We start from the raw sequence: 46,944 nt of genomic DNA on the forward strand, positions 1-46,944 counted from the left end.
CCCGGTTGCTGGCCCGGGAGGTCGACCGGGACGCCCACACCGTGCGGGTCAGGCCCGAACTGGTCGTGGAGACCGCCTTCGACGGGCTGCAGCGCAGCTCCCGCTACCCGGCCGGGCTGGCCCTGCGCTTCGCCCGGGTGGTGCGCTACCGCACGGACAAACCGGCCGCCGAGGCGGACACCCTGGCCGCCGTCCGCTCCCTCGCCGGGGCCGCCGGCCTCGACGGCTGATCCGGCGTCACCGGCCGGGCCGCCGGCCCGAAGCGTGGCCCGGCGGCCCCGAACCCCCCTTTATCGGCCATTCTCGGGCCATTCGGCTCCGCACCATTCGTGTGCGACACAGCGGCGGCTAGCTTGGCAGGACGGCAGCGGCGAGCGGCTCCCCACCGCCCGCCGCCGTACCACGGAGGTGTTCCGCATGCAGGTGATCCTCGATCAGGACCGCTGCTGCAGCTCGGGCCAGTGCGTCCTGACCGCACCCGAGGTGTTCGAGCAGAGCGACGACGACGGACTGGTGGTGCTCCGCCGGGAGCAGCCGGATCCCGCCCGGTATCCCGACGTCCGGCTGGCCGCCGCCCTCTGCCCGGGCGGCGCCATCACCGTCCGCGAGGCGTAGGGGCACCGCGACCTCCACCGGGCCCGGGGGGTCGGCAGGCCCCGCCGACCCCGCGCACGGCCTCGAACCGACCGGCACCACCCCGGAAGGACTCATCGTGACCACCACACCCACCGCGCCCGTCCTCACCCTGCCCGCCGCCCACGGCGGCTGCCCCTTCGACCCGCCGCCCGCCTACGACCGGGCCGCCCGCCAGGGGTCCGTCACCCCGGCGGAACTGGCCGACGGAACGTCCTGCTGGCTCGTGACCGGCTACCAGGAGGTCCGCACCGTCCTGTCCGACCCGCGCTTCAGCGCCGACGCGCGGCACCCCGCCTTCCCCTTCCTCACCCCCGGCCGCCGGGCGCTGGCCACCGCCAACCCGAGCTTCATCCGGCTGGACGACCCCGAGCACGCCCGGCTGCGGCGGATGGTCACCAAGGACTTCCTGGTCCACCGGATCGACGCGATGCGCCCCGGCATCCAGCGCATCGTCGACGAGGCCGTCGACCGGATGACGGCCCGCGGCACGAGCGCCGACCTGGTCGCCGACTTCGCCCTTCCGGTGCCCTCGCTCGTCATCTGCCTGCTGCTGGGGGTCCCGTACGAGGACCACGAGATGTTCCAGGCGCGGAGCCGGACGCTGCTCGACAACCGCACCACCCCGGCCGAGGCCGGGGAGGCCCAGCACGCGCTGACCGGCTACCTGACGGACCTGGCCGCCCACCGGCGCCGGCACCCCGCCGACGACATGCTGAGCCGGCTCGCCGCCCGTACGGACCTCAGCCTCGCCGAGACCGCCGCCACCGGCCTGCTGCTGCTCGTCGCCGGGCACGAGACCACCGCCAACATGACCGCGCTCTCCACCCTCGCCCTGCTGCGCCGGCCGGCGCAGGCCGACCGGCTGCGGGCCGATCCCGGCCTCGTCCGCGGAGCCGTCGAGGAGCTCCTGCGCTACCTGACCATCGTGCAGTCCGGACTGCCCAGGGTCACCACCGAGGACGTCGAGCTCGGCGGCACCCCGATCGGGGCCGGCGAGGGTGTGATCGCCCTGCTGTCGACCGCCAACCGGGACGAGGAGCTGTTCGGCGCCGGCGCGGAGCTGGACGTGACCCGGGACGCCCGCCGGCACCTCGCCTTCGGCTTCGGAGTCCACCAGTGCCTGGGGCAGCCGCTGGCCCGCGCCGAGCTGCAGATCGCGCTGGAGACCCTGCTGCGCCGGCTCCCCGGTCTGCGGGTCACCGTGCCGGAGGACGAACTGGTCTTCCGCGGCGACTCCGTCGTCTACGGCCTCGACGCGCTGCCGGTGGCCTGGTGAACCCGGTTGGCCCTGACGCCGGGGCCGGGGCACGCTGGAGGGAGGCAGAGACCCGGCCCGGCGACCGTTCGCAGCGACGGCCGGCCCCGGCCGGCCGAGGCGAGGGAGTTCGCGATGTCGGACATGAGCGCACGGTCACAGGTGAGCAGCGACCAGGACGAGGACGTCCGCGCGGCGGACCCGGAGGAGGGCATCACCTCGATGCAGAACCTGCACGCACAGGAGACGTCACAGGCCGAGGGCGACACCTACGAGGAGACGGAGGGGCTGTCCTGAGCGCCGTGGCGGGGCCGCCCAGCGCCGCGAGCGGCCGGGCGGCGGGTCGCGGGCCGCTCGGACCGGGCCGCGGACGACCGGAGCGGTGCACCGGCGCGGCCGACCGGGTCGCGCCCGGGGCCGGCCAGGCGGACCGGGGCGGTGAGGTCTCGTGAACACCTGGGCGACCTGGACCACCCAGAGCATCATCAGCGGCCCCGGCGGGGTGGAGACGGCCGAGGTCGGCCCGATCTCCGGCGACCTCACCGTGCACACCACCTGGGTGGACGGCGAGGCCCGGCTGACCGTGCAGTACACCGGCGCGCTCGACTGGTACACGGTGGTCGGCAGTCCCGTGCCGGCCGCCGACGAGACGACCGCCCGCAGCGTCCACCAGGCGATGGTGGTCGCCACCAAGGCCGGTCACGGCGCGCACGCACCGCAGGCGCAGGCGCAGTGACCCCGGCGGGAGCAGTGCCCCCGGGGGTGGCGGCGACCCCGGCGGCAGGGGTGCCCGCGGTCGCCGGTGCCCCGCGGGAGGAGCGGGCGGGCTGAGGCGGCGTCGGGCCGGCCGCGCGGTCAGCGGCGCCGGTCCCGGCCCCCGGTCCCGCCCGCGGCGGGGCCGGGGGCCGCCGCCGTCCAGTAGCCAGGGTCGAGGGGCTTGCGGCCGCGCAGGTCCGCCCGGACCTGCTTGGCCAGCTTGGCGGTGTCCCGGCGGTTGATCTGCGCGCCGATACCGGCCCCGATCATCAGCGGCACCAGCGAGGGCAGCCGGCGCAGCGAGCTGCGGGTGAGCCGCTTGCGCAGCCGCTGGCGCACCTCGCTGCCGACCGCCATCGCGGCCAGCCCGGCGGGCTTGACCAGGAGCGTCGCGTCGATCCCGCGCCGGTTCGCCCAGGCCGCGACGTAGGCGCCGGCCCGCTGGGAGGTGTTGCCGGGTGCGGGCACGCCGTACACCTCGTGGAGCTCGGCGATCAGCTTCACCTCGACGGCCGCCACGGCGAGGGTCTCGGCGGCGATCTCCACCGCCATCGCGGGCGGGACGGGAAGCATCGCGGCCGCCCCCACGCCCGCGCCGAGCGCACCGGAGGCGCGGCAGGCGCCCACCGTCAGCAGGTCGGCGAGCCGCTCCGGGTCGGACATGTCCGGATGCTGACCCCGGAGGGTCCTGAGGTTGCGCACCGGGATGCGCGGCGCCGCCACCAGCAGTCGCTCCGTGAGGGCGCGACCGCCGACTCCGGCACCCTTCACCGCCAGCCGGCCGCCGCGGCCGAGCTGCCTGGCCACGCCGACGACCAGCCGGCCGGCCCGCCCGCGTCCGCGCTCCCAGCTCCGCGCCATCGCGGTCTCGTCGGCCGGACCGCCGGCGGTCGTCAGCTCCCGGCCGGGCGCCGCCGCCTCCTCCGGGGCCACGCCCAGCGGTGCGCGCTCCATGCCCTCGACCAGCTCGGCGAGGTCCTCGGCCAGCCGGCCGGGCGCCTCACCGCCGGGGTCGGCCGGCCCGCCGGGCGTCGGTTCGCCGGAGGCGGCCGGACTGTCGTCCGGCTCGTCGGCCGGCTTGGGCTTCCTGAAAAGTGCCATGCACTGCGACTACCCGAAGCGGTGCCCGGGCACGCCTGGAGGGCGCCCGCGACCGCGCGTGACCACCCGCTCGGCCGGGGGCGGTGGCGGGGTGACGTCGGGTGACGGCGGGTGGTGACGGGCCGGTCCGGCGCTCAGTCGCTGAAGTCGGTCGCCGACGCAGGTCGCCGAACCCGCTCACCGACGTCAGTCGCTGATCTCCACACCGCGCCAGAACGCCACCCGGTCGCGGACGTGCGCCGCCTCCGGCGTCGGATCGGCGTAGAACCAGGCGGCGTCCGGGTTGGTCAGCCCGTCGACGTCGAGGGTGTAGTAGCCGGCCGTGCCTTTCCACGAGCAGACCGTGGTCGTCCCGGAGGCGCGCAGGTACTCCGCGCGCACGGAGTCCAGCGGGAAGTAGTGGTTGCCCTCGACGACGGTGGTGTCGTCGCTCTCGGCGATGATCGTGCCCTGCCAACGCGCTGTCGTCATGCACCGATTCTGCCCCACGGCGGTCGGCCGCGAGGCGGGAACGCCGGAGCCCGACAGAGGGCGGTGCCGGGCGGCGAACCGCCCGGCACCGCCCTGCGCGAGGGAGCCGGGGTCAGCGGGAGTCGGGGTCGGAGGGAGTCGGGGCCGGAGGGGACCGGGATCGGTCACAGGGGTGGGGCGGGCGGGGTCAGGACGGCGGCAGTGGCTCCGCGTGCACCGGCAGGTGCGGGGACTGGTGGCCGCCCGAGGCGAGCATCCGGACCTCGCCGGAGTCGCTGATCTCGGCCCGGACGATGCCCGAGGCGTCCTCGTACACGGGATGGCCGCCGGGGCCGGTGGTACTGGTCCAGGACACGATCACCACGTCCTGCGGGGCCTGGGTGCCAGGCGTACCGGGGAAAGTCAGGGCGTACCGCTTCTCGTCGCTCATGAACAACCTCCTCGTGCACCCCGCCAGGATCCGCCTACACCGTCTCCTCCGCACGGCGGGGAGCGCCGCGCACCTCCAGTTCGGCGAGCAGCCGGGCGGTGGCGTCGGCCACCGCCTCCACCGCCCGGTCGAAGGCCTCGCGGTTGTGGGCGGCGGGCGCCCGGAACCCGGACACCTTGCGTACGTACTGCAGAGCGGCCGCGACGATGTCCTCGTCGTGGACCTCGGGCGTGACGGGCGGCCTCAACGTCTTGATGCTTCGACACATGCCCCCAGTCTCGCGCGCGGCCGGCCCGAGAGCGAGCGGCCCTGGCAGAGCCGTTGCGGGACACGGGTCCAGCGGGCAGCGCGCGGCGGAAGCACGGCGGGGCGCGGGGGATGCGCGGCGGGGCGCGGACGGACCAGGCTCCCGCGCGGGCGCACGGAGTGGCCGCGGGGCCCGCCCGCAACGGCCGACCCGGCACCGGGGCAAACCGGGACGCGTATTAGGATTCTGGACGAACAAAACGACGGGGCCGGCCCACGTCCGGTCGCCCGCCACCGTCGCCCGCGCCCCACCGGCTCCGCCGCGCCCCCCGTTCCCTCCGCCTCTGCCGCCCGTCCCGTCCGCGTCCGTTCCGCCGCCGTTCGGCCCACACCCGCCCGCCGGGCACGTGGGCCGGGTACACCTGGCCCAGCCCCGCCCCAGAACCGCTTCCGTCAGTGTTGCCGGAGCCCTCATCCGCCCGTGACCGGGCGTCACCCCGGAGCCCTCCATGCCACTGGCGCTCGTCGCACTGGCCATCACCGCCTTCGCCATCGGCACCACCGAGTTCGCCGCCATGGGGCTGCTGCCCCAGGTCGCGGACGACCTCCAGGTCTCCATCCCGCAGGCCGGCTGGCTGATCTCCGCCTACGCGATCGGCGTGGTGATCGGCGCGCCGTTGCTCACGGCCGCCGCCGCCCGGCTGCCCCGCAAGTCCGTCCTGGTCGGGCTGGCGGTGCTCTTCACCGCGGGCAACCTGCTCTGCGCGCTCGCGCCGAACTTCTGGCTGCTCGCCGCGGCCCGGCTGATCACCGGGCTTCCGCACGGCGCCTTCTTCGGCGCGGGCGCCGTGGCGGCCGCCGAACTGGCCGCCCCGCACCTGCGGGCCCGGGCGGTGGCCGTGATGTTCTCCGGGCTCACCCTCGCCAACGTGGTCGGGGTGCCGGCCGCGACCCTGCTCGGCCAGCACCTGGGCTGGCGGGCCACCATGCTGGTGGTGGTCGCGATCGGCGCGGCCGGCTCGCTGGCCATCGCCCGGCTCGTCCCGCACCTGCCCGCCCCCGAGCGGGCCGGGCTGCGCCACGAACTGACGGCGTTCCGCAGCGGTCAGCTGTGGCTGGCCCTCGGCACCGTCGTCTTCGGGTGCGGCGGCTTCTTCGCCTGCTACAGCTACATCACGCCGCTGCTCACCGAGGTCTCCGGGTTCGCGACCGGCTCGGTGACGGCGGTGCTGGCGCTCTTCGGCATCGGCATGACCATCGGCAACGTCGTCGGCGGCTACGCGGCGGACCGGGCGCTACGGGCCAGCATCTGCGCCTCGTTCGTCCTGCTCGCCCTCACCCTGGCCATGTTCTCGGTGACCGCCCGGGCCGAGTGGTCGGCGGCGCTCACGGTCGTCCTGGTGGGCCTGTTCGGCTTCGCCATCGTGCCGGGCGTGCAGACCCTGGTGCTCCAGCAGGCGCGCAACGCACCGACCCTCGCCTCCGCCACCGTCCAGGGTGCGTTCAACCTGGCGAACGCGCAGGGGGCGTTCTTCGGCGGGCTGGCGATCGACGCCGGTCTCGGGTGGACCGCGCCCCCGCTGGTGGGCGCCGGGCTGGCCGCGATCGGCGCGCTGATCGCCGTACTCGCCTGGACGGCCGACCGGCGGCGGCGCGAGCCGTCCGGTGCGGACGCGGCGGCCGCCTCGGACCGGCTGGCCGGCGCGGACCGGGCGGCCGGTGGCGAGGTGGTCACGGGCGGGCCGGCCGAGCCCGCGGTCGGACTGCCCGGCTGATCGTCCGGCCGCCCGACCGATCGTCCGGAGCAGGGCTCCGAGCGTACGAACGCGTCGGCCGGGCAGCGGCCCCCGGCGCCCGCACACCGTCCGCGGGCGCCGGGGGCCGCTGTCTTCAGCGACCGAGCGGCTCGAATTCAGTGACCGAGCGGCTCGATCCCGCGATGGGCGTCGGCGAGCAGCCGGTAGCCCTCCCCGTTGGCGCTGATCCCCGCGCGTTCGTCCTCGCGGAGCTCCCGCCGGACCTTCGCGGGGACCCCGGCGACCAGCGAACCGGGCGGGACCACCATGCCCTGCGGCACCACCGCCCCGGCGGCCACCAGCGACCCGGCGCCGATCCGGGCGCCGTTCAGCACCGAGGCGCCCATGCCCACCAGGACGTCGTCCTCCACCGTGCAGCCGTGCAGCACCGCGTTGTGGCCGACCGAGATCCGCTCGCCGAGCAGGAGCGGGAACCCCGGGTCGGCGTGCAGGGTGCAGTTGTCCTGGATGTTGGTGCCGGCGCCCACCGTGATGGGGCCCGAGTCACCCCGCAGCACGGCGCCGTACCAGATGCTCACGTCGGCGGCGACGGTCACCGCGCCGACCACCACCGCGCCCGGGGCGACGAACACCGAGGGGTCCAGTGCGGGGGTCAGTCCCGCCACCGCGGCGATCAGCGGCTCTGCCATGTCTCGTCCTCCTGCTTCGACCGGTGCGGCCATGATCGCACCGGCCGGCCGGGGGCCCGGCGGCAGGTCGCCGCACCGTCCGGGGCGCGCGGAGCGTAGGAGGAGAACACGGTCCGGGGAGCGGGGCCCGGGCTGTCAGGCACCGGGGCCCCGCCGTCAGGGTCAGACCCCCGTGACCGGGGCCTTCACGCGCAGCACCTCGACGAACGCCCGGATCCAGGCCGGGTGGTCGGGCCAGGCGCGGGCCGAGACGACCACGCCGTCCACCACGGCCTCGCCGTCCACGTACTCGGCGCCGGCCGCCGTGATGTCCGGCTGCAGGGCGGGGTACGCGGCGCTGCGCCGGCCGTCCAGCACCCCGGTGGCGGCCGTGATCAGCGGGCCGTGGCAGATCTGCGCGACCGGCTTGTCGGTGTCGAAGAAGTGCGTGACGATCCGCTGGAGTTCGGTGTTGTTGCGCAGGTACTCGGGCGCCCGGCCGCCGGGGATGACCAGCGCGACGTAGTCGGCCGGGTCCACCTCGTCGAAGGCGAGGTCGGCGGGCCAGGTGTACCCGGGCTTCTCGGTGTAGGTGTCGAAGCCGTCCACGAAGTCGTGGACGACGAACTGGAGCCGCTTGCGGGCGGGCGCCGCGATGTCGACCTGGTAGCCCTCCTCCTGCAAGCGCTGGTAGGGGTAGAACACCTCCAGGGACTCCGCCGCGTCACCGGTGACAAGCAGGATCTTCGATGCCATCGCTGAGCAAACCTCCATGATCGACCGTCGGACGGGCTCACGCGCGGACGGACGGGATCCGCCCGCGACGGAGATCAACCTTGCGCACACTACCGGGCGCGCGACAGGGCGCACCGGATCACTCGAAGCATGTCGCCCACCGGATGCGCCGGGTAGTGGAACAACGCGCCCCCGTAGACTCCCGCGACAGCCGCCACCAGGAAGGATCCCCCGACAATGGGTCAGCAGCCCTCCTACCTCGTCCTGCCCGGGTACCAGAACTCCGACCCCGAGCACTGGCAGAGCCTCTGGGAGCGGGAGGACCCCGCGTTCCGCCGCCTCCAGCAGGAGGACTGGGAGCACCCCGACCCGGACGCCTGGACCGACACCCTGCACCGCGCCGTCACCGGGCACCGGGGCCCGCTGGTACTGGTCGCCCACAGCCTCGGCTGCACGACGATCGCCCGCTGGGCCGCCCGCCTCGCCGACCGCACGGCCGACCGCGCCCCGGACGCGGGGCCCACCCCGGTGGTGGCCGCCCTGCTGGTGGCGCCGCCGGACATCGACCGGGCCGAGGTCCCCGAACTCAGCGGCTTCCGGCCGGTGGAGCTCGCGCCGCTGCCCTTCCCCAGTGTGGTGGTCGCCGCCTCGGACGACCCCTGGTGCAGCCCGGAGCGCTCGCGGCAGTTCGCCGACAGCTGGGGCTCCCGGTACGTCGGGCTCGGCCCGTACGGGCACCTCAACGCCGCCTCCGGCCTCGGGAGCTGGCCCGAGGGCCGCGCCCTGCTCGACGAGCTGACCGGCCGGACCACCGGCTGACCTCCTCACCGGCCGGTCACCGCGACCGCACGGACGGGTCGCGCCGGCCCGGGCGGCGCGCAGCCGGGCGGCCGACGGCCGGAGGTGTGCGAAGCGACCGTGCGCGCCGCGGCGGCCGAACTTCTCCCGCCGTTCGTCGGACGGCCACCCGGCGAGCGCCCGGCCCTCCTAGTCTGCGGGCGACACCGACAACAGCGCGGACAGGGAGCATCCATGACGGACCGCCCGATCAGTGGCACCGGCAGTCAGAGCGACCACGGCACCGAGAACGGCGGCGCGGCGGCGAACGGGGCCGCCCCGGCGGGCTCCTCCCGCCGCGGCTTCCTGCGGGCGGCGGGCGCGGTCGGGCTCGGCACCGTCGCGGTGGCCGCCGGCAGCGCCGGCGAGGCCGCGGCCGCACCGACCGAAAGCACCGGCGCGGAGAGCGAGCGCGCGGCCGGCACCACCCCGCCGGTGCGCACCGGGACCGGCCTCGACCGGCTCCCCCACCCGCTGGTGATCGGGCACCGCGGCGCCAGCGGCTACCGCCCCGAGCACACCCTCGGGTCGTACGAACTCGCCCTCCAGCTCGGCGCCGACGTCATCGAGCAGGACCTCGTGCCCACCAAGGACGGCCAGCTGGTCGTCCGGCACGAGAACAACATCGCGGAGACCACCGACGTCGCGGACCACCCCGAGTTCGCCGGCCGCCGGACCACCAGGACGATCGACGGCCAGAGCCTCACCGGCTGGTTCACCGAGGACTTCACCCTCGCCGAGCTGCGCACCCTGCGCGCCAAGGAGCGGCTCCCGGCGCAGCGCCAGCGCAACACGCTCTACGACGGCCGGTGGCCGATCCCGACCTTCCGCGAGGTGGCCGAGTTCGCCGAGAAGCGTTCGCGCAGCCTCGGTCGGGACGTCTGGCTGTACGTCGAGACCAAGCACCCGAGCTACTTCCGTTCCATCGGCCTGCCGCTGGAGGAGCGCCTCGCGGCCGAGCTGCGCCGCGCCGGTCTCGCGGGCAGGCGCGGACGGGCGATCCTGCAGTCCTTCGAGCCCAGCAGCCTCCAGCGGCTGGGCAAGCTGGTCGACAACCCCCGGGTCCAGCTGCTGGGCGACGCGGCCTCCCGCCCGTACGACTTCGTCCTCGCCGGCGACACCCGCAAGGTCGCCGACCTGGTCACCCCCGCCGGCCTCGCCTGGATCGCCGGGTTCGCGCACGGCATCGGCCCGACCACCCAGCTGATCGCCCCGGTGGACTCCACCGGCAAGCTGCAGCCGCCGACCACGCTGGTGGCCGACGCGCACCGGGCGGGCCTGGTGCTGCACCCGTACACCGTGCGCAACGAGAACGGCTTCCTGCCCGTCGACCACCGGCGCGGCACCGACCCGGCCGCGTACGGGGACGCCCTCAGCTGGAGCAAGTACCTCTACGAGCTCGGCGTGGACGGCTTCTTCACCGACCAGAGCGACACCGCGGTCCTCGCCCGGGCCGACTTCTGGGCCGCGCACGGCGTGCACTGACAGGCACGCCGTCCCGCGGCGCCCGGGTGGACGGCCGTCATCCGTCCACCCGGGCCTTGCGCGTCCGTCCGCTCAGCTCGCGGCGGCGCCGAACCACTTCGCCAGGTGGCCGAGCAGCTCCTGCCGGTCCTCGCCGACCCAGGCCACGTGCCCGTCGGGGCGCAGCAGCACGGCGGGCGCGTCCAGTTCCTCGCTGACGTCGACGACGTGGTCGACCCGGTCGGCCCAGCCCGCCACCGAGAGCCGGCCGGTCTGGTCGAGGAGCAGCCCGCGGCCGCCGTGCATCCGCTCGTAGAGGCGTCCCTGCTTCAACCCGATGTCGCGCATCCGCCGGCCGAGCAGTTCGTGGCCCTCGCCGAAGTCGTAACGGACGTCGATCGCGGTGATCATCCCGGTGACGTACCGGTTCACCTCCTCGAAGTCCATCAGCTTCGAGAACAGGGCCCGCAGCGCGGTCGCGCCCGGGTCGCTCCCCAGCAGCGTCATCTGCGCGCGGGTGTTGTCCAGCGTGCGGGCGCCCACCGGGTGCCGTTCGGCCTGGTAGCTGTCGAGCAGCCCCTCCGGCGCCCGGCCGGCCACCTCGGCGGCGAGCTTCCAGCCGAGGTTGAACGCGTCCTGCACGCCCATGTTGAGCCCCTGCCCGCCGGTCGGCGGGTGAATGTGCGCGGCGTCGCCGGCCAGCAGCACCCGGCCGACCCGGTACCGCTCGGCCTGCCGGGTCGCATCGCCGAACCGGGACAGCCAGCGCGGCGAGTGCACGCCGAGGTCGGTGCCCGCGAAGGCCCGCAGCTGCTTCTTGAAGTCCTCCAGGGTCGGCGGGGTCTCGCGGTCCTCGGCCACGCCGTCCGCGGGCACGATGACGCGGTACGTGCCGTCCGGCTGCGGGACGGCGCCGAACCGCATCTGGGTCTTCTGGACCTCCGCGAAGACGGCGGCGACGGTCGCCGGGTCCTCACCCATCTCCATCTCGCCCAGGAGTGTCTCGACCCTGGCGGGCTCACCGGGGAAGCCGACGCCGAGCTGCCTGCGGACGGTGCTGCGGCCTCCGTCGCACCCGACGAGGTAGCGCGAGCGCAGCTGCGTGCCGTCCGCCAGTTCGACGGTCACCCCGGCCCCGTCCCCGTCATCGGACTGGCTCAGCCCGACCAGTTCGCAGCCGCGCCGGATCTCGGCACCGAGTTCGAGGGCGCGTTCGTTGAGCAGCCGCTCGGTGACCGGCTGCGGCACGGCGAGACCGTACGGGTGTGCGGTGTCCAGGCGGTCCGGCCACGGCTTCATCACGCCGCCGAAGAGACCCCCGACCTGGAACTTCTCGCTGACCGCGAGGAACCGGTCCAGGACGCCGCGCTGGTCCATCAGCTCGACGCTGCGCGCGTGCAGGCCCTGCCCGCGGGACTGCAGGGTCGGTTCGGCCAACCTCTCCAGCACGACCACGTGCACACCGTGCAGTCGCAGTTCGGCGGCCAACATCAGACCGGTCGGTCCGCCGCCGGCAACGATGACGTCGATCATGACGAATCCCCATTTTCGCAGGTCCGGGCTACAGTCGTCGATTCTGCGCCAAGACCGGGGCCTTGCGGCAAGCCCCCCGGTGCGCTATATCTTGAGAGTGGCGAGGAGTGGGTGACTCCTCGCCGTTGTCGTTTCGTCGTCCACTGTGCCGCCGCCACCCACCCCGCACAGGGACGCCGCGCCGCACGGGGCGCTCCCCTGCGGGCGGGACCCGGTCGCCGGGCAGCGCCCCGCGGGTCGAGGGGCGGCCCGCACGGACGGGACCGCCCCTCGACGTACAGACCGGGCAGGCGGCGGTGCGCCCTCAGCCGTGGCCCAGCGCCAGCGCCTCGGCGACCACCAACTCCTCGATCCCGTACAGGAACCGTTCCATGTCCGCCCGGGGGACGAGCGCGCTGTCCGCGGTCATCGACAACTCCAGTGCGCCCGGCGCCTGGAGGGCGTCCAGGGCGTAGCTGAGGTTGGCGCGCGGCGCGAACTCCACCGGCCAGCTCAGCGTGGTCCGCGCCCTCGCCCGCTCCAACGTCCCCGCCCCCGCGCCCTCCTGCTCGTCCGGCTGCGCCGGCGCCGGCATCAGCTCGCGGGTGTCGTTGAAGAAGCAGGACCGGTCGGCGACCGAGCCGTCCCGTTCGGCGATCCTGGCGATGTCCTGCTCCAGCAGCCGCTTGTCGTAGTACGCGCTGCGGTAGGTGGCGATCGAGGCGGAGTGGGTACGGCGCATCACGTCGGCGAAATCTCCTGCTGCTCCCGGGAGTTGGAACAGGCCTTCGGCCGCGACCGTGCTCACCGCGTCCGCCAGCCCGGGCAGGAAGCGGTTGTTGACCACGACCTGGAGCACGGCCTCGGACACACCCGACAGCCGCGCGGTCATCGCGGACGCGGCGGCCAGCAGCACCGAGGAGGAACTCACCCGGTGCCCGGCCGCGACCAGGCGCACCGCGCGGTCCAGGGCCGGGGAGTTGAGCACGGCGTTGGGGAAGGGCTTGGCGACGGCCACGGCCGGTGCGGCGGCCGCCCCCGGCGGGAAGATGCTCGGCGGCCCCAGGCGCAGCTTGCGCTGCCAGTGCAACCGGGCGCCCGCGTCCCGGCGGCGGCCGCGGTCGGAGGCCTGGAAGGCGGCCTCGTCCAGGGGTTGGAGCGCCTGGTGGCGCGCCCCGATCGCCTCCGGCGACTCACCCTGGACGATCGCGATCAGGTCCGTCACGAGCCTGCGCAGGCCCCAGGCGTCCACCGCGGTGTGCGACAGGACGAAGGCCATGTGCCGTACCAGGCCGCCCGATTCGACCAGTCCGACGCGCACCGGCCAGTCCCGGGCGCAGTCGAAGGGCTGGCCGGCGAGTTCGGCGAGCAGTCCGCTGCCGGCCTCGGCCACCTCGTCCTGGCCCGCGCAGGTGCGGGCCACCACGGGCACCCGGCCGGCGGGGTCGACGGTCTGCCACAGGCGCCCCTGGTCGTCCTGGTGCAGCCGGGTGTGCAGCGAGTCGTGCAGGCCGAGCAACTGCCGTACGGCGTCCAGCACCAGGGGCACCGGCACGCCCGGATCCACCGGGGCGGCGAGCGAGACGTTGTACCTCGGTGCGTCGGCCGGGTCGAGCCCGCGCACGGCGTCCCAGATGGCCTGCTGGCCCCAGGTCGCCGGGCCGGTGCCGGACCGGCCGGACGAGAGGGCGATCTCCAGGTGTCGGGTGCTGCTCACGGTCGGCGTCTCCGATTCGCGGTTCCGGGCGGGTACCTGGCGTACCCGTGGGCTGGCGCCGACGGCCGGCGCGGGCGGCCCGGGTGCCGGCCCGGTGCTCCGGATCGCGGAGCGGGCGGCGGAGCGGGCCGGTGGCCGGACGGAACGGCGGTGGAGCGGCGGAGCGGTAGGGCGGCGGAGCGGGCCGGCGGTGGTGCGATGGTGCGGTACGGCGGTGGTGCGGTACGGCGGTGCGGTACGAGCGTGGAGCCGGCGGGCGGCCCGCCCGGCCGATCGGACCGGGCGCCGCCGGGAGCCTCGCACGAGTGTGCCGTACGGTGCCCCGGACGTCGACCCTCGCGGCCGGCCGCCCGGGCGCCCTCCGCCGCACTGGTCACCCGGCGCCGCGACGACCGGGACGACCGGCTCCTCGGGCGCCGGCTCACGGACGCGGGGCGGGCCCTGCGGGAGCCGGTCGAGGCGGGACGGCGGTCAGCCCTTCCTGCGCCGGGCCGCCAGCACGACACCGCCGACGACCAGGGCCAGCACGAGCAGACCGCGACCGGAGACCTTGTCCTCGCCCTTCGTACTCGCGGTGTCCCCGCCCTGGGTGGTGCCGGGGGCGGGGCTGCCGGAGGGTGCCGGAGCGGCGGAGGGGCTGCCGGTCGGCCTGAGGGTGTCGGGGAGTTGGGCGTCCCGCAGCGCCACCGGGGTCACCGGGCTGTCCTTGCCCTCGCTGCCGAACATCAGCGTGCGGCCGTCGGCGGTGAAGGTGACCGACTCGCCCTGCCGCTGGAACGGGAGGTCGACCGAGCCGATCAGTTCGGGCGTGTCGCCCTGCCAGCGGTAGAGCTTGGCCCAGAAGTAGCCGCGCAGGACGAGCCGGGTGCCGTCCGGGGAGAAGCCACCGTCGGTGACCCAGGGCACCTCGGCCGTCTTGCGGAAGGTGTTGACCCCGGTCGCCGAGAGGGTCTCGGGCCCCTCGTACAGGTTGCCGCCCTGCTCGCGCTTGCTGGCGATGTAGATCCGGCCGGTGACCGGATGGACCATCAACGCCTCGGCGTTGCGCGGGCCGTCCTCGTAGTGGACGCGGTAGCGGACGACGTCGACGGTCTGGTCGCGGATCTCCTTCGGCTCGGCGAAGCGGTAGATCCACACCTCGGGCCAGGTGCCGTTCAGGTTGTCCCCGATGTCGGCCGTGTAGAGCTGACCGCCCGGACCGAGCGAGATCGCCTCGACGTCGCGCGGCTTCACTCCGCGCAGGGTGAGCGTCGCGACCGTGTGGCCGGTCGAGTCCACGCCGTAGACGTACGGGCCGTCGTCGCTGTCGTTGTGCGTCCAGTAGACGCCCGGGTGGGCGGCGCTGGCCGCGAGACCGCTGGACTCGGTGATCCGCGGGTCGGAGAGGGTGAACTCCTTGACGCCGCCGTCCGCCGCGCCGGCCGGCGGCACGGTCGTGCCCACGGCGACGGCGGCGGCCGCCAGCACCAACGCGCAGGCCCGCAGCGGCCGGCGCCGCCCGACGTCTCCGGTGTTCGATCGAACCACACGACGATCATGCCACGGCCGGCGCGGCGGACGCGGGCCGTCCGGCAGACCGGCCGTCCGGCAGACCGGGCACCGCCCCGAGGAACAGGGGAACCGAGGGCAGGGGGACAGGGCAGGGCGGTGCCGGGCAGCCGCCCCGGGCCGGGGCGGGCCCGCGAGCGGTCAGCCGCCGGCGGCCAGGTGGCGCTCCACCGTCGCCACCTTCGCCGTCAGCCCGTCGGTCACGCCCGCCCGGTCGTCGATCTTGATCACCGTACTGACCCTTCCGCTGTAGGCCTTCACCGCCTCGATCGCCTCCCGGACGACCGGCATGACCTCGTCCCACTCCCCCTCGATGCTGGTGAACATCGCGTCCGTCCGGTTGGGCAGCCCGCTGGCACGCACCACCCGCACCGCGGCGGCGACCGCCTCGCCGACGTCCTCACCGATCCCCAGCGGGGTGACCGAGAATGCTGCGATCACGCTTCTCCTCCTACGTCAGGGCCCCGCACCCGGGGCAGCACGAAACTACCCGGGCCGGGCCGCCCGGCGGTGCACCCGCACCGCGGACCGTGACCGACCACGAGCGCGCGGAGCGGCGTGACGACGCGAACGGGCGCGAGCGGGCGTCACCGGCCGAGCCGGCCGGTCTACCGGTGGCGCAGCGCGAGCGCGGCCAGCAGGGCCGCACCGTCCGCGAGCACGGACTCGTCGAAGGCCGCCTCCGCCGAGTGGTTGTACGGTGCGTCGCGCGGATCCCGGTCGGGCAGGGTGGCGCCGAGGAAGAAGAACGCCCCGGGCACCCGCTGCAGCACGAAGGAGAAGTCCTCCGACCCGGCGAACGGGTGGGCGAGCTCCGTCCACCGGTCCGCGCCCAGCAGTTCGCGCACGGTGTCCGCGACCGCGGCCACGGCCTGCGGCTCGCTGACCGTGACCGGGTAGTCGTGCCGGTACTCCACCTCCGCCGACAGGCCGTGCGCCGCCGCGATGCCGCGCACCACCGCGGGCAGCACCTCCGCGGCCCGGGCCGACGACTCGGCCGAGAAGCTGCGGACGGTCGCCACGAAGCAGGCCTCGTCGGGGATCACGTTGTGGGCGTCCCCGGCGTGGAAGGAACCCACGGTCACCACGACCGGGTCGAAGACGGAGAACGTCCGGGTGACCGCCGTCTGCAGGGCCGTCACCATCTCGCAGGCCGCCGGGACGGGATCGAGCGCCGTGTGCGGGAAGGAGCCGTGCCCGCCGCGTCCGCGCACCACCACCCGCAGGCGGTCGGCCGCGGCCAGCACCGGGCCCGGCCGACCCGCCACCACGCCGGCCGGCAGCACCGCGGAGGTCACGTGCAGCGCGTACGCCGCGGCCACCGGCCGGTCCGCGCCGGCGGCGGTCAGCACGCCCTCGTCGACCATGATCCTGGCGCCGCCGTCGCCCTCCTCGCCGGGCTGGAACATCAGCACCACGTCCCCGGCCAGTCGGTCGCGCCGCTCGGCCAGCAGCCGGGCCGCCCCGACCAGGATCGCGGTGTGCAGATCGTGGCCGCAGGCGTGCATCCGGCCGGGGACCAGCGACTCCGGGGTGCCCGCGGGGGCCCGCTGCTCGACCGGCAGGGCGTCCATGTCGCCGCGCAGCAGCACCGTCGGCCCGGCACCGGTGCCGCGCAGCACGGCCGTCACCGAGTCGAGGGCGGTGCCGGTGGAGATCTCCAGCGGCAGGCCGGACAGCGCGTCGAGCACCTTGCGCCTGGTCAGCGGCAGGCGCAGGCCGACCTCGGGCTCGGCGTGCAGGGCCCGGCGCAGGGCCACCAGGTCGGGTTGCAGGGAGCGGGCGGCGTCCAACAGGTCCATCGGCGGGTCCTCCTCGGGTGGCGGGGGCGTCGGTGACCCCGCCCTCATCCTCCGCCCGGGCGTCGCCCGCCGCGCGGGAATCGCCCGGGATCCGGCCGATGCGGAGGTCCGGTCCCGGCCGCGTCCGGGCCGGCGGGCCCGCGACGGGCGAGCGCCCGCCGAGGGCCCTCGTTCAGACCGCCGTCGGCAGCGGGGGTTGCACCGCAAGTGACCCGGTACTGCGGGCCCGGTGCTGGGCCGCCCAGCCGACCAGGGCGTCGGTGCAGGCGTGGTCGAGGTGGCGCAGGCCGGACCAGTCGAGTTCGACGGCGCGGTCCGCGGGCAGGCGTTCCAGTGCGTCGAGCAGTCGCGGCAGCCGCAGGAAGGTGGCGTGGCCGGTGAGGCGGACCCGCAGGGCGCCGGCCCGGCCGGCGGGCTCCCCCGGCTCCCCCGCATGGCCCGGATGGCCCGCGTCACCGGGATCGCCCGGGTCCTCGACCGCGATGTACAGGTGCGAGGTCTGCCAGGCCGACTTGACGACCGCCAGACCGATGCCGACCAGCACGCCCTCGAACAGGTTGGTCGTGATGATCGCCCCCGCGGTGGCGGCCAGCACCACGGCCTCGCCCCGGTGCTCCCGCCACAGCGCACCGATCCGGCGGACCGGGACGAGCTTGGCACCGGCGTGCACCAGGACGGCGGCGAGCGCGGCGACCGGGATCAGGCCGAGCAGGGCCGGCAGGAGCGCCGCGAAGAGCAGCAGCCAGACGCCGTGCAGCGTCCGCGAGGCCTTGCTGCGGGCGCCCGCCTGCACGTTGGCGGCGCTGCGGACGATCACCGCCGTCATCGGCAGCGCTCCGAGCAGGCCGCAGAGGGCGTTGCCGAGGCCCTGGGAGGTGAGTTCGCGGTCGTAGTCGGTGCGCGGCCCGTGGTGCATCCGGTCGACGGCCGCCGCGCTGAACAGCGTCTCCGCCGAGGCGATCAGAGCGAACGCCAGCACGGTACCCGCACCCGCCGGTCCGGCGAGCGTGGCGAAGGAGGCGAGGTCGGGCGGGTGGAGCACGCCGAGCAGCCCCTCCACCCGGATCCGGGCCACCGGCAGGGCGGCCAGTGCGGTGACGGCCGCGGCCAGCCCGACGGCGGCCAGCGGCGCGGGCAGGGCCCGGACGCGGTCCGGCAGGTACTTCCACACGACCAGCACCAGCAGGGTGCCGGTACCGAGCAGCACCGAGGTCGGGGCGACGCGCCCGCCCAGCAGGTCGACGAGCAGGGCGGGCAGGCCGGTGATCTTGCCGGGCCCGGTGCCCGGGGCGGGCCGGCCGACCATCGCGTAGAGCTGGCCGAGCAGCAGGATCAGGCCGATGCCGGCCAGCATCCCGTGGACGACCGAGGCGGACATGGCGCGGAACCAGCGCCCCAGCCGCAGGGCGCCCATCGCGAGTTGCAGGACGCCGGTGGCCAGCACCAGGGCGCCGAGCGAGTCGATGCCGTGCTCGCGGACCGCATCCAGGACCAGCACCGTCAGGCCGGCGGCCGGACCGCTGACCTGGATGCTGCTGCCCGGCAGCATGCCGACCACCAGGCCCCCGACGATGCCGGTGACCAGGCCCAGCTCGGCCGGCACCCCGGAGGCGACCGCCACGCCGACGCAGAGCGGGAGGGCGACCAGGAACACCACCAGCGAGGCCGGCAGGTCCGCGCGCCAGGGAACGGCCCGGGCCCGGGCGCGGAGTGCGAGCACGGACGGGACGCTCCGGCGGGGGCGCGGCGGGCCGGTCATGCCGCCACCTCCCCGCCGGCGGTGCGGTCGGGGGCGGTGCGGTCGGGGCCGGGGGCAGGAGCTGTGCGGTCGGGAGCTGTGCGGTCGGGAACGGTGCGCTCGGGGGCTGGCGGGCTCGTCCGGTGGGGTGCGTCGCGGTGGTCGGCGCTGGTGCGCATGGGCGTCTTCCTTCCGCGCGTCCGCGGTGCGGACGCGCCGGGCAGAGGGAGCACGGCTCATGGAGGCGGCGGGAGGAGGCCCGGACGATCCCGGGCGGACGTTCGTGGACAACTCACTCCCGTATGGCCGCGACGCTACGGAGAGCTACCGGTTAGGCCAACCTCATCCACCGTTTCACCACGCCTTCACCACCTCTCCCCCACGATCCGGGCCGCCGGGCACCCGGCACCGGCAAACAGGGGTTCACGTCCCGTACGGGCGTGCTCGTCCCGCCCCCACGTCGACCACCCACGGTCGAACCCCGGGCCCCGCCGCCAGCGCCCCGCGCTTCGTCGTCGGCCGACGCCCTCACCGCCGTCACCGGAGGGTAACGAGCCGTCACGGCTGCGCCCGGATCGTCACAGCTCGGCACGGCCGGAACCGGACACCGGCGCCGGCCGCGTCATCAGGGTCGAGCAACGGCGACCGCCGCGGCCACCGCGGACAGCAGGGGGATCTCATGCAGGTACGGACGAATCGGCGACGGACGCACACGGCCGTCGCCGCCCTGGCGGCGGTGGCGACCGCCGCGCTGCTGGCGGCCTGCGGCCCGGCCGACGGCGCGCCGAGCGCCGCCGCACCGACGACGGCGGGTGTCCCCGCGCCGCCGGCCGGGGCGAGCCCGGCGCCCGGGGGTGCGACGGGCGCGCCGGCCGGGGCCAAGTCCCCGGGGCCGACGGCGACGGCGGGCAAGCCCTCGGCCTCGTCCGCGCCCGGGGTGCTGCCGGCCTGCGCCGACGCCGACCTCAAGGCGTCGGCCGCCCGGGACGTCGAGCCGAGCCCGGTCGGGTCCTACGTGGTGACCGTGGAGTTCACCAACGTCGGTACGCACGCCTGCGGCGTGAAGGGCTTCCCCACCGTGGCGGGCGCCGGCCAGGGCTCGCCGGACAAGTCGCTGCCGTTCCAGGTGCAGCAGGTGGGGCCGGCCGTGGCGGTGCCGCTGGTGCCCGGCGCGAAGATGTTCACCACGCTCGCCCTGCGGCCGGTGCTGGGCGAGGCGGACGGCTACTGCCCGTCGGGCGCGACGCCGTTCGCACCGGCGTCCCTGGTGCTCGGGGTGCCGGAGGCCGGGAAGTACCAGGTCGGGCGGGAGGGCGGCGGGTTCTTCGCGAGCTGCGACAACAAGCTCACGGCGACCGCGTTCCTGCCCGTGGTCGGCAAGAAGTAACCGGCCGCCGACGGCGGACGCCCGGCAGCCGTCGCGGCCGCCGTCGGTGTCCGCCGGGCGGCCCGCGTCAGGCGGACTGCCGGACCACCAGCGTCGGCTCGAATATCACCGAGGTGACCTGGCGGGACGGGTCCTCGACCCGGGCCAGCAGCAGGCGGGTGAGCTCGGCGGCCATCTCCTCCACCGGCTGGCGGACGGTGGTCAGCCGGGGGCGGCTGGCCAGGGCCGCGCTGCTGTCGTCGAAGCCGATCACCGCGACGTCGTCGGGGATCCGGCGGCCGTGCTCGTGCAGGACGAACATCGCGCCCTGGGCCATCAGGTCGTTGCCGGCGAACACGCCGTCCAGGTCGGGGTGCTCGGCGAGCAGCCGCTCCATCGCGAGTTCGCCGCCGCGCTGGGTGAAGTCCCCCTCCACGCAGGGGACGTAGGGGAAGCCGTGGCGGGCCATCGCCTCGCGGAACCCGGTCAGGCGGTCCTGGGCGGCCGGGACACCGGCGGGGCCGCCGATCATCGCGACCTGCCGGCAGCCGCGGGCGGCGAGGTGGTCAGCTGCGAGCCGGGCGCCGTCGCGGTTGGCGAGGTCGACGTAGCTGATCGGGATCGGCCGGACCGGGCGGGCGAACAGCACCACCGGCAGCGAGACCTCGACCAGCCGGGCCGGCAGCGGGTCGTGCGGATCCGTGGAGACCAGGACCGCGCCGTCGGCGCCGCCCTGCTTGAGGTGCCCGACGACCTGGTCCCTGGCCTCGGCGGTGTCGGCGACCATGAGCAGCGGGTGCAGCCCGCGCGGGCGCAGCGCGCCGACCACGCCACTGAGCGCCCGTCCGAAGAAGGGGTCGGTGAGGACCCGGTTCCTGGCCTGGTCCTCGTCCTCGACCTCGCCCGTGACACCGGACAGGACGAGGGCGATCGAGCCGGCCCGGCGGGTGACCAGCGAGCGGGCCGCACTGTTGGGCACGTAGCCGGTGGCGGCGATGGCCTCGCGGACGGTCTCCTGGATCTCCGTGTCGACGTTGCGGATCCCGTTGATCACACGGGAGACCGTCGACCGAGAGACCCCGGCGACCCGGGCCACGTCCTCCAGGGTCGCGGGCCGGGAGGCGGCCATTCGCAGGGCATCACTCATAGCGGCTTTTATAGCACGGGGGCAAGCACCCCCTGCCGCCTCCGCGGGTGCGCCCGGTGCGGTGCGGACGGCCCGCCGTCGATCGGCGGGCCGTCCTGTGTCCTACTTTTCCGTCAACTCCTACGGTGTGGCCCTCGCGGTGACCGCGGTGGCCGCCGCCTTACGGGTACGAGACCACGTTCGACGGGACGGTGCCGGTGCCCGAGGTCGGGTTGCCGACGTTGTTCACCACGTGGTTGAACTGGCCGTTACCGCCGAGGGAGTTCACCAGGATGTCGTGGAGCTTGACGCCCGGCTTGTTCGGCACCTCGAACCCGTGGTCCATGACGATGGTCGGGTCGACGTTGAAGTAGCAGTAGCTGCCCAGGCCCCAGCCCTCGTGGGTGTTGACCGAGTCCTCGACCTTGTAGGCCGCGTAGCCCTTGACGGCGCCGTTCTGGATGGCCGCCTGGTTGGGGGCGTCGTAGGCCTTCTCGTTCTGGAAGAAGATGGTCTTGCCGCGGTCACCGAACCACTGCACGTCGTACTTGTTGAAGTGCTCGACGAACAGGCCGGTGGTCAGCACGTCGTTGCCGCGGACCTGCATGCCGTAGTCGGAGCGGTTGCTCTCCCAGCCGACACCGGCGCCGTGGTCGGCGCGCCAGATCCAGGTGTGGTCGACGATCGTGTTGTTGCTGTTGATCAGCATGCCCGCGGTGGCCTTGCCGGCGGTGACGCCGCCGACCCGGACGAAGACGTCCTGGACGGTGGTCGGGTTGGCCGAGTGGTCCGCGCCGGGGCCGGCGTCGCCGACCTGCAGCAGGGACGGCGAGTTGGCCGTGCCCGCGTCGAGCAGCAGCCCGGCGAGCTTGACGCCGTCGACGTCCGCGACCTTCACCGCGGTGACGCCGTTGTCCGGGATGACGGTGGCCATGCCGAGGCCGAGGACCACGGTGTTCGGCCGGGTGATGTTGATCGTCTGGTCGACGTGGTAGACGCCCGGCGTGAAGAGCAGGTTGAGGCCCTGCGACAGCGCCTGGTTGATGGTGGCGGCGGTCGCACCGGCCTTGACCACGTAGAACTGGCTCAGCGGGAGGGACTCGCCCTGCGGCGCGCCGGCGCCCCAGGAGACGCCGCGCGCGTTGGTGCGCTTGGCGGGGGTGAACACCTTGTACTCGTTGCCGTCCAGGTAGAGGAACGGCTTCTCACGCGAGATCGGGGTGGTGTCCAGCGTGGTGTACGGCGGGTCCGGGAAGCCCTGGGCGGGGGCGCCCTGGACACCGGAGAAGGTCTGGTTCCAGACGCCGTTGCTGAAGCCGCCGATCGAGCTGTCGCGGGTGTACCACTGCTGCTGCGAGTAGTTGCCCACCTGGCCGTCGATCTTGCTGTCGGCGATGTAGCCGCCGCTGGCCCAGCCGTAGCTCGCCGGGGCGAGGTTGAGGCCGCCCTCGACGTGCATCCGGCGGAACGGCGCGGCCTGCGAGACGGCCCAGCGGTCGGTGCCGCTGACCGGCTTGAGGTGCAGGTTCTCGGCCGAGCGCCAGAAGTTCTGGGTGGCGTTGCCGTTGAACCAGCCGGCGTCGACGGTGACGTCGCCGTTGATGGTGGTGTCGTCGGGGTTCAGACCGAGACCGGCGATCGAGGTATAGAAGCCGATCTGCGCGTTCAGGTTGCTGTACGTGCCCGGCTTGAACAGCAGCGCGTAGCGCTCGGAGCCGAACTGGTTGGACTCCTGCTGGGTGAAGATCTGGTCGACCGTGGCCTGGATGTTCGGCGTGGACGGGTCGAAGACCTTCACGTTGGGGCCGAGGTCGCCGCCGCCCTGGACGGGCGGGACGGTCGAGCCGCCGCCGGTGTGCACGGCGAACTCCCAGAGGGAGTAGCCGTATCCGGTGTGGCGGTGGGTGCCGTTGAAGCGGACGTAGCGGCCGGTGCCGCTGACGTTCAGCGTCTCGACGCCGCCGGTGCCGGTGGTGGTGCTGTAGACGGTGTTCCAGGTGGTGCCGTCGGGCGAGAGCTGGATCTGGTAGCCGTCGCCGTACGCCGTCTCCCAGTTGAGGTCCACCGAGCAGACCTGCTGGCTGGAGCCGAGGTCGACCTGCAGCCACTGCGGGTCGCTCGCGGCGCTGGCCCAGCGGGTGCCGGTGTTGCCGTCGAACGCGGCCGAGGCGGGGGTGCCGCCGTTCTCCGTGGAGGAGGAGGTGGCCGGCTTGTTCAGCGCGGCGTTGGCGGTGGAGCAGGTCGGGCCGGTGCCGCCGCCGGGGGTGCCGTAGACCTGGAACTCCCAGAGGGAGTAGCCGTATCCGGTGTGGCGGTGGGTGCCGTTGAAGCGGACGTAGCGGCCGGTGCCGCTGACGTTCAGCGTCTCGATGCCGCCGGTGCCGGTGGTGGTGGTGTAGATCGTGGTCCAGCTGGCGCCGTCGGCGGAGACCTGGATCTGGTAGCCGTCGCCGTAGGCGGCCTCCCAGTTGAGGACGACCTTGTCGATCGAGGCGCTGACGCCGAGGTCGACCTGCAGCCACTGGGCGTCGGTCGCGGCGCTGGACCAGCGGGTGCCGGTGTTGCCGTCCACCGCGGCGGTGGCGAGGGTGCCACCGTTCTCGGTCGAGGAGGCGGTGACGGTCTTGCCCTGGGAGAGCAGCGTGCCGGCCGCGTGGGCGGTGGTGACCGGGACGGCCATGCAGAGGCCGGCGACCACGGCGGCCGCGGTGAGGGCGGCCGGGGCGCGCCGGACTCTGGAGCCTGAGCCTGCTGAGGTGAACCTCACTGGGGCATCTCCTGCTGTGGGTGGGGTGCGGGGGATGGGGACGCTGTCGCGCGACGCCGGTGCGGGGCCGGTGGGGCGGGACGCCTACGGGTGCCGAGGACACCTGCGGAGAGGGCGGAGACCGCCGAAGGATCAACCGGTGCCTGCGCACCGGGACTCGGGAGAGCGCTCCCGGATGGAGTGTTGCGGTGGCGCGTCCAACGTGTCAAGACAGTGGACAGCACTTCTGGTGCGAATCAACTTGCCCTGCTGACAAGGGATCCGGGACGGCCGTCGAACCGGCCGGACAGTGAATCAGCAGGTCAGCAGGGCAGAGGGAGAGCGCTCCCCCGAGATCCGGGCAGGGTCGCCGACCTGGGGTCGACACTTCAAGAAATCAACGAACGGGCCGTCTCCGGCCCGCGAGCCCGCCCCGACCGCCCGATCCGGGCTGCGAAGCGGGCGCCGAGCAGGCTCCCCGGCGACGGTGGACGGCCCGCGGCGCATCCCGAGGCGCACCGCCGGACCGGGCCCGGCGAGCGATCGTCCCAGGCGGGAACGGCCGCAGCGGCCGCTCCGACCGCCGCGTCCGGCAGGTCGGCGCGGCACCCGTCGGCCCCCCGTCGACGGTTCGCGACGGACGGCCGGCAGCCGCCGGGGCGCCGTCAGCGCAGCGCCCTGGCCTCACGCCGGCCCGGCTCGGGCACGTCCCCGCCGGAGTCCAGGAAGCGCGCCAGCGGCAGGGTCGCGGCGCCCACCGTGACGGCGTCCGGACCGAGTCGTCCCAGCTCGATCGAGGTCTGCTCGCAGGGGAAGCGCAGCGCGTACGCGCGGGCCGAGTCGCGGATCGCCGGCAGCAGGCGGGGGCCGAGCAGCAGTCCGGCCCAGCCGCCGATCACGATGCGTTCCGGGTTGAAGAGGTTGATGAGGTCGGCGATGCTCGCGCCGAGGTACTCGGCCGTCTCGCAGAGCAGCGCGTCGGCGTCCGGATCGTCGGCCTCGGCCGCCGCCAGCAGGGCGGCCAGCCCCGCCTTCTCGCTGGAACTGGAGGCCTCACCGGCCCTCCCCCAGCGCTCGACCAGCGCCTCGGCGCCGACGTAGGCCTCCAGGCAGCCGCGCGAGCCGCAGCGACAGAGCCGCCCGCCCACGTGCACCTTGGTGTGCCCCCACTCGCCGGCGCTGCTGGTGGCGCCCCGGTAGGGCGTCCCGTTGGCGATCACGCAGGCACCGACACCGGAGCCGAACAGCGCGACCACGGCGTTCCCGGCCCCCCGGCCCGCGCCGAACCACATCTCGGCCTGTCCGAGCGTCTTGGCGCCGTTGTCGATGTGCAGCGGCAGGTCGGTGCCGGCCCGCAGCAGCCGGCCGAGCGGGACGGCGTCCCAGTCGATGGTCTGGCCGTGCACCACCGCGCCGACGCCGCCCGGATCCTCCGGATCGGCCGCCGGATCGCCCTGTTCGACGATGCCGGGCACCCCGATCCCGACGCCGAGCACCCGGTCGCGGTCCGTACCGGTGCCGTCGAGGACCTCGGCCAGGCCCTCCAGGATCAGCTGGACGACGTGGTCGACGTCGTGCCCGTGGTCGGACAGCGGATGGTCGCTGGCGGCCAGCTCGGTCAGTGCCAGGTCGAACAGGGCGACCCTGACCTGCGTCTCTCCGACGTCCACCCCGACCAGGTAGCCGCGGTCGGCGGCGACCTGGAGCAGGACGCGGGGGCGTCCGCCGTCCGAGTCGACCGATCCGGCCTCCTCCACCAACCCGTCGGCGATGAGCTCGCCGACCACGTTGCTGATCGTCCCCCCGCTCAGTCCGGTGTCGCGGCCCAGCTCGTGGCGGCTGAGCCGACCCTCGAAGTACAGGTGCCGCAGCAGCACCGATCTGTTGCCTCTTCGCAGGTCACGTACGGTCTGCTTGCTTCGCTCCACCATTCGGACTCCCTCCTGGTCTGAATCTATCGCTGCTACAAGTCTTGACGCCAGCTTTTCTCACAAGTTAAATCACGGCCTGAAGTAAGCCTCAGGGCTGATCACTTCACCAAGGTCGCTCATCCATCCCCTGAGAGGGGAACTCCGCTATGCGCACGAGCCGCGTCATCGCCGCCACAGCTCTGGTTGCCGCCCTTACCGTCACCGCGACCGCCTGCGGGGGCGGCTCCGACACCGGTAGCGGCGGGGGCAGCAGCAGCCCCAAGACGCTCACCTACTGGGCCAGCAACCAGGGCACCAGCATCGAGAACGACAAGCAGGTCCTGGAGCCCGAGCTCAGAAAGTTCGAGCAGCAGACCGGCATCAAGGTCAACCTCGAGGTCGTCCCCTGGTCCGACCTGCTCAACCGGATCCTCGCGGCCACCGCCTCCGGCCAGGGCCCCGACGTCCTCAACATCGGCAACACCTGGTCGGCCTCGCTCCAGGCCACCGGCGCGCTGCTGCCCTTCGACGAGGCCACCTTCGGCAAGATCGGCGGCAAGGACCGCTTCCTGCCGTCGACCATCGCCTCGGCCGGCGCCGCCGGCAAGGACCCGGCCGCCGTGCCGCTGTACTCGATGGCCTACGGCCTCTACTACAACAAGAAGATGTTCGCGGCCGCCGGCATCGACAAGGCCCCCGCCACCTGGGACGAGTTCCAGGCCGACGCCGCGAAGCTCACCAAGGACGGCAAGTACGGCCTCGCGATCGAGGGCGGCAACGTCTCGGAGAACGTCCACCACGCGTTCACCTTCGGCAAGCAGAACGGCGCGGACTTCTTCGACGCCTCCGGCAAGCCGAAGTTCGACAGTCCCGAGGCCGTCAAGGCGATCAAGCAGTACGTCGACTTCATCGCCAAGGACAAGGTCGCCGCGCCCGGCAACGCCGAGTACTCCAACAACCAGACGCTGAGCGACTTCGCCACCGGCAAGGCCGCGATGATCATGTGGCAGTCGGCCGGCGCCAACCTCAAGTCCCAGGGGATGAACCCGGAGGACTACGGGGTCGCCCCGATCCCGATCCAGGCCGGTGCGACCGGTGACAAGGCCATCAAGTCGATGGTCGCCGGTATCAACCTCGCGGTGTTCAAGAACAGCAAGAACCTCGACGGCTCGCTCCAGTTCGTGAAGTTCATGACGAGCAACGAGGAGCAGAAGACCCTCAACAGCACCTACGGCTCGATCCCGCCGGTGAAGGAGGCCGGCAAGGACCCGGTCTTCGCCACCCCGGATCTGACCACGCTGAACGACGTCCTGTCCAACAGCTCCGCGCCGCTGCCCCAGGTCGCCAACGAGAGCCAGTTCGAGACCCTGGTCGGCACCGCGGTCAAGAACCTGCTCGCCGCGGCCGCCGCCGGCAAGCCGGTCACCGACGACAGCGTGAAGGCCGAGCTCACCAAGGCTCAGCAGCAGATGCCGGCGTCCTGACGTGCGAGAGCGACTGCGCCGACTGCGCCACCCCCGAGGGGCTCTGCCCTACCTGCTTCTGCTCCCCGCCCTCGCGCTGGAGCTGCTGATCCACCTGGTCCCCATGGTGGTCGGCATCGTGATGAGCTTCAAACAGCTCACCCAGTTCTTCATCCGAGACTGGTCGGCCGCACCCTGGACCGGCCTGGGGAACTACCGCATGGCGGTGGACTTCAGTGCGCCGGTCGGCCAGTCGCTCCTCAACTCGTTCTGGACGACGTGTAGTTTCACGATCCTGTCGGTGGGCCTGTCCTGGCTGCTGGGCACGGCGGCGGCGATCTACATGCAGGACGCGTTCCGAGGACGGGGCATCCTGCGGGCCCTGTTCCTCGTCCCGTACGCCCTGCCGGTCTACGCCGCCGTGATCACCTGGTCGTTCATGTTCCAGCGCGACACCGGACTGATCAACCACGTCCTGGTCGACCAGCTGCACCTGATGTCGGAAAAGCCGTTCTGGCTGATCGGCGACAACAGCTTCACCGCCCTGGTCGTGGTCTCGGTCTGGAAGTCCTGGCCGTTCGCCTTCCTCACCCTGATGGCCGGCCTGCAGAACATCCCCAAGGAGCTCTACGAGGCCTCCTCGATGGACGGGGCCGGCGTCTGGCAGCAGATCCGCCGGATCACCCTGCCCTCGCTGCGCCCGGTCAACCAGGTGCTGGTGCTGGTGCTCTTCCTGTGGACCTTCAACGACTTCAACACGCCGTACGTGCTGTTCGGGAAGTCCGCGCCGGAGGCCGCCGACCTGATCTCCATCCACATCTACCAGTCCTCCTTCGTCACCTGGAACTTCGGTGTCGGCTCGGCGATGTCCGTGCTGCTGCTGCTCTTCCTGCTGCTGGTGACGGCCGTCTACCTGTTCCTCACCTCACGACGGAGGGACGCCGATGCCTAAGGCCCCCGTCTCACCGATGGCACCCCCGGCCTCGTTCAAGTGGTCCCGGCGGATCTTCCTGCTGCTGCTGTCGATCTTCGTACTGACCCCGCTGTTCGTGATGGCCAGCTCCTCGTTGAAGCCGCTGCAGGACGTCCAGGGAGCGTTCTCCTGGATCCCGAGCAGCTTCACCGTCCAGCCGTACATCGACATCTGGAGCACCGTCCCGCTCGCCGACTACTTCGTGAACTCGCTGATCGTCTCGGTCAGCGCCACCGCCTGCTCGGTGGTGATCGCGATCTTCGCGGCGTACGCGGTCAGCCGCTACCGCTTCCGCGGTCGCAAGCTGTTCACCGTCACGGTGCTCTCGACCCAGATGTTCCCCGGCATCCTGTTCCTGCTGCCGCTGTTCCTGATCTTCGTCAACATCGGCAACAGCACCGGCGTCGCGCTGCTCGGCAGTCGCGGCGGGCTGATCCTGACGTACCTCACCTTCTCGCTCCCGTTCTCCATCTGGATGCTGGTCGGGTACTTCGACTCCATCCCGCGCGACCTCGACGAGGCCGCCGCGGTGGACGGCTGCGGACCGCTGCGCACGCTGCTGCGGATCGTCGTACCGGCCGCCGTCCCCGGCATCGTGGCCGTCTCGGTCTACGCCTTCATGACCGCCTGGGGCGAGGTGCTGTTCGCCTCCGTCATGACCAACCAGACCACCCGCACCCTCGCCGTCGGCCTCCAGGGCTACGCCACCCAGAACAACGTGTACTGGAACCAGGTGATGGCCGCCTCCCTCGTGGTGAGCATCCCCGTGGTCGCCGGCTTCCTCCTCCTGCAGCGCTACCTGGTAGCCGGCCTCACCGCCGGAGCTGTCAAGTGACCATTCCCGAAAGGCATTTCGTGAACGACCTCAGTGCTCTCCCCGACGACTTCATCTGGGGCGCGGCCACCGCCGCCTACCAGATCGAGGGAGCCGTGGACGAGGACGGCCGCGCCCCGTCCATCTGGGACACCTTCTCCCACACCCCTGGGAAGGTCGACAACGGCGACACCGGCGACGTGGCGTGCGACCACTACCACCGCTGGCCCGAGGACCTCGGCCTGGCCGGGCAGCTCGGTCTCGACGCGTACCGGTTCTCGATCGCCTGGCCGCGGATCGTGCCGCAGGCCGACGGCCGGGTGAACCAGGCGGGCCTGGACTTCTACGACCGGCTCACCGACAGCCTGCTGGAGAAGGGCATCACGCCCTTTCCCACCCTGTACCACTGGGACCTCCCGCAGGCCCAGCAGGACCGCGGCGGCTGGCCCGTCCGGGAGACCGCCGAGCGCTTCGGCGAGTACGCGGAGGTCGTCGCCGGCGCCCTCGGTGACCGCATCACCAACTGGGCGACCCTGAACGAGCCGCTCTGCTCGGCCTGGATCGGCCACCTGGACGGCAACATGGCGCCGGGCTTCAAGGACCTCGACGCCGCCGTGCGCGCCTCCTACCACCTGCACCTGGGCCACGGCCTGGCCGTGCAGGCGCTGCGGGCGGCGATCCCGAACGCGAACATCGGCATCGTCAACAACCTCAGCCCGGTCCACCCCGCCACCGACAGCGAGGGCGACCACCTGGCCGCCCGGCGTGCCGACGGCCACATCAACCGCTGGTGGCTGGACCCGATCCTGGGCCGCGGCTACCCGCAGGACATGGTGGAGCTGTACGGCGTCGAACTGCCCGTCCGGGACGGCGACCTGGAGCTGATCAGCGCGCCGCTGGACTGGATCGGCCTGAACTACTACTTCCGGCAGATCGTCACCGGCGACACCACCGGCCCCGCGCCGCACTTCCGGCAGGTGCCGGGCCCGAACGTCGAGCACACCGCGATGGACTGGGAGGTGCACGGCCCCGGCCTGGAGCAGCTGCTGATGCGCCTCACCGAGGACTACGGCGTGCAGAAGATCTACGTCACCGAGAACGGCTCGGCGTACCAGGACGTGGTCGGCGCCGACGGCTCGGTGCACGACCCGGAGCGCACGCAGTACCTGGAGGAGCACCTGGCCGCCTGCGCCCGCGCCGTCCGCAAGGGCGCTCCGCTGGCCGGGTACTTCGCCTGGTCGCTGCTGGACAACTTCGAGTGGGCCTACGGCTACGACAAGCGCTTCGGCCTCGTCCACGTCGACTACAAGACGCAGCAGCGCACGGTGAAGACCAGCGGGCGCCGCTACGCCGACCTGATCGCCGCCCATCGGCTGCGCGGCCGCCAGGCGGCCTGAACGACCCGGTCCGCCCCCGGCGGTCCGGTCACGCGGTGCCCCGATCCTGCGGCGGTGGCATCGGGACACCTTCCGACGAGCCGGTTCCTCCCCCTTGCGGGGGCGAGGGGCCGGCTCGTCGGCGTTCCCGGCCGGGTCTGCGGCGGCCCGGCAGGATCGACGGGGCGTTGCATCAATCGACGAGGCCGGAGGGCCGCAGGGGCCCGCGGCCTGTAGGAAGCCCGCCTGGTCGAGGGGGCGGGGAGGTGACAGCCTGGCCCTTCCGCAAACTACAACATTCTGTTGAACCGCCCTTGACGGCCGCGCGGACCTGACCGTACGTTGTTTCCGCATACCAAAACCGTTCTTCCGTATCGTGGAACTCAGGAGATGAGCCCTCCGACCCACAACGGGCCGACGCAGGAGAAACCCGATGCCTCGAATGACAGCCGCCCGCGCGGCAGTGGAGATCCTCAAGCGCGAAGGCGTCGAGGTCGCGTTCGGCGTGCCCGGCGCGGCGATCAACCCCTTCTACGCCGCGCTCAAGGCGTCCGGCGAGATCCGCCACACGCTCGCCCGGCACGTCGAGGGCGCCTCGCACATGGCGGAGGGGTACACCCGCACCAAGGCCGGCAACATCGGCGTCTGCATCGGCACCTCGGGCCCGGCCGGCACCGACATGATCACCGGGCTGTACTCGGCGATCGCCGACTCGATCCCGATCCTGTGCATCACCGGCCAGGCCCCGGTCGCGAAGCTGCACAAGGAGGACTTCCAGGCCGTCGACATCGCCTCGATCGCCAAGCCGGTCACCAAGGCCGCGACGACCGTCCTGGAGGCCGCGCAGGTCCCCGGCGTCTTCCAGCAGGCCTTCCACCTGATGCGCTCCGGGCGCCCCGGCCCGGTCCTGATCGACCTGCCGATCGACGTCCAGCTGACCGAGATCGAGTTCGACCCCGAGACCTACGCGCCGCTGCCGGTCTACAAGCCGTTCGCGACCCGCGCGCAGATCGAGAAGGCGATCGGGTTCCTGCTGGCCTCCGAGCGCCCGCTGATCGTCGCCGGCGGCGGTGTCATCAACGCCGACGCCTCCGAGCTGCTGGTCGAGTTCGCCGAGCTCACCGGCACCCCCGTCATCCCGACCCTGATGGGCTGGGGCATCCTCGCCGACGACCACGAGCTGAACGCCGGCATGGTCGGCCTGCAGACCTCGCACCGCTACGGCAACGCCAACCTGCTGGCGTCGGACTTCGTCCTCGGCATCGGCAACCGCTGGGCCAACCGCCACACCGGCGACCTCGCCGTCTACACCAAGGACCGCACGTTCGTCCACGTCGACATCGAGCCGACCCAGCTCGGCAAGATCTTCGCCCCGGACTTCGGCATCGCCTCCGACGCCAAGGCCGCCCTGGAGCTGTTCGTCGAGGTCGCCAAGGAGCTCAAGGCCGCCGGCAGGCTCCCCGACCGCAGCGAGTGGGCCGCGTCCACCCAGGAGCGCAAGGCCACCCTCCAGCGCCGCACGCACTTCGACAACGTGCCGATGAAGCCGCAGCGCGTCTACGAGGAGATGAACAAGGCCTTCGGCCCGGAGACCCGCTACGTCACCACCATCGGCCTCTCCCAGATCGCCGGCGCGCAGATGCTGCACGTCTACAAGCCGCGGCACTGGATCAACTGCGGCCAGGCCGGCCCGCTCGGCTGGACCATCCCGGCGGCGCTCGGTGTCGCCACCGCCGACCCCGAGACCCCGGTCGTCGCCCTGTCCGGCGACTACGACTTCCAGTTCATGCTGGAGGAGCTGGCCGTCGGCGCCCAGCACCGGATCCCGTACGTCCACGTGCTGGTCAACAACGCCTACCTGGGCCTGATCCGACAGGCGCAGCGCGGCCTGGACATCAACTTCCAGGTCAACCTGGAGTTCGAGAACATCAACTCCCCCGAGCTGGGCGTCTACGGCGTCGACCACGTCAAGGTCGTCGAGGGCCTGGGCTGCAAGGCCATCCGGGTCACCGAGCCGGACCAGCTGCTGCCCGCCTTCGAGCAGGCCAAGAAGCTCGCCGCCGAGTTCCGCGTCCCGGTCGTCGTCGAGGCGATCCTGGAGCGCGTCACCAACATCTCGATGGGCGCCGCCGGCATCGACGCCATCAACGAGTGGGAGGAGCTCGCCACCGAGCCCGGCCACGCCCCGACCGCCATCAAGGCGCTCAAGTCCTGACCCACGTCAGCACCGCTGCACAGCAGCGGAGTCGACCACCCGTACGGGCCCCCGGTACTGCCGCGAGCAGTGCCGGGGGCCCGTACGGCCGTGCGCCCGCGTAAGGTCGTGCCGTTCGGACGGCCCCACCCGCGGAAGGCGGCACCCATGACCCAGGACGGCGTCAGCATCGACAGGCTCTCCGCCGCGGACCGCGCGGAGTGGGAGGTCCTCTTCCGGGGCTACCTCGACTTCTACCGGCGCGAGATCACGCCGGAGATGTACGAGCGGGCCTGGACGGCGTTCCTCGACGACACCGTGATGCACGCCTTCGGCGCCCGGGTCGACGGCCGGCTGGTCGGCATCACGCACTTCCTCGTGCACGCCAACACCACCGCGCCGGACGTCTGTTACCTCCAGGACCTGTTCACCGCGCCCGAGGCCCGCGGCCGCGGCGTCGGCCGGGCACTGATCGCCGCGGTCACCGAGTGGGCGCGCGAGCGTGACTGCAGCCGGGTCTACTGGTCCACCCAGGAGACCAACGCGACGGCCCGGCGGCTCTACGACCAGGTGGCGGTCAACCGGGGGTTCATCCTCTACCAGATCACCCTCTGAGCCCGGCGGTCCACTCGCCGCCGGTCCGCTCCCCGCCGGTCAACTCCCCGCCGGGCGGGCGCCGTTGCCGCAGGTCGGCGGGGAGCGGATCCCGTGGTCAGGGGCAGGAGTAGGTGAAGCTCGCCGCCGCCGTGTGCTGCCCGGGCGAGAGGATCTCGACCGTGGCGGTGGCCTGCATGGTGCCGTGGCCGTCGAAGGTCCAACGCAGCACCAGGTCGGCCTGCCGGGTGCCCGCCGGGACGGACTGCGCCAGCTCGCCGGACGAACTGCCGTCACTGCGCACCCAGCGGTAACGGACCGTACCGGCATGGCCGTTGGTCCGTGCCGTGGCCGTGACGACGGCGGCGCCGCCGCAGGGCGGACCGGCCGGGTCGGTGGCGACGGTGACCCCGGTGACGGCCAGCGGCGGGGCGTACCAGCGCCAGGCGAACAGGGCGAGCAGGGCCAGCAGGAGGGCGAGGAGGAGCAGCCCGCGCCGGCGCTTGCGGCGGACGGGCCGGCCGGGCTCCACCTCGCCGTGCCAGACGGCGGCTGCCGCCGCCGGCACGCCCGGGCCGAAGCGGCGCAACTCGCCATCGGCCAGCGGGCGTTCGTCCTCCGGGGTGACGGGCGGGGGCACCGGGGCGGCCGGGTGACCGGCGGGCGCGGGCGCGTCGAGTCGCCGGGTGGCGTCCTCCGCTGCCCCGAGGGTGCCGAGGGTCTGCGTGCCGCCCACCAGCGGCGGCAGCGCCATCAGCGGCGGGGCCGCCTGCTCGGGGGCCGCCTGCCGGGGGGCCGCCGACTCGGGGCCCGCCGGCTGCGGCGGGACGGCGGGCTTGGCCCAGACGGTCGGGTCCAGGACGGTGGCGGCGTCGTCGACGGACGGGCCGGCGGCGGACTGGCCCGCGGACGGCGCCCGGCGCAGCTTGGCGGTCCGCTCGGCGGCGTCCTCGTCGAGCCGGACGGTCTGCGCCTCGTCGGGGTCGGTCGGGGGCTTTCCCGGTGTGGTCATGCTGCCCTCCTGGGCGTGTGGTTCCGGCTCAGCGGGGCGGGTTGCAGGTGTAGGCGTTGACGTCACGGTAGAGGACGGGGACGACCCGGCTCGGCTCGGCGGCGGGGCTGGTGGAGATCTGGAGCCCCCAGATCGGGTAGGTGTCGGCCGAGCCGAACACGTGGGGATAACTGGCTCCCTTGAACCCGGTGGACCCCTTCGGGATCACCACCGTCTGGGTGGCGGCCACCACCGGGGCGGTTCTGGCGGACACCCGGTGGATCCAACTGAGCGTCAGCACGACGTCGGCGGCGCCGTCCGTCTGCACGGTCACCGATGCCTTCGTGTCGTACGGGCCTCCGCAGGTGAACGCGTCCAGGCTGAGGTACGTCACCCGGGCCTTGACCGGCGGCGGAGCCACGGTGGCGCTCGGGGTGGTGGCGGTCGGGGTCGGCGGGGCCGGTGAGGTGGCGGGGGCCGTGGGCTTTCCGGTCGCGGTCGGGGCCACGGTCGGCGGCCGGGTGGTCACGGTGGCGCCGGGGGTCGGAGCGGCCGAGAGCGACGCGGACGGCGAGGGCGAGGCCGAAGGCGAGTCGGTGGCGGTGGGGTCGGACGTGGGCGCGCCGGTCGGCGGCGCGGCGGACGTCGGCAGGCCCGCGCCGAGCGTCGTGGTGGCCACCGGCGACGGGTCCGCCAGGACGGTACGGGCGTCCCGGTCGCTCGACCCGGCGACCGCCACCCCGGCGAAGGAGCCCGCGACCAGCAGGCCCACGCCGGCGCCGGCCAGCACCTTGGCCCGCCGGCCGAGTCCGCTGCGCCGGACGGCCCGTGCCCCGTCCAGCCCGGCCTGCGGACCGGGTCCGGCCGGCGGCGGTCCGCTCTGCGCCAGCGAGGTGTGCGCCAGCGCCGTTCCGCCGTCCCCGGCGCCCGCGCCGCCCCAGGGCAGCAGCATCGCCAGCGCCAGGACCAGCGCGGCGAGCTCGGCCCGGCCGCGCTCCTCCCAGTCCGGCCCGTAGCCGGCCACCGCGACGGCCTCCAGTTCGGTGACGAAGCTCGCGGCGCTGTCCGGGCGGGACGCCGGCGTCTTGGCGAGTCCGGCCCGGATCAGCGGCCGGACCTCGGCCGGCGCCAGCTCGTCCGGGATCGGCGCCTCGGTGTGCTGGACCGCCAGCTCGGCGATGGTCGCCCCGTCGTACGGGCGGGCGCCGGTCAGGCACTCGAAGAAGGTGACCGTCGCCGAGTAGACGTCGGCCGCCGGGGAGGCGGGCCGGCCGGCCCACTGCTCGGGGGCCAGGTAGGCGGGCGTGCCGGAGATGTCCCGGTCGTCGCCGCTGCGCACCGCGATGCCGAAGTCCACCAGCTTGGAGCTGCCGTCGGCGGCGACCAGCACGTTGCCCGGCTTGTAGTCGCGGTGCACGACGCCCGCCGCGTGCGCGGCGGCCAGGCCCAGCAGCGAGCCCTTGAGCACCACCAGCGCGGCCCGGGGCGTGGTGGCGCCCTCCGCGCGCAGCAGGGTGCGCAGCGCCAGGCCGTCCACCAGTTCCATCACGATGGCGCAGCCCCGGCTGCTCTCCACGTACTCGTAGAGCCGGGTGACGTACGGCGAGCGGAGTGCGCCGAGCACCTCGGCCTCGGCCCTGAGGTTGTCGCCGGCGGCCGAGCGGTTCAGGTACTTCACCGCGACCGGCGTCCCGGTGGCGTCGTGGGTGGCGAGCACCACCCGGCCGCTCGCGCCGGTGCCCAGCTCCCGGCCGTGCGTGTAGCCCGGCAGCACCCAGCCTCCGGTGCCGTCGGCCTGCTCCGCGCCCGCACCGGTCGCATCCGAACCCTCGGCACCCGTACCCGCAGCGTCGGCGTCCATCGCGACCGCCCCCCGTTCGTTTCCTGCCTCCACCTGCGCCGCACGGTGGTGCGGCCTCTGCAATCGACGCCGCCGGGGGCCCGCGGGTTCCCGTTCCGGGGCGCCGAAAGGTCACGGTTCGGGCGATTCGCACACCATCTCAGCCATTGCCGTCGGCAAGGACCTCGCGCACGGGGGTGAAACCGGGTCGCCGCGGCGGAACAGGCGGGTCCCGGTCGTGGTTGTGCGCCATGGCACCATCCGTGGAGACCGTCCCCGAACGATCCCGACCCGACCGAAGGAAACCCTCGTGAGCCTGTACGACATCCCGCTGCGCACGCTGTCCGGCGAGGCCGCCTCGCTCGCCGACTACAAGGGCAAGGCGCTGCTGATCGTCAACGTCGCCTCCAAGTGCGGGCTGACCCCGCAGTACGCCGGCCTGGAGCGGCTGCAGGAGCAGTACGGCGCGCGCGGCTTCAGCGTGCTCGGCTTCCCCTCCAACCAGTTCGCCGGGCAGGAGCCGGGCAGCTCGGAGGAGATCCAGACCTTCTGCTCGACCACCTACGGCGTCTCCTTCCCGCTCTTCGAGAAGACCGACGTGAACGGTGACGACCGGCACCCGCTGTACGCCGAGCTGACCAAGGCGGTCGACGCCGAGGGCCAGGCCGGCGACGTCAGCTGGAACTTCGAGAAGTTCCTGATCACCCCCGACGGCACGGTGGCGGCCCGGATCCGCCCGCGCACCGAGCCGGAGGCCGCCGAGGTCGTCGCGGCGATCGAGGCCGTCCTGCCGGCCTGATCTCCGGTACCCGACGGCGTGCGCCGGGCCGGCGCCGGCCGTCGGTCCTTGCCGTCGGTCCTTGCCGTCGGCGCGGGCCGGGCACTCCCCCGGAGTGCCCGGCCCGTACCCGTCGGTCCCGAGCGTCCCGAGCCTCCCGAGGCGGCTCAGTCCAGCAGCAGCTGGGTGCCGGGTGGCAGGGCGCCGGCCAGTGCCGCGTCCCGCAGGTGGCCGAGCAGGGTGGCGCGCAGTGCGGCGGCGGCCCGGGTCGGCGGGACTTCGGCGCCGTGCGCGACCGCGATCGTCCGGCCCAGCCCCCGACCGGCGAACGGGGTGACCACCAGGCCCGAACGGGCCGCGACCATCCCCGGCAGCACGGCGGGGCCGAGGCCCGCCCGGACGAAGCCGAGCACGGCGTCCATCTCGCCGCCCTCGACCGCGAAGACCGGCTCGAAGCCGGCCGCCCGGCACGCCCCGATGGTCGTCTCCCGCAGGTCGTAGCCCTCCCGGAACATCACCAGCGGGCGGTCGCGCAGCTCCTCGACCCGGACCCGGGACCGTCGGCGCGGCCCCTCGGTCGCCGCGACCAGGACGAGCTCCTCGTGCAGCAGCTCGGTGACGGCCAGCCCGGGGGCGGGCGCCTGCCCCGCGGGCGGGGTGATGATCAGCGCGAGGTCCAGCTCGCCGTCGCCGAGGCTGTTCACCAGGTCCCGCGAGCCGCCCTCCCGGACGACCAGCGTGACCTCCGGGTAGCGGTCGCGGAAGAGCCGCAGGACGTCCGGCACCAGGCTGGTGCAGAGACTGGGCGGCGCTCCCAGCCGGACCCGCCCGCGCCGCAGCCGGACGGTCTCCTGGACGGCCACCCGGGCGCTCTCGGTGTCGGCCAGGATCCGCCGGGCCAGCGGCAGCAGGGCGTCCCCGGCGTCGGTGAGGGCGATGTTGCCCCGGGTGCGGTGGAACAGGTCGGCTCCCAACTCCCGCTCCAGTGAACGGATCTGCTGGGAGAGGGACGGCTGCGCGACATGCTCGGCCTCGGCCGCCCGGGTGAAGTGGCGGGCCTCGGCGACCGCGACGAAGTAGCGGAGTTGTTGGAGCTGCACACCTCCCACGATAGGCCAGGACTATGGTGGTGAGCCGCATCATGTCTTGGACGTACCGTCCGGCGCTTCCTACCGTGGTCGTCATGGCACAGGCGACTCGGACGGGCCGTAGACCGTCCACTCTGGAGACCCTCTGGCGGTCGACCGTCGGCAAGAAGGCGGTGATGGCCGTCAGCGGACTGGTCATGCTGCTCTACCTGGTCTTCCACATGCTCGGAAACCTCAAGGTCTTCTTCGGCCCCGACGACATCAACGGGTACGCGGCCTGGCTGCGCACCCTCGGGCAGCCCTTCCTCGGGCACGGCTGGTTCCTCTGGATCGCCCGGGTCGGACTGCTGGCCGCCGTCGGGCTGCACGCCGTCGCCGCGTACCAGCTGAGCCGGCGCGACCTCGCCGCCCGCCCCGCCGGCTACGCGCACCGCAGGCGCCGGGCGAGCTACGCGACCCGGACGATGCGCTGGGGCGGGGTCATCCTGGGGCTGTTCATCGTCTGGCACATCCTGGACCTGACCACCCTCACCGTGAACCCGCGCGCCGAGGAGGGCCACCCGTACCAGAACATCGTGGCCTCGTTCTCGACCTGGTACAGCTGCGTGGTCTACATCCTCGCGATGCTGGCGCTCGGCCTGCACATCCGGCACGGGTTCTGGAGCGCCGCGCAGACCCTGGGCGCCAACAACGCCCGCCGGGACCGCGCGTTGAAGGCCACCGCCAACGGCCTGGCGCTGGTGCTGACCGCCGGATTCCTGTCCGTTCCCGTGGCCGTGATGACCGGAGTGGTGAGTTGAACACGCCCGACACCCGCAACGCCGACGCCCTCCGGGGCGGCGGGTACGCCGACTACCGCGTCGGGGACCCGGTGGCCGACACCACCGCCCCCGCCGGGCCGATCGAACAGCGCTGGGACCAGCGGCGGTTCGAGGCGAAGCTGGTCAACCCGGCGAACCGCCGCAAGCACACCGTGATCGTGGTGGGCACCGGCCTCGCGGGCGGCGCGGCCGGCGCGACCCTGGCCGAACAGGGCTACCACGTCGTGCAGTTCTGCTTCCAGGACTCACCTCGCCGGGCCCACTCGATCGCCGCGCAGGGCGGCATCAACGCCGCGAAGAACTACCGCAACGACGGCGACTCGATCCGCCGGCTGTTCTACGACACCGTCAAGGGCGGGGACTTCCGCGCCCGCGAGTCCAACGTCCACCGGCTCGCCCAGGTCTCGGTGGAGATCATCGACCAGTGCGTGGCCCAGGGCGTCCCGTTCGCCCGCGAGTACGGCGGACTGCTCGACACCCGCTCCTTCGGCGGCGTCCAGGTCTCCCGCACCTTCTACGCCCGGGGCCAGACCGGACAGCAGCTGCTGCTCGGCGCGTACCAGGCGCTCTCCCGCCAGATCGCGGCCGGGAACGTCGAGATGCACCCGCGCACCGAGATGCTCGACCTGGTGGTGATCGACGGCCGGGCCCGCGGCATCGTCGCCCGCGACCTGGTCACCGGTGAGATCTCCACCTACCTGGCCGACGCGGTGGTGCTCGCCAGCGGCGGCTACGGCAACGTCTTCTACCTCTCCACCAACGCCAAGAACTCCAACGCCACGGCCGTCTGGCGGGCCCACCGACGGGGCGCGTACTTCGCCAACCCGTGCTTCACCCAGATCCACCCGACCTGCATCCCGCGCAGCGGCGACCACCAGTCGAAGCTGACCCTGATGAGCGAGTCGCTGCGCAACGACGGCCGGATCTGGGTGCCGAAGGCCAAGGGCGACACCCGCCCGCCGGCGGAGATCCCCGAGCCCGAGCGGGACTACTACCTGGAGCGGATCTACCCCTCCTTCGGCAACCTGGTGCCGCGCGACATCGCCTCCCGGGCCGCCAAGAACGTCTGCGACGAGGGCCGCGGCGTCGGCCCCGGCGGCCAGGGCGTCTACCTGGACTTCGCCGACGCCATCGCCCGGCTCGGCCGCGACCAGGTCGAGGCCCGGTACGGCAACCTGTTCGAGATGTACGAGCGGATCACCGCCGAGGACCCGTACCGGGTGCCGATGCGGATCTACCCCGCGATCCACTACACCATGGGCGGACTCTGGGTCGACTACGACCTGCAGACCAGCCTGCCGGGCCTGTTCGCGATCGGCGAGGCCAACTTCTCCGACCACGGCGCCAACCGGCTCGGTGCCAGCGCGCTGATGCAGGGCCTGGCCGACGGCTACTTCGTGCTCCCCGCCACCCTCAACGACTACCTGGCCCGGCACACCGCCGAGCCCGTGCCGGCCGACCACCCCGCGATCGAGGAGGTGACGGCCGAGGTCACCGACCGGCTCAACCTGATCCTCGCGGTACAGGGCGACCGCACCCCCGACTCCTTCCACCGCGAACTGGGCGAACTCCTCTGGGAGGAGTGCGGGATGGCGCGCGACGAGGCCGGGCTGCGCCGGGCCCTGGAGCGGATCCCGCAGCTGCGGGACGAGTTCTGGCGCCGGATCAGGGTGCCGGGCACCGGCCAGGAGCTCAACCAGTCCCTGGAGAAGGCGAACCGGCTGGTCGACTACTTCGAACTCGCCGAACTGATGTGCCTGGACGCCCTGCACCGCACCGAGTCCTGCGGCGGCCACTTCCGCGAGGAGAGCCGCACGGCGGAGGGCGAGGCGGCCCGCAAGGACGAGGAGTTCTCGTACGCCGCCGCCTGGGAGTTCACCGGCACCGGCACCCCGCCCGTGCTCCACCGCGAGCACCTCGACTTCGAGTACGTCCACCCCACCCAGCGGAGCTACGCATGAACCTCACCCTGCGGATCTGGCGCCAGGCGGGCCCCGACACCGCCGGCTCGATGACCACCTACCAGGTCACCGGCATCAGCCCCGACATGTCCTTCCTGGAGATGCTCGACACCCTCAACGAGGAGCTGATCCTGCGCGGCGACACGCCCGTCGCCTTCGACCACGACTGCCGCGAGGGCATCTGCGGCGCCTGCGGCATGGTCATCAACGGCCGGGCGCACGGCCCGGAACGCACCACCACCTGCCAGCTGCACATGCGGCACTTCGAGGACGGCGACACCATCGACGTGGAGCCCTGGCGGGCCGCCGCGTTCCCGGTGGTCAAGGACCTGGTGGTGGACCGCTCGGCGTTCGACCGGATCATCGGCTCCGGCGGGTACATCACCGCCCCCACCGGCAGCGCCCCCGAGGCGCACGCCACGCCCGTCCCCAAGGAGGCCGCCGACACCGCCTTCGAGCACGCCGAGTGCATCGGCTGCGGGGCCTGCGTCGCGGCCTGCCCGAACGGCTCGGCGATGCTCTTCACCTCCGCCAAGGTGGTGCACCTCAACGTGCTCCCGCAGGGCGCGCCGGAGCGCGGCAGCCGGGTGCGGTCGATGGTGGCCGCGATGGACGCCGAGGGCTTCGGCGGCTGCACCAACACCGGTGAGTGCGCCACCGCCTGCCCCAAGGGCATCCCGCTGCCGAGCATCGCGGCGATGAACCGCGAGTACCTGCGCAGCCTGCGGTAGGTCGGATCCGGCGGACCGCGCCGGATCCCCGGCGAGGTCCGCCGGGCGCGCCCCGGGCGACGCGGGTACGGCCGCTCCCGGCTCCCGGCGCCCGAGCGCCTAGGCTGGGCCCGTGAACGTCATCATCTTCGGTGCGACCGGCATGATCGGCCGGGCCGTCCTGCGCGAGTGCCTGGCGGACGACTCGGTCGAGCGCGTCCTGACGATCGGGCGCACCCCGCTGGGCCTGGCCCACCGCAAGCTGCGCGACGTCCTCCAGCCGGACCCGTCGGACCTGTCGGACCCGGCGCTGGAGCTCGCCGGCTACGACGCCTGCTTCTTCTGCCTCGGGGTCTCCGCCGTCGGCATGAAGGAGGACGCGTACCGCCGGGTCACCTACGACCTGACACTCACGGTGGCGCGCACGCTGGCGGCCGCGAACCCCGCGCTGACCTTCGCGTACGTCTCGGGCGAGGGGACGGACAGCACCGAACGCGGCCGTTCCATGTGGGCGCGGGTCAAGGGGCGGACGGAGAACGAGTTGCTGCGGCTGCCGTTCAACGCGTACATGTTCCGGCCCGGGATCGTGGCGCCGCAGCGCGGTGTGGTCTCCAAGACGCGGCTCTACCGGACGGTCTACGCCGTGACCGGGCCGCTGCTGCACCTGCTCCGCCGGGTGGCGCCGAACCTCGTCACCACCGGCGAGCAGCTGGGCCGGTCCATGATCGCGGTCGCCACCCCCGGCGTCGACCCCGGGACCCGGATCCTCCGGCCCCGGGACATCAACCGGCTGGCCCTGGCGCTGCCGGAGGCCTGAGCGGCGCGCCGTGCCGTCCCGCCGCTCCGCGAGCAGGGTGCCGGGCGGCTGAAGGGCCGCCGGGGCAGGCGGCTCACCGCGGAGCCGGGCGCTGCCCGAAAGGGCAACGCCGACTGCCCGAACCGGCCGTCGCCGGCAGCCGCGTGCAACCGCCCGGTGGTGATCACGTGTCCTTGGCACCGCAAGCACCGTCCGGGGTTCACCGGAGCCCTGCAGACTTCTCCGGGAGGAGAACTCATGCGCGTTCGTCGAGTTCCGTTCACCGTCGCCCTCGCCCTCACCGCCGGACTGGCCCTCACGGCGTGCGACGACGGGGACAAGGGCCCGGACGCGGCGCCCGCCGCGACCGCCCCCGGCCCGGCCGGCGCCGCGACCCCGACCGGCACCGCGCCGACCGTCCCCGGCTCGGCGACCCCGAAGGCCTCCGGCTCCGCCGCCGTACCGGCCGGCACCAGGTGCACCGCCGCCGACCTGGAGATGAGCGTGCTCGGCCCCGACCTGATCGCCGACGACAAGCAGCCCGCCTACGCCTCACTGCACGTGGTCAACACCTCCACCCGCACCTGCACGCTGACCGGATTCCCGGGGATCCAGGTCTCCGACGACGCCGGCCGCAGTGCCACCCCGCTCACCGCCGACCGCAACACCGGATTCCCGGCGACCGCGGTCACGCTGAAGCCGAAGCAGATCGCCAACGCCAACCTGCAGTACAGCAACGTCAACGCCGGGGGCTCGCCGTCCGGCCGCCGGGTCTGCGCGGTGACCGGCGGCAAGGTCCAGGTGATCCTGCCGGACGAGACCCAGGCCAAGCAGGTCAAGGTGACCGGGGGCGTCGACGACAACACGCTCAACGTCTGCGGCAAGCTCTCGGTGCAGCCGTTCCAGGGTGTTCCCGGCGCCAACGGCTGAGCTCGACCGGCCCACCGGAGCGCCGCCGTCCCCCGCCGCTTGGAAGATCCACCCGCCCACGTTCTATTGTTGCCGCGCGGCCACACCGCGGCCGGGCGGCCGGCCGGGGCGCAGGCGGCCGTGGACCGAAGGGGTGGACGTGGCGGGGCGGCGGAACAACGGAGTGCTGGCGGTCTGGGCGGAGGCGCAGCGACAGCAGCAGCGCCGCGAGGAGGCCCGGTGGCGGGCCGACGCCGCCGAACAGCGCCGGCAGGAGCGGGAGTCCCGGGAGGCGCAGCGGACGGCGGCGCGCGGGGAGCGCGAGGCGCTGCGGGCGTACCAGCAATCCCGGGAGGCGGAGGCCGCCCGGCGGACGGCCGAACTCGACACCCGGGTGACGGAGTTGCGCGAGGTGCTGCGGACGGGGCTGGCGCAGCCGGCGTTCCGGCCGGCCGCGCTGCTGACCCCGGGCCAGGTACCGCCGTTCGAGCCGGGCCGGCTCGGCGTACCGGTACCGATGCCCGACCAGGCGCAGTACCAGGTGCAGCCGCCGGACGCGGTGCAGGCCCGCAACCCGGCGATCCGCCGGCAGTACGAGGAGTACCTGGCGCAGGCCCGGGCCCGGTTCGAGCAGGACTGGTACCGGGCGCAGGCGGCCGAGGCCGACCGGCAGCGCCAACTCGGCGAGTACCACGGGCAGTACCTGGCCTGGGTCGCCGAGCACCGGCGCCAGGACGAGGAACGCGGCTCCCGTACGCGGGAGCTGCTCGACCGGCTGCGCGGCGGCGAGGCCGACGCCGTCCAGGAGTACTTCACCGCGGTGCTGTACGCCTCGGCGCGCTGGCCCGAGGGGTTCCCGCACAACCTGGTGGCGGCCTGGGAGGCGTCCACCCGCCAGCTGGTGGTGAACTGGGAGCTGCCGGGCGCCGACGTGGTGCCGGCGAGCGCCCGGGTGCGGTACGTGAAGTCGGACGACCGGGAGGCCGAGGTCGCCCGGCCCGCCACCGAACGCAAGGCGCTGTACCGGGAGGTGCTGGCGCAGAGCGGCCTGCGGGTGGTCACCGAGCTCTTCCGGGCGGATGCCGACGGGCTGCTCAGATCGGTGGTGCTGAACGGTTTCGTGCACGGCATCGACCCGGCCACCGGGCGGGAGGCGGAGCGCTTCCTGTTGACGGCGACCGTCACCCGGGCGGAGTTCTCCGCGCTCTCCCTGGACCGGGTGGCGGCCGTGGAGTGCCTGCTGGGGCTCGGGGGCAGGCTCTCGGCCCGGCCCGAGCGACTGGACGAGGTGAAGCCGGACCGGCTGCCGCAGACGGTCGGCGGCAGCCTCGCCGGCCAGGGCGGCGAGGACGAACCGGACCTCTTCGAGATGGACCCGATCGAGTTCGAGGAGCTGATCGCCGAGCTCTTCCGCGCCCGCGGCTACCGGGTGATGACGACCGCGCGCAGCGGCGACGCCGGGGTGGACGTGGTCGCCGAGGACCTCGACCCGGTGACCGGCGGCCGGATCGTCATCCAGGCCAAGCGCTACCGCTCGACGGTCTCCCCCACCGCGGTCCGCGACCTGGACAGCACCGTCCGCCACCACGGCGCGATCAAGGGCATCCTGGTCACCACCGCGGGCTTCGGACCGGGCTCGTACGACTACATCCGCAACAAGCCGCTGAGCCTGGTCACCGGCCCCGAACTGGTGGAGCTGCTGGCCGAACAGGGGCTGCGCGGGCGGCTGGGCCCGGCCCCGCGGGGCGCCGCCGGGGCGACGGGTCCGGCCGGTGCCGCCGCCGGGGCGGCGCCCGACCAGGGGGCCGTCGGAGCCGTCCGGCTGGAGGTCAGCTGGCAGAGCCGGACGGTGGCCGGGGACCCGGTGGAGCTGGACGTGTCGGCCTTCCTCTGCGCCTCGGGCCGGGTGCTGAGCGACGAGCACTTCGTCTTCTTCAACAACCCGCAGGACCCGGACGGGGCCGTGTGCCTGCAGCCCACCCACTCGGTGGCGGGCCAGCCGGCCCGGGGCGCCGCGCTGACCGTCGACCTGGCGCGGCTCGCGCCGGAGGTGGACGAGGTGGTGCTCGCCGTCTCGACCGAGGAGGAGACGCCGCCCGCGCTCCCGCTCGGCTACGTGCACGGGCTGGCCGTACGGGCGGCGCTCGGCACGGCCGCGACCGGCCCGGAGCACTGGGCGGGCGGCACCTCGGGGATCTCCGACACCGCGATGACGGTGGGTTCGATCCGCCGCACCGGCGCCGGCTGGAGCTTCGAGGCCGCACCCGATCCCGTCCGGGGCGGGCTGGCGGGCCTGGCCGCCCGCTGGGGCGTCGCCGTCGAGTAGTCGGGGGCCGCGGCGGCCGGGGCTTCCCGGGCCGGGCGGCCTTCCGAGGCGACGCCATCGACCCGAACGGCCTTGTGCACCGGTGCGGTTCGGCGATCGCGGTGCGAGAACGTGACAGCCGGCCCCCGTCACGCGGACGGGGGCCGGCTGTCACAGGGCACTACCGGGTCGAACCGGCCGTCCTGCCGGCCGAGTTCGTTCCGGCGACGCAGGGCCAGGAGGTCACGGACGCCCTGCGCATCGTCAGGACGCCCTGGGCACGGGGGAATTCAGACCACGGGCCCGGCGGCGCGAGCAGCGGGCTCAGCAGCCGGCGAGCAGCGAGGTGAGGGCGCTCTTCTCGGCGCTGTCGACGGTCAGGCCGTAGTAGTACTTCACCTGCACCCAGGCGCGGGAGTAGATGCAGCGGTAGGAGGTCTGCGGCAGCCAGTGCGCCGGGTCCTGGTCGCCCTTGCTGCGGTTCGAGGAGGCCGAGACCGCGATCAGCTGGGGGCGGGTCAGGTCGTTGGCGAGGGCCTGACGCTGCGCGGTGGTCCAGGCCCAGGCGCCGGAGCGCCAGGCCTCGGCCAGCGGGATGAGGTGGTCGATGTCGAAGCTCGACGCGCTGGTGGTGGTGACGTTGTCGTAGGCGGAGGTCCAGTTGCCGCTGACCGAGGCGCAGGCGGAGTCGGTGACCACGTTGCTGCCGTCCCGCTTGAGGACGGTCTCCCGGGTGTTACAGGCGCCGGAGATGGTGATCCAGTGCGGGAACAGCGCCCGGTCGTAGGTGTCGGCGTGGGCCTCGGCGGCGACGGTGAGCGCGGCCAGGTAGCTGCGGGCGGTCGCCCCGGACACCGGGGTGGGAAGGGCGGCCTGGGCGCTGCCTGCACCGGCCAGCAGGGTGGTGACGGCGAGCAGGAGGGCGCCGACGGCGGCCATCAGGGCACGGCTCAGGGAGCGTATCTCGGGCATGCGGAACTCCAGGGGACGAGAGCAGGCGGAGGCGCCCGGGGCGGCATCCGCCCGGGTGGACAACCAGCTTGGCGCCCTGGGGGTTTACGCGGGTAGACCTGGGAGGTTAATTTTTGACAGCTGCTCAACAAAGCCCCTGCCGCGGCACGGCTCCGCACCCCCGCCGGACACCTGCCGCCCCTTCGTTCCGGACTGGCCCGGCGGTGAACGCACCGCGCCCCGCCGGGCGTTGGCCGGGCGGGGCGCGATGGGGGTACGGGCGGGGGCTCGGTGGGCTCGGTCAGGCGGTCCCGGTGTTCTGGTTGCTGCTGCTGGCGGTCGAGGTGGTGCCGGTGCTGACGGTCGGGGTGCCGCTGGTGGTGGCCGGGGGGCGGGTGAAGAGGCCGAGGAAGATGGCGAGGGTGGGCAGGAGGTAGGCGGCCCAGACGGTGAGTTGCAGGACGGTGGGGTCGGGCTGGAAGTTGAAGACGCCCTTGAGCAGGGTGCCGTACCAGCTGTCCTTGGGGATGGTGCTGCTGATGTCGAAGGCCTGGGCGTG

At 73.6% G+C, this 46,944-nt stretch carries 43 protein-coding genes (1 of these 43 running past the window's edge); 22 read left to right on the forward strand and 21 right to left on the reverse strand.

The window, feature by feature from the left end:
• From ACFTWP_RS01745 to ACFTWP_RS01765, 5 genes are all read left to right on the forward strand, one after another.
• Positions 1-230, forward strand: the final stretch of a protein-coding gene (locus ACFTWP_RS01745; RefSeq protein WP_380261509.1) for an ATP-dependent DNA ligase. Its footprint begins 1,330 nt before the window's first position; only the last 230 of its 1,560 coding nucleotides appear in the window; its start codon lies off the left edge, out of view; it ends in the stop codon at positions 228-230.
• A gap of 187 nt (positions 231-417) precedes the next feature.
• Positions 418-615 carry a ferredoxin gene (locus tag ACFTWP_RS01750; RefSeq protein ID WP_380261511.1) on the forward strand — a complete coding sequence of 66 codons (198 nt, stop codon included), beginning with the start codon at positions 418-420 and terminating at the stop codon, positions 613-615.
• Between the two features lie 94 nt (positions 616-709).
• Positions 710-1,912: a cytochrome P450 gene (locus ACFTWP_RS01755; protein ID WP_380261609.1), complete on the forward strand. Its 1,203-nt coding sequence runs from the start codon at positions 710-712 to the stop codon at positions 1,910-1,912.
• Between the two features lie 114 nt (positions 1,913-2,026).
• Positions 2,027-2,188, forward strand: coding sequence for a hypothetical protein (locus tag ACFTWP_RS01760; RefSeq protein WP_380261513.1), 162 nt, complete (start codon positions 2,027-2,029; stop codon positions 2,186-2,188).
• 151 nt (positions 2,189-2,339) lie between these two features.
• On the forward strand, positions 2,340-2,627 hold the full coding sequence (locus tag ACFTWP_RS01765) for a hypothetical protein (RefSeq protein ID WP_380261514.1): 288 nt from the start codon (positions 2,340-2,342) through the stop codon (positions 2,625-2,627).
• 119 nt (positions 2,628-2,746) lie between these two features.
• Here ACFTWP_RS01765 and ACFTWP_RS01770 read toward each other — a convergent pair whose 3' ends face one another.
• The 4 genes from ACFTWP_RS01770 to ACFTWP_RS01785 form a co-directional block, all read right to left on the reverse strand.
• Complete coding sequence (locus ACFTWP_RS01770) at positions 2,747-3,748, reverse strand: hypothetical protein (protein ID WP_380261516.1); 1,002 nt, start codon at positions 3,746-3,748, stop codon at positions 2,747-2,749.
• A 186-nt stretch (positions 3,749-3,934) separates the two neighbouring features.
• Complete coding sequence (locus tag ACFTWP_RS01775) at positions 3,935-4,219, reverse strand: DUF427 domain-containing protein (protein WP_380261518.1); 285 nt, start codon at positions 4,217-4,219, stop codon at positions 3,935-3,937.
• 187 nt (positions 4,220-4,406) lie between these two features.
• Entirely contained in the window at positions 4,407-4,649 is a 243-nt protein-coding gene (locus ACFTWP_RS01780; RefSeq protein WP_380261520.1) for a DUF6296 family protein, read from the reverse strand.
• 34 nt (positions 4,650-4,683) lie between these two features.
• Positions 4,684-4,917 carry a DUF2277 domain-containing protein gene (locus tag ACFTWP_RS01785; protein ID WP_380261522.1) on the reverse strand — a complete coding sequence of 78 codons (234 nt, stop codon included), beginning with the start codon at positions 4,915-4,917 and terminating at the stop codon, positions 4,684-4,686.
• A 487-nt stretch (positions 4,918-5,404) separates the two neighbouring features.
• On the opposite strand from ACFTWP_RS01785, the gene ACFTWP_RS01790 reads away from it, so the two are divergent.
• The gene (locus tag ACFTWP_RS01790; protein ID WP_380261524.1) at positions 5,405-6,670 is read left to right on the forward strand and encodes an MFS transporter; all 1,266 of its coding nucleotides are present in this window, start codon (positions 5,405-5,407) and stop codon (positions 6,668-6,670) included.
• Positions 6,671-6,807: 137 nt separating this feature from the next.
• Here the strand turns inward: ACFTWP_RS01790 and ACFTWP_RS01795 are convergent, their stop codons facing one another.
• Both ACFTWP_RS01795 and ACFTWP_RS01800 read right to left on the reverse strand, forming a co-directional pair.
• Positions 6,808-7,341, reverse strand: a complete 534-nt coding sequence (locus ACFTWP_RS01795) for a gamma carbonic anhydrase family protein (RefSeq protein WP_380261526.1) — start codon at positions 7,339-7,341, stop codon at positions 6,808-6,810.
• A 162-nt stretch (positions 7,342-7,503) separates the two neighbouring features.
• Complete coding sequence (locus tag ACFTWP_RS01800; protein WP_380261528.1) at positions 7,504-8,076, reverse strand: DJ-1/PfpI family protein; 573 nt, start codon at positions 8,074-8,076, stop codon at positions 7,504-7,506.
• A 216-nt stretch (positions 8,077-8,292) separates the two neighbouring features.
• On the opposite strand from ACFTWP_RS01800, the gene ACFTWP_RS01805 reads away from it, so the two are divergent.
• The gene (locus ACFTWP_RS01805; protein WP_380261530.1) at positions 8,293-8,874 is read left to right on the forward strand and encodes an RBBP9/YdeN family alpha/beta hydrolase; all 582 of its coding nucleotides are present in this window, start codon (positions 8,293-8,295) and stop codon (positions 8,872-8,874) included.
• 213 nt (positions 8,875-9,087) lie between these two features.
• The gene (locus tag ACFTWP_RS01810) at positions 9,088-10,377 is read left to right on the forward strand and encodes a glycerophosphodiester phosphodiesterase (RefSeq protein ID WP_380261532.1); all 1,290 of its coding nucleotides are present in this window, start codon (positions 9,088-9,090) and stop codon (positions 10,375-10,377) included.
• A 72-nt stretch (positions 10,378-10,449) separates the two neighbouring features.
• Here ACFTWP_RS01810 and rox read toward each other — a convergent pair whose 3' ends face one another.
• The 7 genes from rox to ACFTWP_RS01845 all read right to left on the reverse strand — a co-directional run bounded on the left by rox (position 10,450) and on the right by ACFTWP_RS01845 (position 18,852).
• Complete coding sequence (rox, locus tag ACFTWP_RS01815; protein ID WP_380261534.1) at positions 10,450-11,889, reverse strand: rifampin monooxygenase; 1,440 nt, start codon at positions 11,887-11,889, stop codon at positions 10,450-10,452.
• 304 nt (positions 11,890-12,193) lie between these two features.
• Positions 12,194-13,585 carry a condensation domain-containing protein gene (locus tag ACFTWP_RS01820; protein ID WP_380261536.1) on the reverse strand — a complete coding sequence of 464 codons (1,392 nt, stop codon included), beginning with the start codon at positions 13,583-13,585 and terminating at the stop codon, positions 12,194-12,196.
• Between the two features lie 471 nt (positions 13,586-14,056).
• The gene (locus ACFTWP_RS01825; protein WP_380261538.1) at positions 14,057-15,112 is read right to left on the reverse strand and encodes a hypothetical protein; all 1,056 of its coding nucleotides are present in this window, start codon (positions 15,110-15,112) and stop codon (positions 14,057-14,059) included.
• Between the two features lie 162 nt (positions 15,113-15,274).
• Positions 15,275-15,574 (reverse strand): MTH1187 family thiamine-binding protein, encoded by a 300-nt coding sequence (locus tag ACFTWP_RS01830; protein ID WP_380261540.1) that lies wholly within the window; start codon positions 15,572-15,574, stop codon positions 15,275-15,277.
• Between the two features lie 167 nt (positions 15,575-15,741).
• Complete coding sequence (locus tag ACFTWP_RS01835; protein WP_380261542.1) at positions 15,742-16,935, reverse strand: M20 family metallopeptidase; 1,194 nt, start codon at positions 16,933-16,935, stop codon at positions 15,742-15,744.
• 172 nt (positions 16,936-17,107) lie between these two features.
• Complete coding sequence (locus ACFTWP_RS01840) at positions 17,108-18,694, reverse strand: SulP family inorganic anion transporter (protein ID WP_380261544.1); 1,587 nt, start codon at positions 18,692-18,694, stop codon at positions 17,108-17,110.
• Positions 18,691-18,852 carry a hypothetical protein gene (locus tag ACFTWP_RS01845; RefSeq protein ID WP_380261546.1) on the reverse strand — a complete coding sequence of 54 codons (162 nt, stop codon included), beginning with the start codon at positions 18,850-18,852 and terminating at the stop codon, positions 18,691-18,693. The genes ACFTWP_RS01840 and ACFTWP_RS01845 overlap by 4 nt, the downstream gene beginning before the upstream one ends.
• 500 nt (positions 18,853-19,352) lie before the next feature.
• Here ACFTWP_RS01845 and ACFTWP_RS01850 point away from each other — a divergent pair, with 500 nt between their 5' ends.
• A complete protein-coding gene (locus ACFTWP_RS01850) occupies positions 19,353-20,060 on the forward strand; it encodes a DUF4232 domain-containing protein (RefSeq protein WP_380261548.1) in 708 nt (235 codons plus the stop codon).
• A gap of 67 nt (positions 20,061-20,127) precedes the next feature.
• Here the strand turns inward: ACFTWP_RS01850 and ACFTWP_RS01855 are convergent, their stop codons facing one another.
• From ACFTWP_RS01855 to ACFTWP_RS01865, 3 genes are all read right to left on the reverse strand, one after another.
• The gene (locus ACFTWP_RS01855) at positions 20,128-21,186 is read right to left on the reverse strand and encodes a LacI family DNA-binding transcriptional regulator (RefSeq protein ID WP_380261550.1); all 1,059 of its coding nucleotides are present in this window, start codon (positions 21,184-21,186) and stop codon (positions 20,128-20,130) included.
• Between the two features lie 160 nt (positions 21,187-21,346).
• A complete protein-coding gene (locus ACFTWP_RS01860; protein WP_380261611.1) occupies positions 21,347-23,845 on the reverse strand; it encodes a discoidin domain-containing protein in 2,499 nt (832 codons plus the stop codon).
• Between the two features lie 731 nt (positions 23,846-24,576).
• Entirely contained in the window at positions 24,577-25,842 is a 1,266-nt protein-coding gene (locus ACFTWP_RS01865; RefSeq protein WP_380261552.1) for an ROK family protein, read from the reverse strand.
• 146 nt (positions 25,843-25,988) lie between these two features.
• Here ACFTWP_RS01865 and ACFTWP_RS01870 point away from each other — a divergent pair, with 146 nt between their 5' ends.
• The 6 genes from ACFTWP_RS01870 (at position 25,989) to ACFTWP_RS01895 (ending at position 33,256) form a co-directional block, all read left to right on the forward strand.
• A complete protein-coding gene (locus ACFTWP_RS01870; protein WP_380261554.1) occupies positions 25,989-27,305 on the forward strand; it encodes an ABC transporter substrate-binding protein in 1,317 nt (438 codons plus the stop codon).
• Position 27,306: 1 nt separating this feature from the next.
• Positions 27,307-28,236, forward strand: coding sequence for a carbohydrate ABC transporter permease (locus tag ACFTWP_RS01875; RefSeq protein ID WP_380261556.1), 930 nt, complete (start codon positions 27,307-27,309; stop codon positions 28,234-28,236).
• A complete protein-coding gene (locus tag ACFTWP_RS01880) occupies positions 28,229-29,092 on the forward strand; it encodes a carbohydrate ABC transporter permease (protein WP_380261558.1) in 864 nt (287 codons plus the stop codon). The genes ACFTWP_RS01875 and ACFTWP_RS01880 overlap by 8 nt, the downstream gene beginning before the upstream one ends.
• 20 nt (positions 29,093-29,112) lie before the next feature.
• Positions 29,113-30,468: a GH1 family beta-glucosidase gene (locus ACFTWP_RS01885; RefSeq protein WP_380261613.1), complete on the forward strand. Its 1,356-nt coding sequence runs from the start codon at positions 29,113-29,115 to the stop codon at positions 30,466-30,468.
• Between the two features lie 412 nt (positions 30,469-30,880).
• Entirely contained in the window at positions 30,881-32,662 is a 1,782-nt protein-coding gene (gene gcl, locus ACFTWP_RS01890; protein WP_380261559.1) for a glyoxylate carboligase, read from the forward strand.
• A gap of 147 nt (positions 32,663-32,809) precedes the next feature.
• Positions 32,810-33,256: a GNAT family N-acetyltransferase gene (locus ACFTWP_RS01895; RefSeq protein WP_380261560.1), complete on the forward strand. Its 447-nt coding sequence runs from the start codon at positions 32,810-32,812 to the stop codon at positions 33,254-33,256.
• Positions 33,257-33,353: 97 nt separating this feature from the next.
• Here the strand turns inward: ACFTWP_RS01895 and ACFTWP_RS01900 are convergent, their stop codons facing one another.
• Positions 33,354-34,247: a hypothetical protein gene (locus ACFTWP_RS01900; RefSeq protein ID WP_380261561.1), complete on the reverse strand. Its 894-nt coding sequence runs from the start codon at positions 34,245-34,247 to the stop codon at positions 33,354-33,356.
• 28 nt (positions 34,248-34,275) lie between these two features.
• The gene (locus ACFTWP_RS01905; protein ID WP_380261562.1) at positions 34,276-36,087 is read right to left on the reverse strand and encodes a protein kinase; all 1,812 of its coding nucleotides are present in this window, start codon (positions 36,085-36,087) and stop codon (positions 34,276-34,278) included.
• A gap of 289 nt (positions 36,088-36,376) precedes the next feature.
• Between ACFTWP_RS01905 and ACFTWP_RS01910 the strand changes: the two genes are divergently transcribed.
• Positions 36,377-36,865, forward strand: coding sequence for a glutathione peroxidase (locus ACFTWP_RS01910; RefSeq protein ID WP_380261564.1), 489 nt, complete (start codon positions 36,377-36,379; stop codon positions 36,863-36,865).
• A 146-nt stretch (positions 36,866-37,011) separates the two neighbouring features.
• On the opposite strand, the gene ACFTWP_RS01915 is transcribed toward ACFTWP_RS01910, so the two are convergent.
• Positions 37,012-37,944 (reverse strand): LysR family transcriptional regulator, encoded by a 933-nt coding sequence (locus ACFTWP_RS01915; protein ID WP_380261566.1) that lies wholly within the window; start codon positions 37,942-37,944, stop codon positions 37,012-37,014.
• Positions 37,945-38,027: 83 nt separating this feature from the next.
• Between ACFTWP_RS01915 and ACFTWP_RS01920 the strand changes: the two genes are divergently transcribed.
• From ACFTWP_RS01920 to ACFTWP_RS01945, 6 genes are all read left to right on the forward strand, one after another.
• Positions 38,028-38,732 carry a succinate dehydrogenase cytochrome b subunit gene (locus ACFTWP_RS01920; protein ID WP_380261568.1) on the forward strand — a complete coding sequence of 235 codons (705 nt, stop codon included), beginning with the start codon at positions 38,028-38,030 and terminating at the stop codon, positions 38,730-38,732.
• Positions 38,729-40,714 carry a fumarate reductase/succinate dehydrogenase flavoprotein subunit gene (locus ACFTWP_RS01925; protein ID WP_380261570.1) on the forward strand — a complete coding sequence of 662 codons (1,986 nt, stop codon included), beginning with the start codon at positions 38,729-38,731 and terminating at the stop codon, positions 40,712-40,714. The genes ACFTWP_RS01920 and ACFTWP_RS01925 overlap by 4 nt, the downstream gene beginning before the upstream one ends.
• Positions 40,711-41,445 carry a succinate dehydrogenase/fumarate reductase iron-sulfur subunit gene (locus ACFTWP_RS01930; protein WP_380261572.1) on the forward strand — a complete coding sequence of 245 codons (735 nt, stop codon included), beginning with the start codon at positions 40,711-40,713 and terminating at the stop codon, positions 41,443-41,445. Before ACFTWP_RS01925 ends, ACFTWP_RS01930 begins: the two co-directional genes overlap by 4 nt.
• 112 nt (positions 41,446-41,557) lie before the next feature.
• Complete coding sequence (locus tag ACFTWP_RS01935; RefSeq protein WP_380261574.1) at positions 41,558-42,241, forward strand: epimerase; 684 nt, start codon at positions 41,558-41,560, stop codon at positions 42,239-42,241.
• Between the two features lie 237 nt (positions 42,242-42,478).
• Positions 42,479-43,150 carry a DUF4232 domain-containing protein gene (locus ACFTWP_RS01940; RefSeq protein ID WP_380261576.1) on the forward strand — a complete coding sequence of 224 codons (672 nt, stop codon included), beginning with the start codon at positions 42,479-42,481 and terminating at the stop codon, positions 43,148-43,150.
• A 139-nt stretch (positions 43,151-43,289) separates the two neighbouring features.
• A complete protein-coding gene (locus ACFTWP_RS01945) occupies positions 43,290-45,455 on the forward strand; it encodes a restriction endonuclease (RefSeq protein WP_380261578.1) in 2,166 nt (721 codons plus the stop codon).
• Positions 45,456-45,758: 303 nt separating this feature from the next.
• Here the strand turns inward: ACFTWP_RS01945 and ACFTWP_RS01950 are convergent, their stop codons facing one another.
• Together ACFTWP_RS01950 and ACFTWP_RS01955 are read right to left on the reverse strand one after the other, a co-directional pair.
• Entirely contained in the window at positions 45,759-46,373 is a 615-nt protein-coding gene (locus ACFTWP_RS01950) for an HNH endonuclease family protein (protein ID WP_380261615.1), read from the reverse strand.
• Between the two features lie 313 nt (positions 46,374-46,686).
• Positions 46,687-46,944, reverse strand: a 258-nt coding sequence (locus tag ACFTWP_RS01955) for an FTR1 family protein (protein WP_380261580.1), incomplete at its 5' end; no start/stop codon positions are given.

Source organism: Kitasatospora sp. NPDC057015 (genome assembly GCF_042673745.1).
Classification (GTDB): Bacteria; Actinomycetota; Actinomycetes; order Streptomycetales; family Streptomycetaceae; genus Kitasatospora.

Bases quoted from the DNA above. Each gene is read 5' to 3' on its own strand.
- ACFTWP_RS01750 (WP_380261511.1), top strand. From the start codon at position 418: ATGCAGGTGATCCTCGATCAGGACCGCTGCTGCAGCTCGGGCCAGTGC.
- rox (WP_380261534.1), bottom strand. From the start codon at position 11,889: ATGATCGACGTCATCGTTGCCGGCGGCGGACCGACCGGTCTGATGTTG.
- ACFTWP_RS01800 (WP_380261528.1), bottom strand. From the start codon at position 8,076: ATGGCATCGAAGATCCTGCTTGTCACCGGTGACGCGGCGGAGTCCCTG.
- ACFTWP_RS01805 (WP_380261530.1), top strand. From the start codon at position 8,293: ATGGGTCAGCAGCCCTCCTACCTCGTCCTGCCCGGGTACCAGAACTCC.
- ACFTWP_RS01895 (WP_380261560.1), top strand. From the start codon at position 32,810: ATGACCCAGGACGGCGTCAGCATCGACAGGCTCTCCGCCGCGGACCGC.
- ACFTWP_RS01785 (WP_380261522.1), bottom strand. From the start codon at position 4,917: ATGTGTCGAAGCATCAAGACGTTGAGGCCGCCCGTCACGCCCGAGGTC.
- ACFTWP_RS01790 (WP_380261524.1), top strand. From the start codon at position 5,405: ATGCCACTGGCGCTCGTCGCACTGGCCATCACCGCCTTCGCCATCGGC.
- ACFTWP_RS01840 (WP_380261544.1), bottom strand. From the start codon at position 18,694: ATGACCGGCCCGCCGCGCCCCCGCCGGAGCGTCCCGTCCGTGCTCGCA.
- ACFTWP_RS01860 (WP_380261611.1), bottom strand. From the start codon at position 23,845: ATGGCCGTCCCGGTCACCACCGCCCACGCGGCCGGCACGCTGCTCTCC.
- ACFTWP_RS01795 (WP_380261526.1), bottom strand. From the start codon at position 7,341: ATGGCAGAGCCGCTGATCGCCGCGGTGGCGGGACTGACCCCCGCACTG.
- ACFTWP_RS01850 (WP_380261548.1), top strand. From the start codon at position 19,353: ATGCAGGTACGGACGAATCGGCGACGGACGCACACGGCCGTCGCCGCC.
- ACFTWP_RS01835 (WP_380261542.1), bottom strand. From the start codon at position 16,935: ATGGACCTGTTGGACGCCGCCCGCTCCCTGCAACCCGACCTGGTGGCC.
- ACFTWP_RS01770 (WP_380261516.1), bottom strand. From the start codon at position 3,748: ATGGCACTTTTCAGGAAGCCCAAGCCGGCCGACGAGCCGGACGACAGT.
- ACFTWP_RS01775 (WP_380261518.1), bottom strand. From the start codon at position 4,219: ATGACGACAGCGCGTTGGCAGGGCACGATCATCGCCGAGAGCGACGAC.
- ACFTWP_RS01880 (WP_380261558.1), top strand. From the start codon at position 28,229: ATGCCTAAGGCCCCCGTCTCACCGATGGCACCCCCGGCCTCGTTCAAG.
- gcl (WP_380261559.1), top strand. From the start codon at position 30,881: ATGCCTCGAATGACAGCCGCCCGCGCGGCAGTGGAGATCCTCAAGCGC.
- ACFTWP_RS01900 (WP_380261561.1), bottom strand. From the start codon at position 34,247: ATGACCACACCGGGAAAGCCCCCGACCGACCCCGACGAGGCGCAGACC.
- ACFTWP_RS01930 (WP_380261572.1), top strand. From the start codon at position 40,711: ATGAACCTCACCCTGCGGATCTGGCGCCAGGCGGGCCCCGACACCGCC.
- ACFTWP_RS01760 (WP_380261513.1), top strand. From the start codon at position 2,027: ATGTCGGACATGAGCGCACGGTCACAGGTGAGCAGCGACCAGGACGAG.
- ACFTWP_RS01870 (WP_380261554.1), top strand. From the start codon at position 25,989: ATGCGCACGAGCCGCGTCATCGCCGCCACAGCTCTGGTTGCCGCCCTT.
- ACFTWP_RS01845 (WP_380261546.1), bottom strand. From the start codon at position 18,852: ATGCGCACCAGCGCCGACCACCGCGACGCACCCCACCGGACGAGCCCG.
- ACFTWP_RS01905 (WP_380261562.1), bottom strand. From the start codon at position 36,087: ATGGACGCCGACGCTGCGGGTACGGGTGCCGAGGGTTCGGATGCGACC.
- ACFTWP_RS01950 (WP_380261615.1), bottom strand. From the start codon at position 46,373: ATGGCCGCCGTCGGCGCCCTCCTGCTCGCCGTCACCACCCTGCTGGCC.
- ACFTWP_RS01865 (WP_380261552.1), bottom strand. From the start codon at position 25,842: ATGGTGGAGCGAAGCAAGCAGACCGTACGTGACCTGCGAAGAGGCAAC.
- ACFTWP_RS01855 (WP_380261550.1), bottom strand. From the start codon at position 21,186: ATGAGTGATGCCCTGCGAATGGCCGCCTCCCGGCCCGCGACCCTGGAG.
- ACFTWP_RS01940 (WP_380261576.1), top strand. From the start codon at position 42,479: ATGCGCGTTCGTCGAGTTCCGTTCACCGTCGCCCTCGCCCTCACCGCC.
- ACFTWP_RS01810 (WP_380261532.1), top strand. From the start codon at position 9,088: ATGACGGACCGCCCGATCAGTGGCACCGGCAGTCAGAGCGACCACGGC.
- ACFTWP_RS01920 (WP_380261568.1), top strand. From the start codon at position 38,028: ATGGCACAGGCGACTCGGACGGGCCGTAGACCGTCCACTCTGGAGACC.
- ACFTWP_RS01780 (WP_380261520.1), bottom strand. From the start codon at position 4,649: ATGAGCGACGAGAAGCGGTACGCCCTGACTTTCCCCGGTACGCCTGGC.